General features: G+C 30.0%; 55 protein-coding genes, 16 tRNA genes and 1 rRNA gene (2 of these 72 only partly in view). 25 read left to right on the top strand and 47 right to left on the bottom strand.

Annotated elements, in window-relative coordinates:
- The 13 genes from BLA55_RS02340 to tsaE form a co-directional block, all read right to left on the bottom strand.
- Positions 1-180: the 5' portion of an acetate/propionate family kinase gene (locus BLA55_RS02340; protein ID WP_073372489.1), read on the bottom strand. It extends 1,008 nt beyond the left edge of the window; the window shows 180 of its 1,188 coding nt (coding positions 1-180); its start codon is at positions 178-180; its stop codon lies beyond the left edge, outside the window.
- Positions 180-1,142, bottom strand: coding sequence for a phosphate acetyltransferase (locus tag BLA55_RS02335; protein WP_073372488.1), 963 nt, complete (start codon positions 1,140-1,142; stop codon positions 180-182). Before BLA55_RS02335 ends, BLA55_RS02340 begins: the two co-directional genes overlap by 1 nt.
- A gap of 145 nt (positions 1,143-1,287) precedes the next feature.
- A tRNA-Gln gene (locus BLA55_RS02330) sits at positions 1,288-1,362 on the bottom strand.
- 3 nt (positions 1,363-1,365) lie between these two features.
- Positions 1,366-1,449, bottom strand: a tRNA-Tyr gene (locus BLA55_RS02325).
- A 102-nt stretch (positions 1,450-1,551) separates the two neighbouring features.
- Positions 1,552-2,691, bottom strand: a complete 1,140-nt coding sequence (gene thiI / locus BLA55_RS02320; protein ID WP_073372487.1) for a tRNA uracil 4-sulfurtransferase ThiI — start codon at positions 2,689-2,691, stop codon at positions 1,552-1,554.
- Positions 2,681-4,195 (bottom strand): hypothetical protein, encoded by a 1,515-nt coding sequence (locus tag BLA55_RS02315; protein WP_073372486.1) that lies wholly within the window; start codon positions 4,193-4,195, stop codon positions 2,681-2,683. Before BLA55_RS02315 ends, thiI begins: the two co-directional genes overlap by 11 nt.
- Positions 4,196-4,268: 73 nt before the next feature.
- The gene (locus BLA55_RS02310) at positions 4,269-5,078 is read right to left on the bottom strand and encodes an alpha/beta hydrolase (protein ID WP_073372485.1); all 810 of its coding nucleotides are present in this window, start codon (positions 5,076-5,078) and stop codon (positions 4,269-4,271) included.
- Between the two features lie 187 nt (positions 5,079-5,265).
- Positions 5,266-6,453: an elongation factor Tu gene (gene tuf / locus BLA55_RS02305; protein WP_073372484.1), complete on the bottom strand. Its 1,188-nt coding sequence runs from the start codon at positions 6,451-6,453 to the stop codon at positions 5,266-5,268.
- Between the two features lie 184 nt (positions 6,454-6,637).
- Entirely contained in the window at positions 6,638-8,179 is a 1,542-nt protein-coding gene (locus BLA55_RS02300) for an HAD hydrolase family protein (protein WP_073372483.1), read from the bottom strand.
- Positions 8,180-8,189: 10 nt separating this feature from the next.
- Positions 8,190-9,008 (bottom strand): HAD-IIB family hydrolase, encoded by an 819-nt coding sequence (locus BLA55_RS02295; protein WP_073372482.1) that lies wholly within the window; start codon positions 9,006-9,008, stop codon positions 8,190-8,192.
- Entirely contained in the window at positions 9,001-9,936 is a 936-nt protein-coding gene (tsaD, locus tag BLA55_RS02290; RefSeq protein ID WP_073372481.1) for a tRNA (adenosine(37)-N6)-threonylcarbamoyltransferase complex transferase subunit TsaD, read from the bottom strand. The genes BLA55_RS02295 and tsaD overlap by 8 nt, the downstream gene beginning before the upstream one ends.
- Positions 9,930-10,490, bottom strand: coding sequence for a tRNA (adenosine(37)-N6)-threonylcarbamoyltransferase complex dimerization subunit type 1 TsaB (gene tsaB, locus BLA55_RS02285; RefSeq protein WP_073372480.1), 561 nt, complete (start codon positions 10,488-10,490; stop codon positions 9,930-9,932). Before tsaB ends, tsaD begins: the two co-directional genes overlap by 7 nt.
- Positions 10,490-10,885, bottom strand: a complete 396-nt coding sequence (gene tsaE, locus BLA55_RS02280) for a tRNA (adenosine(37)-N6)-threonylcarbamoyltransferase complex ATPase subunit type 1 TsaE (RefSeq protein WP_073372479.1) — start codon at positions 10,883-10,885, stop codon at positions 10,490-10,492. The genes tsaB and tsaE overlap by 1 nt, the downstream gene beginning before the upstream one ends.
- A gap of 126 nt (positions 10,886-11,011) precedes the next feature.
- On the opposite strand from tsaE, the gene BLA55_RS02275 reads away from it, so the two are divergent.
- The 4 genes from BLA55_RS02275 (at position 11,012) to BLA55_RS02260 (ending at position 18,131) form a co-directional block, all read left to right on the top strand.
- Positions 11,012-12,766, top strand: coding sequence for an ABC transporter ATP-binding protein (locus BLA55_RS02275; RefSeq protein WP_167542430.1), 1,755 nt, complete (start codon positions 11,012-11,014; stop codon positions 12,764-12,766).
- Positions 12,766-14,574: an ABC transporter ATP-binding protein gene (locus BLA55_RS02270; protein ID WP_084107644.1), complete on the top strand. Its 1,809-nt coding sequence runs from the start codon at positions 12,766-12,768 to the stop codon at positions 14,572-14,574. Before BLA55_RS02275 ends, BLA55_RS02270 begins: the two co-directional genes overlap by 1 nt.
- Before the next feature lie 60 nt (positions 14,575-14,634).
- Complete coding sequence (gpmI, locus tag BLA55_RS02265) at positions 14,635-16,140, top strand: 2,3-bisphosphoglycerate-independent phosphoglycerate mutase (RefSeq protein ID WP_073372476.1); 1,506 nt, start codon at positions 14,635-14,637, stop codon at positions 16,138-16,140.
- Positions 16,141-16,223: 83 nt separating this feature from the next.
- On the top strand, positions 16,224-18,131 hold the full coding sequence (locus BLA55_RS02260; protein WP_073372475.1) for a M13 family metallopeptidase: 1,908 nt from the start codon (positions 16,224-16,226) through the stop codon (positions 18,129-18,131).
- A 12-nt stretch (positions 18,132-18,143) separates the two neighbouring features.
- Here BLA55_RS02260 and BLA55_RS04475 read toward each other — a convergent pair whose 3' ends face one another.
- Entirely contained in the window at positions 18,144-18,713 is a 570-nt protein-coding gene (locus BLA55_RS04475) for an HAD hydrolase family protein (protein ID WP_084107642.1), read from the bottom strand.
- Positions 18,673-19,155: an HAD family hydrolase gene (locus tag BLA55_RS04470; RefSeq protein ID WP_073372473.1), complete on the bottom strand. Its 483-nt coding sequence runs from the start codon at positions 19,153-19,155 to the stop codon at positions 18,673-18,675. The genes BLA55_RS04475 and BLA55_RS04470 overlap by 41 nt, the downstream gene beginning before the upstream one ends.
- A gap of 76 nt (positions 19,156-19,231) precedes the next feature.
- Between BLA55_RS04470 and tpiA the strand changes: the two genes are divergently transcribed.
- Positions 19,232-19,966 (top strand): triose-phosphate isomerase, encoded by a 735-nt coding sequence (gene tpiA, locus BLA55_RS02245; protein WP_073372472.1) that lies wholly within the window; start codon positions 19,232-19,234, stop codon positions 19,964-19,966.
- Positions 19,967-19,994: 28 nt separating this feature from the next.
- Here the strand turns inward: tpiA and BLA55_RS02240 are convergent, their stop codons facing one another.
- Genes BLA55_RS02240 through BLA55_RS02220 form a run of 5 tightly spaced genes read right to left on the bottom strand, consistent with a single transcriptional unit; the run spans position 19,995 to position 24,011 of the window.
- Positions 19,995-20,669 carry a chromate transporter gene (locus BLA55_RS02240; RefSeq protein ID WP_073372770.1) on the bottom strand — a complete coding sequence of 225 codons (675 nt, stop codon included), beginning with the start codon at positions 20,667-20,669 and terminating at the stop codon, positions 19,995-19,997.
- Between the two features lies 1 nt (position 20,670).
- Positions 20,671-21,255 carry a chromate transporter gene (locus tag BLA55_RS02235; RefSeq protein WP_073372471.1) on the bottom strand — a complete coding sequence of 195 codons (585 nt, stop codon included), beginning with the start codon at positions 21,253-21,255 and terminating at the stop codon, positions 20,671-20,673.
- 44 nt (positions 21,256-21,299) lie between these two features.
- A complete protein-coding gene (locus BLA55_RS02230; RefSeq protein ID WP_073372470.1) occupies positions 21,300-22,271 on the bottom strand; it encodes a bifunctional oligoribonuclease/PAP phosphatase NrnA in 972 nt (323 codons plus the stop codon).
- Positions 22,262-23,641 (bottom strand): M17 family metallopeptidase, encoded by a 1,380-nt coding sequence (locus tag BLA55_RS02225; protein WP_073372469.1) that lies wholly within the window; start codon positions 23,639-23,641, stop codon positions 22,262-22,264. The genes BLA55_RS02230 and BLA55_RS02225 overlap by 10 nt, the downstream gene beginning before the upstream one ends.
- Positions 23,642-23,651: 10 nt before the next feature.
- Positions 23,652-24,011 carry an IMPACT family protein gene (locus tag BLA55_RS02220; RefSeq protein ID WP_073372468.1) on the bottom strand — a complete coding sequence of 120 codons (360 nt, stop codon included), beginning with the start codon at positions 24,009-24,011 and terminating at the stop codon, positions 23,652-23,654.
- A 117-nt stretch (positions 24,012-24,128) separates the two neighbouring features.
- On the opposite strand from BLA55_RS02220, the gene BLA55_RS02215 reads away from it, so the two are divergent.
- On the top strand, positions 24,129-25,100 hold the full coding sequence (locus BLA55_RS02215) for a bifunctional oligoribonuclease/PAP phosphatase NrnA (protein WP_073372467.1): 972 nt from the start codon (positions 24,129-24,131) through the stop codon (positions 25,098-25,100).
- Positions 25,101-25,147: 47 nt separating this feature from the next.
- Here BLA55_RS02215 and metK read toward each other — a convergent pair whose 3' ends face one another.
- From metK to BLA55_RS02180, 6 genes are all read right to left on the bottom strand, one after another.
- Positions 25,148-26,275, bottom strand: a complete 1,128-nt coding sequence (metK, locus tag BLA55_RS02210; RefSeq protein WP_073372466.1) for a methionine adenosyltransferase — start codon at positions 26,273-26,275, stop codon at positions 25,148-25,150.
- Positions 26,276-26,428: 153 nt separating this feature from the next.
- On the bottom strand, positions 26,429-27,301 hold the full coding sequence (gene era / locus BLA55_RS02205) for a GTPase Era (protein WP_073372465.1): 873 nt from the start codon (positions 27,299-27,301) through the stop codon (positions 26,429-26,431).
- Complete coding sequence (gene cdd / locus BLA55_RS02200) at positions 27,301-27,693, bottom strand: cytidine deaminase (protein WP_073372464.1); 393 nt, start codon at positions 27,691-27,693, stop codon at positions 27,301-27,303. Before cdd ends, era begins: the two co-directional genes overlap by 1 nt.
- A gap of 2 nt (positions 27,694-27,695) precedes the next feature.
- Positions 27,696-28,166, bottom strand: a complete 471-nt coding sequence (gene ybeY / locus BLA55_RS02195; RefSeq protein ID WP_073372463.1) for an rRNA maturation RNase YbeY — start codon at positions 28,164-28,166, stop codon at positions 27,696-27,698.
- Positions 28,167-28,559: 393 nt separating this feature from the next.
- On the bottom strand, positions 28,560-30,086 hold the full coding sequence (locus tag BLA55_RS02185) for an ATP-binding cassette domain-containing protein (RefSeq protein WP_167542429.1): 1,527 nt from the start codon (positions 30,084-30,086) through the stop codon (positions 28,560-28,562).
- Positions 30,087-30,091: 5 nt separating this feature from the next.
- Positions 30,092-30,568 (bottom strand): cysteine peptidase family C39 domain-containing protein, encoded by a 477-nt coding sequence (locus BLA55_RS02180; RefSeq protein WP_073372460.1) that lies wholly within the window; start codon positions 30,566-30,568, stop codon positions 30,092-30,094.
- A gap of 56 nt (positions 30,569-30,624) precedes the next feature.
- Between BLA55_RS02180 and BLA55_RS02175 the strand changes: the two genes are divergently transcribed.
- The 4 genes from BLA55_RS02175 (at position 30,625) to BLA55_RS04360 (ending at position 33,403) form a co-directional block, all read left to right on the top strand.
- Positions 30,625-31,062, top strand: coding sequence for an RpiB/LacA/LacB family sugar-phosphate isomerase (locus BLA55_RS02175; RefSeq protein WP_073372459.1), 438 nt, complete (start codon positions 30,625-30,627; stop codon positions 31,060-31,062).
- A gap of 249 nt (positions 31,063-31,311) precedes the next feature.
- Complete coding sequence (gene rpsD, locus BLA55_RS02170; RefSeq protein ID WP_073372458.1) at positions 31,312-31,911, top strand: 30S ribosomal protein S4; 600 nt, start codon at positions 31,312-31,314, stop codon at positions 31,909-31,911.
- 14 nt (positions 31,912-31,925) lie between these two features.
- Positions 31,926-32,135 (top strand): 50S ribosomal protein L31, encoded by a 210-nt coding sequence (rpmE, locus tag BLA55_RS02165; protein ID WP_073372457.1) that lies wholly within the window; start codon positions 31,926-31,928, stop codon positions 32,133-32,135.
- A gap of 116 nt (positions 32,136-32,251) precedes the next feature.
- Positions 32,252-33,403, top strand: coding sequence for a low temperature requirement protein A (locus tag BLA55_RS04360; protein ID WP_220096404.1), 1,152 nt, complete (start codon positions 32,252-32,254; stop codon positions 33,401-33,403).
- Here the strand turns inward: BLA55_RS04360 and BLA55_RS02160 are convergent.
- From BLA55_RS02160 to BLA55_RS02125, 8 genes are all read right to left on the bottom strand, one after another.
- The gene (locus tag BLA55_RS02160; protein ID WP_073372456.1) at positions 33,362-34,204 is read right to left on the bottom strand and encodes a Cof-type HAD-IIB family hydrolase; all 843 of its coding nucleotides are present in this window, start codon (positions 34,202-34,204) and stop codon (positions 33,362-33,364) included. The genes BLA55_RS04360 and BLA55_RS02160 overlap by 42 nt on opposite strands.
- Positions 34,205-34,289: 85 nt before the next feature.
- A tRNA-Leu gene (locus BLA55_RS02155) sits at positions 34,290-34,374 on the bottom strand.
- Between the two features lie 94 nt (positions 34,375-34,468).
- Positions 34,469-34,544 (bottom strand) — tRNA-Thr (locus BLA55_RS02150).
- A gap of 1 nt (position 34,545) precedes the next feature.
- Positions 34,546-34,621, bottom strand: a tRNA-Val gene (locus tag BLA55_RS02145).
- Between the two features lie 4 nt (positions 34,622-34,625).
- Positions 34,626-34,701: transfer RNA gene (locus BLA55_RS02140), tRNA-Glu, on the bottom strand.
- 8 nt (positions 34,702-34,709) lie between these two features.
- A tRNA-Asn gene (locus BLA55_RS02135) sits at positions 34,710-34,784 on the bottom strand.
- 239 nt (positions 34,785-35,023) lie between these two features.
- Positions 35,024-37,759 carry a cation-translocating P-type ATPase gene (locus BLA55_RS02130; RefSeq protein WP_084107638.1) on the bottom strand — a complete coding sequence of 912 codons (2,736 nt, stop codon included), beginning with the start codon at positions 37,757-37,759 and terminating at the stop codon, positions 35,024-35,026.
- A gap of 30 nt (positions 37,760-37,789) precedes the next feature.
- Entirely contained in the window at positions 37,790-38,767 is a 978-nt protein-coding gene (locus BLA55_RS02125) for a potassium channel family protein (RefSeq protein WP_073372455.1), read from the bottom strand.
- Positions 38,768-38,899: 132 nt separating this feature from the next.
- Here BLA55_RS02125 and secG point away from each other — a divergent pair, with 132 nt between their 5' ends.
- From secG to nusG, 9 genes are read left to right on the top strand one after another with little or no spacing between them, the layout of a single operon-like run.
- Positions 38,900-39,136 (top strand): preprotein translocase subunit SecG, encoded by a 237-nt coding sequence (gene secG / locus BLA55_RS02120; protein WP_073372454.1) that lies wholly within the window; start codon positions 38,900-38,902, stop codon positions 39,134-39,136.
- Positions 39,136-41,100: a ribonuclease R gene (gene rnr, locus BLA55_RS02115; RefSeq protein ID WP_235631827.1), complete on the top strand. Its 1,965-nt coding sequence runs from the start codon at positions 39,136-39,138 to the stop codon at positions 41,098-41,100. The genes secG and rnr overlap by 1 nt, the downstream gene beginning before the upstream one ends.
- On the top strand, positions 41,100-41,336 hold the full coding sequence (locus BLA55_RS04410; RefSeq protein ID WP_235631826.1) for a S1 domain-containing protein: 237 nt from the start codon (positions 41,100-41,102) through the stop codon (positions 41,334-41,336). The genes rnr and BLA55_RS04410 overlap by 1 nt, the downstream gene beginning before the upstream one ends.
- A 1-nt stretch (position 41,337) precedes the next feature.
- Positions 41,338-42,120, top strand: coding sequence for a tRNA1(Val) (adenine(37)-N6)-methyltransferase (locus BLA55_RS02110; protein ID WP_073372453.1), 783 nt, complete (start codon positions 41,338-41,340; stop codon positions 42,118-42,120).
- On the top strand, positions 42,113-43,648 hold the full coding sequence (metG, locus tag BLA55_RS02105; RefSeq protein WP_073372452.1) for a methionine--tRNA ligase: 1,536 nt from the start codon (positions 42,113-42,115) through the stop codon (positions 43,646-43,648). Before BLA55_RS02110 ends, metG begins: the two co-directional genes overlap by 8 nt.
- Before the next feature lie 10 nt (positions 43,649-43,658).
- Entirely contained in the window at positions 43,659-43,943 is a 285-nt protein-coding gene (locus BLA55_RS02100) for an antibiotic biosynthesis monooxygenase (protein ID WP_073372451.1), read from the top strand.
- Positions 43,944-44,002: 59 nt separating this feature from the next.
- On the top strand, positions 44,003-44,152 hold the full coding sequence (gene rpmG, locus BLA55_RS02095; protein WP_073372450.1) for a 50S ribosomal protein L33: 150 nt from the start codon (positions 44,003-44,005) through the stop codon (positions 44,150-44,152).
- The gene (gene secE / locus BLA55_RS02090; protein ID WP_073372449.1) at positions 44,152-44,376 is read left to right on the top strand and encodes a preprotein translocase subunit SecE; all 225 of its coding nucleotides are present in this window, start codon (positions 44,152-44,154) and stop codon (positions 44,374-44,376) included. Before rpmG ends, secE begins: the two co-directional genes overlap by 1 nt.
- An 11-nt stretch (positions 44,377-44,387) precedes the next feature.
- On the top strand, positions 44,388-44,987 hold the full coding sequence (nusG, locus tag BLA55_RS02085; protein ID WP_073372448.1) for a transcription termination/antitermination protein NusG: 600 nt from the start codon (positions 44,388-44,390) through the stop codon (positions 44,985-44,987).
- Positions 44,988-45,070: 83 nt separating this feature from the next.
- On the opposite strand, the gene pyk is transcribed toward nusG, so the two are convergent.
- Positions 45,071-46,504, bottom strand: a complete 1,434-nt coding sequence (gene pyk, locus BLA55_RS02080) for a pyruvate kinase (RefSeq protein WP_073372447.1) — start codon at positions 46,502-46,504, stop codon at positions 45,071-45,073.
- A gap of 385 nt (positions 46,505-46,889) precedes the next feature.
- On the opposite strand from pyk, the gene BLA55_RS02075 reads away from it, so the two are divergent.
- From BLA55_RS02075 to BLA55_RS02050, 6 genes are all read left to right on the top strand, one after another.
- Positions 46,890-47,279, top strand: coding sequence for a hypothetical protein (locus BLA55_RS02075; RefSeq protein ID WP_073372446.1), 390 nt, complete (start codon positions 46,890-46,892; stop codon positions 47,277-47,279).
- A gap of 130 nt (positions 47,280-47,409) precedes the next feature.
- Positions 47,410-48,405 (top strand): hypothetical protein, encoded by a 996-nt coding sequence (locus BLA55_RS02070; RefSeq protein WP_167542428.1) that lies wholly within the window; start codon positions 47,410-47,412, stop codon positions 48,403-48,405.
- Entirely contained in the window at positions 48,398-48,802 is a 405-nt protein-coding gene (locus BLA55_RS02065; protein ID WP_073372444.1) for an MHO_1590 family protein, read from the top strand. The genes BLA55_RS02070 and BLA55_RS02065 overlap by 8 nt, the downstream gene beginning before the upstream one ends.
- Before the next feature lie 9 nt (positions 48,803-48,811).
- Positions 48,812-49,039, top strand: coding sequence for an acyl carrier protein (locus tag BLA55_RS02060; RefSeq protein ID WP_073372443.1), 228 nt, complete (start codon positions 48,812-48,814; stop codon positions 49,037-49,039).
- Positions 49,040-49,069: 30 nt separating this feature from the next.
- Positions 49,070-49,144 (top strand) — tRNA-Trp (locus BLA55_RS02055).
- 29 nt (positions 49,145-49,173) lie between these two features.
- Positions 49,174-50,178 (top strand): NAD(P)H-dependent glycerol-3-phosphate dehydrogenase, encoded by a 1,005-nt coding sequence (locus BLA55_RS02050; protein ID WP_073372442.1) that lies wholly within the window; start codon positions 49,174-49,176, stop codon positions 50,176-50,178.
- Between the two features lie 33 nt (positions 50,179-50,211).
- Here BLA55_RS02050 and BLA55_RS02045 read toward each other — a convergent pair whose 3' ends face one another.
- From BLA55_RS02045 to BLA55_RS01990, 12 genes are all read right to left on the bottom strand, one after another.
- Positions 50,212-50,880, bottom strand: a complete 669-nt coding sequence (locus BLA55_RS02045; protein WP_073372441.1) for a signal peptidase II — start codon at positions 50,878-50,880, stop codon at positions 50,212-50,214.
- The gene (gene ileS / locus BLA55_RS02040; RefSeq protein ID WP_073372440.1) at positions 50,867-53,536 is read right to left on the bottom strand and encodes an isoleucine--tRNA ligase; all 2,670 of its coding nucleotides are present in this window, start codon (positions 53,534-53,536) and stop codon (positions 50,867-50,869) included. Before ileS ends, BLA55_RS02045 begins: the two co-directional genes overlap by 14 nt.
- A 10-nt stretch (positions 53,537-53,546) precedes the next feature.
- The gene (locus tag BLA55_RS02035; protein ID WP_073372439.1) at positions 53,547-54,116 is read right to left on the bottom strand and encodes a hypothetical protein; all 570 of its coding nucleotides are present in this window, start codon (positions 54,114-54,116) and stop codon (positions 53,547-53,549) included.
- A gap of 119 nt (positions 54,117-54,235) precedes the next feature.
- Positions 54,236-54,311 (bottom strand) — tRNA-Phe (locus tag BLA55_RS02030).
- Between the two features lies 1 nt (position 54,312).
- A tRNA-Asp gene (locus BLA55_RS02025) sits at positions 54,313-54,389 on the bottom strand.
- Position 54,390: 1 nt separating this feature from the next.
- Positions 54,391-54,466 (bottom strand) — tRNA-Met (locus BLA55_RS02020).
- A gap of 31 nt (positions 54,467-54,497) precedes the next feature.
- A tRNA-Ser gene (locus BLA55_RS02015) sits at positions 54,498-54,590 on the bottom strand.
- A gap of 1 nt (position 54,591) precedes the next feature.
- Positions 54,592-54,667: transfer RNA gene (locus BLA55_RS02010), tRNA-Ile, on the bottom strand.
- Positions 54,668-54,694: 27 nt separating this feature from the next.
- Positions 54,695-54,771: transfer RNA gene (locus BLA55_RS02005), tRNA-Met, on the bottom strand.
- Between the two features lie 7 nt (positions 54,772-54,778).
- Positions 54,779-54,855 (bottom strand) — tRNA-Ala (locus tag BLA55_RS02000).
- A 4-nt stretch (positions 54,856-54,859) separates the two neighbouring features.
- Positions 54,860-54,936: transfer RNA gene (locus tag BLA55_RS01995), tRNA-Pro, on the bottom strand.
- A 228-nt stretch (positions 54,937-55,164) separates the two neighbouring features.
- Positions 55,165-57,671 (bottom strand): 23S ribosomal RNA (locus tag BLA55_RS01990) (it continues 395 nt past the right edge of the window).

The raw sequence follows: 57,671 nt of genomic DNA, 5'->3' as shown, positions 1-57,671 counted from the left end.
ATGGTCAGGAAGTGCAACTTCACGCTCTTGTTTTGAACCATTAAATTTTAAAGTTACCATACCTATTGGTAAGGTAATTCTTTCAGCTAAACCAGATGCTAAAGGTTCTAGCGTATCCTTATCAAAAAGCGTTAACTTAATTGAGCTGCTTCCAGCGTTAATAACAAGAACTTTTTTCATTAATTTGTCCCTTCTGACTGTAATACAGTAATTAAAATAGTGTTGTAGACATCTTCTACACTTGATCCACGAGATAAATCATTAACAGGTTTGGCAGCACCAACTACTACAGGTCCGATTGCACCATAGTTAGCTAATCTTTGGACCAATTTATATCCAATATTACCTGCTCCTAAATCAGGAAAAATTAAAACATTACTTTTTTCTGAATAAGAATCACGTTTATATTTTGCAGCTCTTACCTTTAAATCAAGTGCAGCATCTAATTGAATTTCTCCTAAAGCTAATGTAGAAGGATGTTTTAGATTATAAAGATCAGTCGCTTCACGAACCATTAAAGTTTTATCTGTTTTTGCAGATCCGTCAGTTGAAAAACTCAAAAATGCAACTTTTGGATCGAAATTTAACTGTTTTGCAAATTCGGTTGCATTAGCAGCGATATCAGCTAGTTGTTCTGCATTTGGTTCTGGATTAACTGAAATATCACTAAAAATTAACGTTTCTTCATTTTCTTTATGCATAATCATTACTGAAGAAATTGTTTTAATTCCTTTTTTAGGTCCGATCGTTTTAAATGCAGCTCTTAAAATATCAGATGTTGGATAAGCTAAACCACCAACAACACCATCAACTTCACCTAATGCTAAAAGCAACATCGCATAAACTGGTCTTGTAGCTACTGCTTGACGTGCTTGTTCAAGTGTTTCTTTACCTTTTCTTAATTCAACGTATTTTTCAATCATTACGTTTATTTTTTCTGAATCTGTGAAAATATTAATAAAGTTTAAACCATCAACAGGTTGAATTTCTTTTTCGACTAACAATAAAGTTTGAATGTTAGTAGTTTCTTTAATTTTTTTAGCTGCCTCAATCATTCTTGGATCATCACCATCGATTAACACAATAGTTTTTGGTGAATTTATTTTGTTCACTTTTTCTAAAATTTGATTAACAAAGTTCATTTCTTAACTCCTTAAAATTTGATTAAATAATTTCTTTATTTAATGTTAATATTTAAATTTTACATTATTATTAATTCAAATTTATAAAGATGTAACAAGTGGAAAAAAATTGCAAAGAATAAAAAAAATCACCATAAAGGTGATATGGCTGCCCCAGTTAGATTCGAACTAACGCGTGTCGGAACCAAAACCCGATGCCTTACCGCTTGGCTATGGGGCAAAATGGTGGGGGGAGAGGGATTCGAACCCCCGAATCCGAAGAAAGTGGGTTACAGCCACCCGCATTTGGCCGCTTTGCTATCCCCCCAGATTGCTCTAATATTATACATGAAAAATTTTTTTCAAATAATTAATTTTTCTTTTTTTAGAGCAAATTAAATAACATAATCAAATTAAAACTAAATGAATTTTAAATTTGAATTTTTTCAAAAACTAGACCATTTTCTAAAAGATCGTTTTCTAAATCAGGAATTAAATTCAATTCTTTTTCTAAATTTTCAACAACATTAAGAGACGGTTTGGTTGTAGGATTTTTTGGAGCGAATAATTCGCAAGTCTCATTTGCTTTTTCAATTGAAATGTCATATGTACCTATTTTTTGAGCTACTTCAATGATTTCATTTTTGTCATATGTTAATAAAGGTCTAAAAATTTGCATTTTTGTAACGCTTCCAATAGTCACTAATGATTCGATTGTTTGAGATGCAACTTGACCTAAGTTGTCACCATTTGAAATCGCTAAAAATCCATTTTTAATCGCATATTCTTGTGCGATACGATAAAAACTTCTTCTCATTAAGGTTATTTTATATGATTGATTTGAAGTCATAGCAAGATAATTCATTAATTGTGAATAATCGGCAAAAATTAACGATGAATTACCTTGATACTTTGTTAATGTTTGAACAAGTCTGCGAATTTTAGATACAGTTTTTTCATCAGTTTGTGGTGGTGTAATAAAAGTTAAAAATTCAACTTTCAGCCCACGTTTCATGAGTTTAAAAGCACTAACTGGACTGTCAATTCCACCACTAATTAAATGTAAAATGCGTCCACTTGAACCAACCGGTAACCCACCAAGTCCTTCATAATATTTTGAAAAAATATAAGTATTTTCTTTACGCACTTCAATATAAATAATTTGATCCGGATCATGAACATCAACAGTTAAGTTAGTGTTTTTTAAAATTAATCCACCTAATTTACGGTTTAATTCATCACTAGTTAACTCGAACTTTTTATCATTACGACGAGCTGCAATCTTAAAAGTTTTAGAATCTTTTTCAAGAGAATTTAAAACCGCTTGCTCAATTTTTTCAATTTTAGAATCAACAACATAAACAGGAGAAAAAGAACTAATACCAAATATATAATTTAATTTTTCAAGATTTTGCTCTGAATAAGGTATATACATTCTATCAAAACCAGTTTCAGGTTGAACTTGAACTATTTTCTTAATGTTTCTTTCTAATTGATTAATAAAATTACTTCTATTTTTACCTTTTAAAACTAACTCTGCATATCTAATTAAAATTTTGTTATATTCCATTTTTCTCTCTTTTCTCTAAAAATTTAATCATTTTCTCAAAAGCTAAATCATATTTTTTATCTAAATAAATATTATGAATTTTTTCAAACGAATTAGAGTGTCGTGTTTCTTGATCAATATATAAATGAATTCTGTTTTTAAATAATTCGTCGTACATATTTTTATAAGTAGTTAACTCAACAAAACGGTTAATTAAAAAAGAAATTGTATTTATTCATTCATCTAAATCGTTAATGTTTGCTTTTTGAATATTAAATTTATTTTTAATTATATTTAATTTTTCAAAATGATCTCTTAAAGACTCATCCTGTCTCAAAATTGGTTGAATTGACAATTCATAATATAAATCTTGAGTTTGTAAAAAACTTTTTTTCAAAACTATTTCTTTTTGAACTTCCGGTTTTAATATTGAATTAACAATATTTTGAGTTTTTGTTAAATTTGCAATAAAATAAGTAACTGTATTCTCGAAATTACCTCTTGTTTTTTTATTTTCAAATTCAGTCAAAATTTTTCTTAATATTTCTACTGTATCTAAAAATTCTTTATCATTAATTTCTTCAAATTTAATAAATTCGTCATAGAAATGAATAATTAATTTAATTTTACTTAATTGCGATTCAATGAATTTCATGATTTTGCTATTAACAACTTTAGAATTAAAATAACTTAAAAGTAGTATATACAAGTCAATTATCTTAGTTTCTAAATTAAAATCAATCTCATTTGAGTATGAATGTTGAATATTCGCAATTGTTTTTTGAATATTCAACAAATACAAATTATGACTTTTGCTTTTTTTGCAAATTTCAGGTAAATTTTCAAATAACGATCATTCTAAATTTTTTGAACGTAAAGTTATTTTCAATAAATTAAAAACTTTTTGCTCTAAATTATGCAATTTTTGCTCAATATTATCAAAATTAGCCTTAATTTTTTCATTTTCAATTTCGGTTAATTCTGCACAAACTACATTAACATAGTCCATAATAGTTTTATAACTATTTTTTAAAAGTATCTTATTAGCATTTAAATAATCGCGACATGAGAATGCAATAGCTAATAATTTACTTCAAATTTCTTCAACAGTATTTCATTTGTTATTTAAATCGCTAGATAAATTATTAAATTTATCAAAATCTTGAACAAATGTTTTATATGTTTTTTGAATTTTTTTGTATGAATTAAAATAAAAAAAGAAATTTCAAAAATTTTTCTTTCTATTTTGCAAGGTTGAATTTATTTCTTCTAAAAAATCTTTTTTCTTAGATAATGAATGATTTAATTCATCTAATTCATTATAAATTGAAATAAACTCTTTATGATGGACTAAAGCTTTTTTGAAACGAAAAAGGATGCTATTTGTTTGTTGTCATTTTAGTGAAATATCAGAATTTATCTTTTTTACTTTATCATTAATAAAATTAAAATTTAACGAAAGTGCACTTAAAAACAATAATATTAGTAAAAGTAGTATTAAAAAGACTAGAAAAATTTTAACCATAATATATATTATAATTGATTAAAACCACATTCGTTGTACTGAATCGACTTATAAGCTCAATTCCAAAAATTCATTATTTTTCACTCAAAAAACGATTAACTTGATCAATAAAATCTTTTTTGTTTTCTTTTCATATTGAATGACCTGATTTTTTAATTACTACGATTTCAACGTCACTCTTACAACTTAAATAATAATTGTCAATATTTTGCAAATCAATAATACCGTCAGCTTCTCCATAAATAAGCAATAAAGGTTTATCAAAACTTTTTAAACCTGTTTCAATTGAATCCATGTTCTCTAAATTTGGTAAACTGTGACCTAATTTGTAAACTGCATCTAAAGATTTTGATGTTTTTAAGTAATTAGACACATTATTCATAATTTCGCTATTTAGCAAAATTATATTAGGATCATAATAACATAAATTGACTAATTTTTGGTAATCTTTAATATTTCTTGGAAAGAAACATTCTTCAAATTCTTGTACACGCGATAAACCCGATCTACTCATTGGACCAACTAAGATTATTTTATCGATTATCTTTTTCAATTGTGGTACGACCATCATAGCAATACCACCTCCCATCGAGTGGCCAATTAAAGTAATATTTTTAATATTTAAAGAATTTACAAAATTGATAAAAATATCTTTGAAATAAAGTAGATTCATTTTATCAAAATTAAATTCACTTTTACCGTGTCCCGGCATGTTTAAACCATAGATATTATAATCACTAAAATTATCAAATAAATCTGTAAAATAGTTAAATTCGGAAGAAAATCCGTGGACAAAAATTAAATTCTTCTCTTTGCTATTATCGATTTTTAAATATTCTAAATTAAGATTATCGTATTGAAAATTTTCTATTTTTTTAATCATTAAAACCTCTCTATAAAATTGTATTAAAAATATCGAACAACTTCGGTAAAATCATTAATTTATCACAATAAAATATTTAGTCTGCAATATTTTCTCTAAAAAGTCCCAATATCTCGCTTAACTGTCCCGACATCACGAATAAAAAACACAAAGAATAATCTTTGTGTTTTTAAAATTAATTTCAAAATTATTTAATAATTTTTGTAACTGATCCAGCACCAACTGTACGTCCACCTTCACGGATTGAGAATTTTGTTCCTTCTTCAACCGCGATAGGAGCGATTAATTTAACAGTTAAGTTAACGTTTTCACCTGGCATAACCATTTCACGTCCTGGTTCAAATTCAACTCCACCTGTTACGTCTGTTGTACGGAAGTAGAATTGAGGTTTATAGTTTTTGAAGAATGGTGTGTGACGTCCACCTTCTTCTTTTTTAAGTACATAAATAGCAGCTTCGAATTCTGTGTGAGGAACGATTGAACCTGGTTTAGCTAAAACTTGTCCACGTTCGATGTCTTCACGGTTAACTCCACGAAGTAATAATCCAGCGTTGTCCCCAGCCATAGCTTCTTTAAGGTTTTTACGGAACATTTCGATTCCTGTAACAACTGTTTTTTTAGTAGGATGTAATCCAACGATTTCAACTTCTTCGTTTAATTGTAATTTTCCACGTTCAACACGTCCTGTAGCAACAGTTCCACGTCCTGTAATTGTGAAAACGTCTTCAACAGCCATTAAGAATGGTTTGTCAAATTCTTTAACAGGTGTTTCGATGTATGAGTCAACAGCATCCATCAATTCCATGATTGCTTCTTCATATTTAGCATCACCTTCAAGAGCTTTAACAGCAGAACCACGAATAACTGGAGCGTTGTCTCCGTCAAATCCGTATTCTGAAAGAAGTGAACGAACTTCCATTTCAACAAGATCGATCATTTCTTCTTCACCTTCTAACATATCTACTTTGTTTAAGAAAACAACGATACGAGGAACACCAACTTGTTTAGATAAAAGAATGTGTTCACGTGTTTGAGGCATAGGTCCATCTGTTGCAGCAACAACTAAGATAGCACCATCCATTTGAGCAGCACCGGTAATCATGTTTTTAACGTAGTCAGCGTGACCAGGACAGTCAACGTGAGCATAGTGACGTTTTTCAGTTTGATATTCGATGTGTGATGTGTTAATTGTAATTCCACGTGCTTTTTCTTCAGGTGCGTTATCAATAGAAGCATAATCACGAGCTTCTGATAAACCTTTCTTTGAAAGAACAGTAGCAATAGCAGCTGTTAAAGTTGTTTTACCGTGGTCAACGTGTCCGATTGTACCAACGTTAACGTGTTCTTTACTACGGTCAAAATCTAATTTAGCCATAATTTAATTTCCTTTCATTTTTGATTATTAATTATTTTATGATTTTAGCGCTAAAACCAACCTAAGTCTAGCCTTTCAACTAGAACCCGTCCATTGTGTAAATTAGCATATATATTTTACCAAAAAGTCATAATTTCAAAAATCTAAAAAATTTTTAAAAATTTAATAATGAAGCACTAAAATCCTAGAAACAATATTTTTTAATAACATTAATTATTCCGCTATTTTTATTGTCAAATTCAGCTTTAATATCTGCAATTTCTAATAATTTAGGTGACGAATTCGCCATTGCAATTAACTTATTAACCTTATTTTTAGGACTAGCATCATTAAGCGAATCGCCAATATGATACGTGTTTTTTAAATCGACATTTAATAAATTTGCAAAAATAATTTCCGCAGCTCCTTTTGAAGTATCTAAATTTGTAATTTCAATAAAATCATCTTTGGAACCAGAACTATGTATATTTAAAACATCTGAGAAATCATTTTTTAATTTTTTCAGCAATTTATTAATAACTTGAATGTCTTTATTTCAGATTAAAACTTGATATACATTTTGTTTTTGAATCTCTTCTAAATTCATTCTGCTTGTATTTTCGAAAAACTTTAAATCTTGTGAAATTTCTTCGTTTTCAAAATATAAAACTTCATCATTATCGATTTTAAGTAATGATAAACAGTTACTATTTTTAACAATTTTTAAAAGTGAAATCAAAATTTCTTTGTTAATAACACTACTAAAAATTTGTTCATTGCCAATAAATATTTCCGCACCATTCGAGAGAATATAATTGTCCCTGTCTAACTCACTCATTATTTCACGAGTTATATGAGAGTCCCCTCTTCCTGTTGCTGGGACAATTAAAATATTTTTCTGCTCTAAATCATTAAAAAACAGTTTAATTTGTTCACTTGCTGCACTTCGGTATCCATTGTAGTAATCTAAGGTAGTACCATCTAAATCAACGAAAATAATTTTAGAGTAGTTTTTGTCCCTTAATTGATCCAATTTTAAAATAAACTGTGACCATAATTCAAGTTTCTTTGCAAAAAATTTATCATTAATTGGAATTTCCTTTTTCGCTAATGCTCAAGTTAATATGAAAAAATAAGCGACTAATTTTTGTTGATAATAGCTATAAAAATCTCTTACACCATATTCTGATAAAAAAGTTTTTTCAGAAAACTTATCTAGATCTGTTGCACACACAAAAAGAGCTAAATCATAAAATTTGTTTCCTAAAGATGCATATTCTCAATCGACAAATCACAATTTTTCACCTTCCATCAAAATATTTGAAAAATATAAATCATTGTGAATTGGTACCTGTTCATTATTATCTGTTTGAAATATTTTTTTAACTTGTCCCCAAGATTTTTCCAAAACATCTGTTCAACGATTCAATTTCTTAATTTCTTGCACAAAGAATTCTAATCGTTTCAACATAAAATTTTCTTGAAAAATTAAGTTCGATTGATGTAATTTTAGTAGGTTTTGTGCAATTTTAGACAAGCTTGCTTTTGTAATTTGAAATTTACTATGCTTAACATATTCTCAAACAACAAATTTATCATTATTTTCAATAAATTTTGGTACAAAATCTAATTCATTTAAAACTTGATAAGAAACATTATGATTAAATCCATTTAGAATTTTTTCTTGTTTAAATAAATTACCGTCCTTGTACGAAATATTTGTATATCCTTTTTTTATAACTTCCATTACACAACCTTTATCAGTTTAAATCGATATTATTTTCTAAAAATTCAGCTAATCCAAAATTGTCAAATTCATTTTTTGTCACTTGATCGGAAATTTCAATAAATTCCGGAACAGAACCTTTAAGTGCAATAACTGTCCCAACGTATCCCTTTACAAAAGAATCATTCATCGAATCTCCAATGTGCATTGATTTTGATAAATCAAGATTAAAAAATTCGCAGTATTTCGCTGCACCTGTCCCTTTATTTACGTTTTTGCCCGTAATTTCTAAAAACGTTCTTCGTACTCCAGTGTCAGTGATTGTTAATTCATCATTGAAAATTAATTTTCACTCTTTAATAAAATCTTGAATCGTTCTGTTCGTGTTCGAAGTTATTGCAACCTTATACACATCGAAATTCGGTTTAAAATCATCAGGTAGAATTTGCACTTTTCGTCTTTCTCATAGATCTTTTTGAGCTATTGCAGATGTAGTATATGTATATGAATTCATTAGTGAATTAAATACGATTGTTGCTTCTTCTTTTTTAGCTAGATCAAATAATTGTTCTACCACTTCCTTTTTGATGCTTTGTGAATAAATCTCTTTTTTGTTCGCGAAAATTTTTGCACCGTTTCACAAAATTGCATTTTTTATTTTCATTTGTTCTAGAATTTCAAATGTTTCTGCATTTTCGCCACGACCAGTCAAAACAACAACTGGGATTTTTTGATTAATTTTTTCAATAATATTAATTAATCTTTGACTAGCTCTTCAACGACCGTCATTAGTTTTATGATCCAAAGAAGTGCCGTCTAAATCAATAAAAATAACAGATGGTTTATACATTTTTCTCCTTTAATCTCAGATATGCGGTCTGAGCAATCATAGCCCCATTATCTGTCGCGTACTTCAAATCGGGGACAATTACATAATCATGTAACTCTTGAAACCTTTTTCTCAACTCTTTATTCGCACTAACACCACCACCTAAAATCAACGTTTTTACTTTGTATTTGGTGAGTGCTAGTTTTGTTTTGTTAATTAAATATGAAATTGCAGATTCTTGAAACGAACAGGCTAATTGAACTAAATCAATTTCATCACCTTTCATTTTGGCTTTGTTAATTTGATTTAAAACACTTGTTTTTAGTCCGCTAAATGAAAAATCCAACTCATTTTCAGTTACTGGATGTGGTAACGAAATGAAATCACCAGAATATGTTTGATAAGTTTTATCAATAATTGGCCCGCCGGGGAAACCTAAGTTAGTTTTAACTGCAACCTTATCGAAAGCTTCTCCAACAGCATCATCTAAAGTTTCTCCAATAATTTCAGTTTCAAAGATATTTTTAGCATAAATCAATTGTGTATGTCCACCTGAAACTAACAAACAAAGTGCGGGATACTTTATTTCATGGTCAATTGAAGCAGAGAAAAAGTGTCCGTCTAAGTGATTAATTGGGACTATTGGCTTTTTTAAAGCGATTGCTAAAGCACTTGCAAAAAGGTATCCCACTTGTAAGGTTCCGATTAGTCCTGGTTTTTCTGTGTAAGCAATATAATCGATTTTCGATAAATCGTATTTATTTTTGAAATATTCATGAATTAAAGCGATATTCTTAACGTGTTCTCGAGAAGAAATTTCTGGTATAGTACCACCAAACTCTTTGAATATATCAATTTGCGAAATGCTTAACATATCAATAACTTTACCATCTTCTAAAAGAGCTATAGATGTATCATCATGACTTGTTTCAATTCCTAAAATTAACATTTCTTAACTCCTATTTGTGGTTGTTTGACGTATAATGGTTTGATGTCCAAAACATCTGTGTTCTTGTCAAATTTTTCTAAATATTGGACCATATTTTGAATTAAATGATTAAAATCTATTTTGTCTATCTCCACTTCAATTGAATCAATTACATCAATTTTATTAACATCAACAACATCAAACATATTCTCATAATAAAAGAGTTTACTTCCTTGAGCATCTAAATAATATTGTTTTTGTAATGGTTTTTGTTGAACTAGAATTTCAAATGAGTTAATCGTGAAAATAGGGACATTTCAAGTCATTGCAAGTGTTCGAAAAAACACTAATGATGAACGTAAACCGGTAAAGTAACCAGGACCTAAATTTGTCATTAAACCTAAAATTTGGTCAAATGGTACTTGATTTTTATCAATCATTTTTTGAAATTCACTAACAATTAAATGAACCTTCTTTGGATACTCCTTTAAATAAACAGAGTCAATTAAGTTAAAATCTTTATCATATAAAGCTAAAACAAAATCTCTTGATGTTGTATCTAAATAAAAATACATTAATTAAACTCCTTTATTTCATAAATATGGTGGTTTTCGTTATTTACATAAATTTTAATTTGAACATATTTTTTGAATTTTTCTGATAAATTTTCGCTTCATTCAATGGCGACAATATTATCTTCAAAATAATCTTCAAACTCATCAAGTGTACCATATAAATTGTACGCATCTATGTGGACTAGTCCAGGATATACTTTCATATAATTGAATGTTGGGCTAGTGATTTTTTGTTTAATACCTAATTCTTTACCAACTTCTTGTATTAATGTAGTTTTGCCAGCACCTAATTCACCACTTAATAATAAAAATTGAATTTTATTTTTGTGCAAAATATCAATTATTGTCCTTGCAACTTGGTTTAAATCATCCTTATTTTTAGATATTAAATTCATTATTAACCTCTTTTAAAGTTCGTAAGAAAGTAATTAAAATGCTTATAGTGTAATTATATAATTACAAATAAAAATAAATCTAAATTTGTGTAAAATTTGAATATTATGTTTCGATTATTAAAATTAATGCCTAAAAAAATTAAAATTTTGGTGTTTTTGAGTGTTTTATTAAGTGTTTTTTTACCTTTTTTAACACTTTTAATTCCAGTTTTTGTCAAACAGTTTATTACTGTTAGCGCTGGTCAAACTCAAGAATATATCGAAATTTTAATGTGAAAAATCTCAGTTCCAAGTTCAAGTAATTTGATATTAATTTTAAGTTTGTGTATATTAATTAATGCAATACTAATTTTTATATTCCAATTTTCAAATTTAAGATTAATAAATTACACTACAACACTAGCTACAATCTTTTTAAGAAATAAATTATTTGAAAAAATATTACATTTAAATAAAGAAGATATTGATAAATTGTCTTACGCAACAATAATTACTCGTTTTAGTTATGATATTCGTAAAATCATGCAAAACGGTTTTTGAACAATTTGTCGTGGACTAATTAATAGTATGTTTTCAATCATATGAGGATTAGTTTTTGCTTTAATAATTGGACCAATTTATGCAATTTCCATTGTTGTTGTAATCCCTTTATTAATTACTGGTTCAATTTTTGCAATCAAAAAATTATTCCCTCTTTATAAACAAGAAAGTATTAATTTAGACTATTTAAACGATGCTGCAAAACAGGATATTAATGGTATTAAATTAATTAAATCATTCAATTTAGAAAATATCCAGTCACAAAAATATGAATCTAAAAATAGTAATTTTAGAAATAACTCGCTTAAAACTTGAAATATTGCAGCTATTTCTTGAAATATTATTAAATACTTAGACAAAATTGGAATTATTGTTGTATTCATAATTGCCGGATTCATTGCAAAAGCATTCACTAGCGAAAATATCAAAGAAGAAGTTGGGATTATTTATCAATTTATTTCTTTTTTAGGAATCATTTCGTCCGGTGTGTTCTCGCTATGTTTTCAAGTTAACAACATTTTTAGAGCTACAGTTAGTTCAAAACGTTTAATTGATATTTTTGAAATTGTCCCTAAAATCCAAATTAGAAATACCAACATTGTCCCTCGAAATTGAAATATCAAATTTGAAAATGTGTCATTTTACTATGAAAATCAAAAACACATTCACGCAATCAAAAACTTATCATTCGAAATAAAAGAAAACGAATTTACAGCAATAATTGGTGAAACCGGTTCGGGAAAAAGTACAATAATTTCTCTAATTTTAAAAGAAATTGAACCTAGATCAGGTCGAATCACAATTGGCGGTATAGACATTAAAGAGATTGATACTAAAGCTTATTACGAAAAAATTTCAGCAGTTTTTCAAAAATCAATGATTTTAAGTGGTTCAATTAAATATAACATGATCCTTTCCAAACCACATGCTAATGTACATGAAATTGAAAATGCGACAAAAATCTCTGCAGCAGAATTTATCAACGAATACCAAGATCGTCATGAACAAATTATTGGACAACGTGGTGTTAACTTAAGTGGTGGACAACGTCAAAGACTGGCTATTGCACAGGCAATTATTAAAAATCCAAAAATATTAATCCTCGATGATGCAACATCAGCATTAGATAATAAAACCGATTTAATGATTAGAAAAAACATAGTTGAAAATCAAAAAGATATAACCTTAATCATGATTGCACAGCGTATTTCAACAGTCAAATTTGCTAATAATATTATTGTTTTAGATGAAGGACAAATGGTTGGACAAGGGAATCATGATTATTTAATGCAGAATAATGAATACTATAAAGAAATTTACAATTCACAATTGGAGAAATAATGCGAGAAAACAAATATATAAAAAAAGATAAAAAACTAAAAACTCTTAAAAAAATATATAGTTTTATTCCTTTTAGTAAAGGAACGTGATTTTGAGTTGTAACATTATTAATTTCTTTATCATTATTCGAAAGTTTTACAGGTTGATTAATTGGATATATTTTTGACAAATTTTTTAATCAGAATACTATCGGCGAGAATTTTGAAACAATTAAATACTTCATTTTTATCGGTTTTTTAATTCTTGCATACGTTTTACTTTCATTTTTTGAATGAATTCACGAAAAAATTATTGGTCCGCGTTTAACTAAATTTCCTTATCAACTTAGACAAGAGCTTTACAAAAAAATCCAAGCAATGCCGATTAGTTTTTTTGAAAACGAAAAAACTGGTGATTTAATGTCGTCAATTACCGAAGATACGGACAACTTATCTGAAGCAATCAACTCAATTATTTTGGATTATATAAATGTTATTTTTACATTTTCAATTACATTAACTTTAATGTTCTTATATGCTCCTATTTTAGCTGCTTTAACTTTAGTAATCTTGCCAATTACATCATTATTTTTCTTTAAAATCATTCTAAAAGGTCGTAAGTTTTTTAGAAAAAATAGAATGTTAATCGGTGAGTTAAATGGTTATGTTGAAGAAATCGTTGATGCTTTACCGCTAATTCGTATTCATCAACAACAAGAAAAAATACTCGAAGATTTTAAGCGACTAAATGAAAAACAAGCACTAAATCAATTTAGAGGTTCAATTTATTGATCGCTTTCAGGTTCTGCTTACTCAATAATGAAAGTACTAAACCAGCTAGTGGTAATTAGTATTGGAGCATTTTTCTTAATTAATAATTATCCATCATACGGAATAACTGGTCAGATAAGTTTGGGACTACTAACTTCGTTCTCAATTTATGTCAGCACAATGACTGATCAATTTTCAAAAATCTTAGACTTTTCGAACCAAATTCAAAATGCAATTTCATCATGAGAAAGAATTGAAAGAATTTTAGATTTAAAACCAGATCAAGATCAAAGCCAATTGGGGACACTTAACTTTAAGAGAGGGGACATTCGATTCAATGATGTGTTTTTTGCATATCCTAAAAATCCCGAAACTAAAGTTCTAAAAAATATTAATTTTTCAATTCCAAGCGGAAAATCTTTAGCTTTAGTTGGACACACTGGATGTGGTAAAACTACAGTTTCAAAACTACTTTCAAAATTTTATATCCCCACAGAGGGGACAATCACAATTGATGATCAAGAAATAAGAGAAATTAATGAATCAAGTTGACGTGAAAATATCGCCATTATTAATCAAGAGATTTTTCTTTTTGAAGACACAATTATGAATAATTTAAAAATCGTCAACAATCAAATCACAGATGAAGAAATCATTAAAATCTGCCAATTAACAAAAGCTGATAAATTTATTCAAAAACTTGAAAAGGGATATCAAACCGTTATTACTCATAATGGTGAAAATCTTTCTCAAGGACAACGCCAATTATTATCTATTACTCGAGCAATAATTTCAAAAAAATCGATAATTATTATGGATGAAGCAACATCAAATATAGATACTATCACCGAAAAATACATCCAAGAAGCTTTAAATTATTTAATGGATAATAAAACAATGTTGATTATCGCACACAGACTTAGCACAATCAAAAACTGCGACAATATCTTGGTTTTATCAAAAGGTGAAATTATCGAAAGCGGTACACATCAAGAATTGATGTCAAATTCTGAAAGTTATTACGCTCAACTTTACAAAATCGGATTTGAAAATTTATAGTTTAGTTAATTTAATAATATAATTTATGTACTTTAACAAAATAATAAAAAGGATACAAAAATGAAAAAAGTAGTATTAATCGTTATAGATGGATTAGGTTTAAGAGAAGAAACACAAGGTAATGGTTTTAAATTAGCAAATACACCAACCTTTGACAAGCTTTTTAAGGAATATCCAAATAGTATAATTCAAGCTTCTGGTGAATTTGTCGGATTACCTGCCGGACAAATGGGAAACTCAGAAGTGGGACACCTAAATATCGGAGCCGGGACAGTCGTTTATACAGGTTTATCTTTAATTGCTAAAGCACTTAAAGATGGATCTTATGCAAAAAACTACGCTTTTTTAGAAGCTTTTGATTCAGTAAAAGAAAATAATTCAACACTTCACTTGATGGGGTTACTTAGCCCAGGTGGGGTACACTCACTTGAAGATCACTTATTCGAATTAATTGAAGCAGCACATGCTAACGGTGTAAAAAATGTATCTGTCCACGTATTTGGTGATGGTCGTGACGTTGCACCACAATCAATTAAACCTTCACTTGAAAAATTGCAAAAATTAACAGACAAATACGGTTATAAAATCGCTTCAATCGCCGGAAGATTCTACGCAATGGACCGTGATAAAATGTTCGATCGTGTTGAAAAATCATATGAAGCTTTATTAGGGAACTCTACAAGCACATTTACAAATGTTTTAGATTTTGTCGATCAATCATATGCTCAAAACATCACAGATGAATTCTTTGTTCCATCAATTAATTCAACTTTAGATAAGAGTGCATTTGTTAAAGATAATGACTCAATTATTTTCTTTAACTTCCGTCCAGACCGTGCTCGTCAATTAACACATTGCTTTATTAACTCATCACTTTATGACTTTAAACCACAACATCCAGTAAAAATCAATAAATTCGTATCAATGATGAAATACGAAGGTCTTGATACAATAATTGCATTTGATGAAATGGTAATTTCTAATCCAATTGGTCGTGTTCTTGAAACTGCAGGAAAAACACAATTAAGAATTGCAGAAACTCAAAAATACGCACACGTAACATTCTTTATGGATGGTGGTAACGATATTGAATTTAAAAATTCAAAAAGAATTTTAGTCGATTCATTAAAAGTTGAATCGTACGCTGATGCTCCACATATGTCAGCTGAAGGTATTACTGATGCGCTTCTAGCAAACGCATTAAATTATGATGTAACAATTATGAACTTCGCTAACCCTGATATGGTTGGTCACACAGGTAACTTAAAATCTACAATTGAAGCAGTTTCTTTCTTAGATACTCAAATTAAAAGAATTGTGGATTGAGCTGAACAAAATGACGTAACTGTCTTTATTACAGCTGATCACGGTAATGCTGAAATTACTGAAGATGCTAATGGAAAACCAGCGACAAAACATACAAGTAGTCCAGTTATGTTAATTACAACCGATAAAAATCTTAAACTTAAAGATGGTAAATTAGCTAACGTAGCTCCTACTGTTTTAGACTACATCAGTGTAGCTCAACCTAAAGAAATGGATGAAGAATCTCTTTTAGTAAAATAACATTAATAGGAGTTTGTATATTCAAATTCCTATTTTTTATTTTTAAACTAGAATTCACTATAATTATTTAAAAAGGAGAATAAATGAACAAAGAATTAATTAAAAACGACTTTTACGATTATGTAACAGGTAAGTGACAAAAAGAAACTAAAATTCCTAGCGATTGAAGTTCAATTAGTTCATATTCTGAATTACATTTACAAATCGAAAAAGAACTAATAAAAATGGTTCAAGAATGATCAACCAACAAAAGAGAATTACCAAATAATAATCAAATACATGAAATGGTTAAATTCTACAAAATGGCCAAGAATACAAAAATGCAAACCAAATTGGGATGATCACCTGTTCAAAACGAATTAGAAATTATCGAAAATTTAAAAGATTGAAACGACTTTGAAAAGAATTTTAAATTACTAAGAAAAATTTCAAGTTGAATGCCTTATGTTTTTTCTGTTGGAGAAGATTTTATTGACAATAAAATTTACACTTTTTGAATTACAAAACCATCCCTAATTTTGCCATCTAGAGAATATTACAGTCTTAAAAAAGCAAAAGATTTAATTAAAACTATTAAAGAAGCTGCAACTAAATTGATGAAATCTTTAGGTAAAAAAGATTCAGAAATTAAAAGAATTCTTAAAAACGCTTTTGAAGCTGATCGCCAATTAGTTGAATATTCATTAACTAGTGAAGAAAAAAATAAAGTTGAATTACTTTATAACCCTTATACAGCAACCGAGCTGGAAAAAGTTTCGACTAAATTTCCACTTTTAAAGCAAGCTCAAGAGTTAGTTAAAACTGAAATTGATCAAATTGTTTCTTCAGATAAAAAATATCTTGACAACCTAGATAAAATTTACAACGAATTAATTTCATTTGAACAAGTAAAAGATTTAATGTATCTTAAAACAATTTTAAGCATTGGATCATATTTAACACCTGAAACTAGAGATATAACTTTTGAAATCAAAAAAGCAATTACCGGTGCAAAAGAATTGCCTAAACCAATGAAATGAGCTTATTTACAGGCTAATTCGTGATTTAGCGAACCACTAAGCTTATATTATGGAAAAAGTAATTTTAGTGAAAATGAACGTAAAGATGTTTTAAAAATGATTGATAAAATAATTAAAGTCTACCAAAACCGTCTTTCAAAAAATACTTGATTATCACCTCAAACTATCGAAAAAGCAATCAGTAAATTAAATAAAATTAAACCAATGGTAGGATATCCTGAATATATTTATTCATACTATGATAATTTTACTGTCACAGATTATAAAGATGGTGGTTCTTTAACATCAAATATCAATAAATTTAGTGAAATCATTGATCAATATTTGTTAACTCAATATAAAAAAGAAGTAGATCAAAACATTTGAGGAATGGCTTCTTATGAAGTAAATGCATACTTTAATCCTCTATCAAATAGAATTGTTTTTCCAGCCGGATACTTAAAAGCACCTTTTTATGACTATAATCAAAATTCAAGTGCAAACTATGGTGGATTAGGAATGACAATTGGACACGAAATTTCACATGCATTTGATAATAATGGTGCACAGTTTGACGAAAATGGTAGTTTCGAAAATTGATGAACACCAGAAGATTATGAAGCATTCCGTGAAAAAACACAAGCTATGATTAAAGCTTTTAACGGATACGAAACAAAATACGGAAAGATTAATGGTTCATTAACTGTTTCTGAAAATATTGCTGATCAAGGTGGTTTAATTTCAGCACTTGAAGCTGCTAAAACTGAAAAAGACTTTGATATTGAAAAATTCTTCGAAGGTTACGCATGATGTGAAAGAGCAAAAACTCGTCCTGAAGCTGCAATTCAAAGATTATTGACCGATCCACACTCACCTTCAAAAGAAAGAGTAAACATTCAAATGAAAATTTTTGCTCCTTTCCAAAAACACTATGAATTAGAACCGGGTGACGCACTATACACAGATCCAAAAGATATTTTTGAAATTTGATAAATAAAAAGCAAGTTAAATACTTGCTTTTAATTTATCTTTAACAAAGTCGCTTAATCATGTAGGTTTGGAATTATCGACTGAATCATTCGCATTTTCTAAAGCTTTTAATGATCCATTTTGCATCGCTACTGCATATCCAGTGATTAAAAAATTTGATACATCATTATCAGCGTCACCAAAAGATATAACACGATTTGGATCGATATTTCACTTATCTAATAATTTTTTCAACGAACGTCCTTTTGAAGCGGTTTTAGACATCACGTCAAAAAATTTAGGATGAGATTGTAAGAAATAAGAATCTTTTTTATCTTTAAAAAATTCATTTAATTCTAATCTAAGATTTTCTGTATTGGTTTCTATATCATCCAAAATAATTAAAAATTTAGTTACTGTATGATTTTCTAAATCCCGAAATGACTCTCCTACTCAATAATTATTCGGTAAGATTTGAGAATAATTTCTTTGATGAATGAAATTTGTTCGCTTAGCATCAAAAGAAGTAATTCCCTTTTCTGAATAAATCAAAAAATCGTATTTTTTAGCAGTTAAGAAATCATAAATTTCTTGAGCTTCCCCCATCGGGGATACCGACTAAATCTGTAATTGAGTCTGAAATTAAATCGTAAGTCATACCACCGTTTGAAAAAACACATTCTGTTTTTAATCCAGTTTCTTCAGCATATTTTTTTCCAGTATAGATTGGTCTACCAGTAGCCAGAATGATTTTTTTGCCAATTTGACTTAATTTCTTAATTGTGTTTATTGAACTTTCAAAAATTTCAGATTCATGATTTAAAAGTGTCCCATCTAGGTCAAAAACAAATAAATCAAAGTCATCAATTTTAGGATCATACAATTTAAAAACAGCACTTTGTTTATTAATTTCAGTAACTTGAGCATTAACAGATTTATTTGGACCAATGACTTTGAAAATTTGATTCACTTGGACATTTTGGGTGCAATCATCAAGTTTAAACTTGTTATTTTTTATTTCAATTTTATTGGATGTTTTTAATACCATAACAATATCCTTTTATATTAGTTTTTTTTAAAATATTTTATATATATTATAATTTTAAAAGAAACGGAGAAACAAGATGAAAAAAACTGTAATTATTGGTAATTGAAAAATGAATAAAACTTATTCTGAAACATTAAAATTCATTTCAGAATTCGCTTCACTTTATAATCAAAACAAAGATAAAGTATACTCAAACCTAGATTTCGCTGTTGCTTTACCTTTTACAAATTTATCTGCTGCACAAAGTAACACAGTTGCTGAATTGCAATTTAGTGCTCAAGACATGTCACAACACCAAAAAGGTGCATATACTGGAGAAATCAGTGCTGATATGTTATTAGACTTAAATGTTAAATACGTTATTTTAGGTCACTCAGAACGTCGTACATATCACCACGAAACTGATGAATTAGTAAATAATAAAGCTAAATTAGCAATTGAAAAAGGATTAGTACCTGTAATTTGTGTTGGTGAAACATTAGAAGAATATCAAGCAGGGAAAACTCAAGAAGTTGTCAGAACACAAATTGAAAACTCATTAAAAGACTTAGATTTAAGCAAAATTATCGTTGCTTATGAACCTGTTTGAGCAATCGGGACAGGCAAAGTTGCAACACCTGAAATTGCTGAAAACGTTTGTGAATTTATTAAATCAATTACATCACAAGACTTAGTATTACAATATGGTGGCAGCGTTAATCCAAAAAACATTGAAGATTTACACTCACAACCACACATTGACGGATTCCTTGTAGGTGGTGCTTCACTAGAAGCAGAAAGCTTTTTAAGCTTATTAACTTTAGGAAAATAGAAAAAAGTAGCTGTAAAAAGCTACTTTTTTACTTTAATCACGGCATAAAAACAATAATTGAACTCACGACTCCGATTAATATTATTCAAAATAACGATATTTTTTTATTATACAAATACATTCCTAATAAAAACATAATTGGAACATAAGCAAAAATAACATATAATCTTCAACCGCTGAAAAACGAACTTTTGGTTGAATTATGATTAATGACTAAATAACCTTTAGAACCGTTAAAGTTAATAAAAGGTAATAAACAATTAATAAATAATTGAATTGAAATAGAAATGATGATGCCTGCTACGATGGGTTTCATTAACAATAATAGAGATTTAATATATTTTTTATCTTCAAATTTTTTTAAATATTTTGCGGAGAAATACATAATAAAGATAGCTGGTAAACAAAACACACTATAAGTTAAAAACATAAGTAGGAATCCCCACCATTGTGCTTGTCCATCTAAATTATTCGAAAACAAAATCCCACTAAAAAGAGAAAACTTTGTTGAGAGTACCCCAGGGGTTACATTCGAAATTGTAAAGATCGAATCGATTTGTGCTTCCGTGATTCTAATCCCGAAACTATCATTCAGAATTTCTCAAAATCACTTAAATATAGGCATAAAAACTTGTCCACCACCAAAAACGGTAAGACTAATTATAATAAGACCTAAAAGCAAAAAAGAAATAGCTAATATCATTTTATTTGTCCCCTTTTTGGATTTTTTTGCTTTTTTTGAATAAACAAAATTCAACTACACCTAAAATGAGAAAGAAAAGTATCATAACAAAAATTGGTAAGTTAAATGGAGAGGGGACAAATACACAAAAGACAAGTGTCACCAAAAAAGTTAATAGTCATAAAGGTGTGTTCATCATATTTTTTGATTTAGTCATATAGCTTCATCCGAAACTTAAAAGTACTCCAGCAATAACTGAAAGAGCCCCAATGCTGATAGCATATAAATAGTTGATTGGCAAATAGCTAGCAAGCAAATATAAAACTAAAGCGATTAAAATGTGCGGAAAGATCGCAAAAAGAGTTAAAATGATTCCTTTAAAAATTCCTAAATTTTTAATCGCTAAAAAACTGATCGCTTGAATCACAGACGGTCCCGGTAACATATTGGTGACAATAACCATGCGGTCGAATTCTTCGATTGTTAATCATTTTTTCTTTTCAACTGCTTCGCTTTTTATCACAGGCATTATTGCGTTTCCGCCACCAAAACCGATAATCATGACTTTTAGAACGAAAATAAAAAGAGGTCAGAATTTATTTTTCATGTGTATATTTTACAAAATAAAACGTGGTATTAAACCACGAGTTATTATTTTTGCTCATTTAAATAATTTTGAACTTCTAACGCACAATCATCAATAACTTGTTCTACTAAATCTAATGAATTAATCATGGCTCCACTTGCTCTTTCGTGTCCACCACCACCTCATTTGAGTGCAACATTGCGAACGATTGGACCATTTGATCTAAATTCAACACGGACTCTTTTGTCTTCTTCTTCAGTAAATTGAACTCAAATTGGATAACCAATAATATTTGCGATTGAATTTACTCTAATAGATGATTGAGGTGTTTTATTAAATCTGTAAGTGTTCTCTAAATCGTTTTGAATATAAGCAACCCCGTCGCGAGTTTTGAGTGTACTCATTAATCAAGCATTATATTTTAAATCTTCTAAAGTGACAGCTGCTAAATTTCGATGAATGAAATCAGCATTTAAACCATTGTCGTATAAAAATGCAACTAATCTAAATGTTCGAGCACTTGTTTTATCAAATAAAAATCTACCTGAGTCAGTGTTGATTCCTAAATATAAATATGAAGCTGCTTTTGGTGTTACTTTTCAATTGTTTTCAAAAGCAAGTTCAGTCACCATTTCATCAGCAGCGATATAACTTGAATCTACTCAACGAGTACAATTATATAAGTCATCATCATTAGGATGGTGGTCAATTCTCAATGTTTCAGGAAAAATTTCTGAGTCTAATAATTCACGACATTCAATTCGATCTTTAAAATTAGCATCGACAATAATCGCTAATGATTTACTTAAAATTTCTGGACTTGGGATAGCGTCGTGTTCTAGATTAAGAAACTTAAACGATCCCTTAGTGTCCCCAATTGCATAAACTTTTTTATCAGGAAAATTAATATTTAAAAGTTCTTTCAGTCCAAACTGCGAACCTAAACAGTCCCCGTCTGGTCTGATGTGGTGAAAAATAACAATTGAATCGTACTTTTCAATTAAGCGACTAGCTTCCTTTAATGAACCTATTTGCATCAACATTCTCCTTTAACAAATTCTAATAAAGTCCCAATTAATGCACCTTGAGGTTCCCCAGCTATATCTGCAGTAAAGGCGACATCACAATGAATATAAGGTACGTTGTTAGTAAACTCTTTTAAAAACATTGCGGCACTGTTTGAATCTGATTTGCTTGCACTTGAGTAATTTGCCAAATCAGCAACTTTTGATGATAAGTTTGTTCTGTGGTAATCTGCATGCATTGGCATTCTTCATACTTTTTCTTGTGCACGTTTTGCAGCTAAATTAAATTTATCTCAATTTTCATCACTAGTTGATCATACCCCTGTGTACTCTGAACCTAATGCGTATCTTAATGAACCAGTTAGTGTAGCTACATCTACTAATGTAGTTGCTCCAAGTTCAGTCGCACCATAATACAATCCATCTGCTAGTACTAATCTTCCCTCCGCATCGGTGTCGGTAACTTCTACTCATTTACCTGACATTGATTGGTAAATATTTTCTGGTAAAGAAGCATCTCCATCTAATCTATTGTCAGTAATCATCATTACGGCTGAAACATTAGTTTTAGCTTCTAATTGAGCTACAGCTTTCACTGCGTAGGCTACAATAACACTACCAGACATGTCAAATTTCATACCATTCATGTAGTATCCTTTTGTGTTTACTCCACCAGTATCGAAAGTAATCCCTTTACCAACTAATACAGTTTTATCACTTGTAGAATTGTCCCCGTTGTACTCAATTACAACAACTCTAGGCTCATGTGTACTACCTTTATTAACTGATAAAATTAGTCCCATCTTGTGAGCTTCAATATCTTTTTTGTCTAAAACCTTAACTTTTAGATTTTTAATACCTTGAAAATCATCAACAATTTTTTGTGCCAATACTTCAGAATTCAAGAAGTTTTCAGGCATTATTTGTAAATTACGACAATCATTAATAGCTTGCGAAATTACTAAAAACTTGTTAAACAATTTTTGTAAATCATCTGCTTGTGAGGCATAAAGTTCTATCTTATTGTGTCCCACTTTAACAGGGTTAATTGATTTTTTGAATAATGTTGCTAATGAAAAATTAATTTTTAGAACTGCTATTTGTAAAATTTGTTCTAAAGTGACGTTTTCACGCACAAAAGAATCTAAATCAATTTGTGTGTCCCTTTTGACTTTTGATGATAGTCCCAAAAAAAGTTTTTGAAGTTCTTCAATACTTGTGTTTTCTTTATCAATGTAAATGTAAAGTTCTTTTTTTTCTACATCTTCAGTAACATGTCCGTTTTTCTTTACAATTCATGAATTTGCTAAATCAACATCATGATACTGAGCTTTTAAAGTAAATAATTCTTCATTTAGTTTATTATTTAATTTTCTAATCATAAGTCTCCTTTTAATTATTCAAATATTTTGTTATTGCTGCGGAGGCACTTTGTCTATATGCACGAACGAGTCCACCAGCCCCTAATTGAATCCCACCATAATATCGAATAACGATTATTACAACATTAAAAACTTTTTTAAGTTTCAAAAGTTCATAAATTGGTCTTCCTGCAGTATTTTTAGGTTCACCATCGTCATCAAAACCTGCCATTTCAACACCATTTTCTAAAATATAATAAGCCGAGCACACATGTGTGGCTTTTTTATAATTTTGTTTGTATTTAGTGATGATTTTTTTAGCTTCCTCTTTTGAGTTTACATTAATGGCAATTGATAAAAATGACGATTTTTTAATAACAATTTCTTCCATTAAGATAATTATAAATACTTTTTGAAATAAATTAAAAATAATACAATTGACTTTACTAATACCTTTTTGCTATAATTAGAATAATTAAAAAATCAATAAATTTAAAGGAATAGTAATATGAAAATTGGAAATTCACAAGTTGCAATTAATGCTATTAAAAAATATGACTCAATTGTTATTTTTCACCACATCAGACCAGACGGGGACTGTTTAGGTTCACAAGCTGGTTTGGCTGAATTAATTAAAACTAATTTTCCTGAAAAGAAAGTGTATACAGTAGGAAATAATCAACACACATTCGATTTTATGGAATATCACTTTGACAAAATTGAAGATATTGATTTTAACAACTCATTAGCAGTTGTGGTTGATGCTTCTTCTGGGGACAGAATCGAATGTGCTGAATTACTTTATGAAAATAAAACAACAGCAAAATTAAGAATTGACCATCATCCAAATGAATCAGACATTCAATATGATTATTTATGAGTTGACGAACATTATGTTGCCGCTGCTGAAATGATCGCACAAATTGCTAAAGACGGTAATTTTAAAGTTACACAAAAAGCATCTGCACACATCTATTTAGGAATTAACACCGACTCAGGTAGATTCTTATATCCTGATACTTCGGCTCGTACACACGAATTAGTTGCGTTTTTAATGAGCAACGGTTTCCATCCAGATTACATACTTAAAGAATTAAACAAAAGAAGTATGAAAGATCTTAAATTCGTTGGTGAAATATTGTCAAATTTTAAAAAAAGTGTAAGAGTTCTATATTTTGAAGTAACCAATGAAATTATGGAAAAATTTGGTTTCAATTCTCTTGAAGCAGCTATATTCGTTAATGAATTGGCAAATATTGAAGATTATCGCTGTTGAGCATTTTTCATTCAATTAGAAGATGGAAAAATCCGGGGACGTTTAAGATCAAATGGACCTTTAGTGAATGTAGTTGCACGTGATTTTAATGGTGGTGGACACGATAATGCTGCTGGAATTACGTTGAATTCATGATCAGAAGTTCCGTTAGTTTTAGAAAAATTAAATCAAGCAATTATTAACTGAGAAAAAGACCACAAATAAAAAATAAGCTTTTGTTTGTACATGTAAGTACTTCAAAAGCTTATTTTTTATTTATTTAAAAATTCTTGAATTTCATTAACTCTGTTTAATTCTTCTCATGGTAAAGATAAATTGTCACGACCAAAGTGTCCAAAATATGCTGTTTTTGCATAAATTGGTTTTCTTAAGTTTAAACTTTGAATAATTCCTTTTGGTGTTAAATCAAAAAGTTTATCCACTGCTTCATAAATTTTTTCAATTGGATATTTTTGAGTACCAAAAGTATCAATATGAATTGAAACAGGTTTTGCACGACCAATAGCATATGCAATTTGAATTTCGACTTTGTCACAAGCTCCTGCCGCAACTAAGTTTTTAGCAATTCAACGTAAAGCGTAAGCGGCTGAACGGTCCACTTTGGTAGCATCTTTACCAGAAAACGCACCACCACCATGGTGAGCGTATCCGCCATAAGTGTCCACAATAATTTTTCTACCTGTTAAACCAGTGTCCCCTCATGGACCACCGATGACGAATTTACCTGTAGGATTGATATATATGTTATTGACACTATCGAAACCATATTCTTTTAAAACTGGATAAATCACAAGATTTTTTAATGACTCGTGAAAATCGTGTTCATTGTAATTTTCATCGTGTTGTATTGATAATAACACGGTTTCAATTTTAGGATTCTTTTCATCTGTATAGTCCACAGTGACTTGCGACTTCATGTCTGGGTATGCTCATTTTAAGTTTCTTGAGTTTCTTAATTCTTCAGCTTTTTCTACTATTTTATGAGCTAAAGTAATTGCTAAAGGCATGTAATTTTTAGTTTCATTAGTTGCAAAACCGAACATGATTCCTTGATCACCAGCTCCAATTTCGTCTCCTAATTCCACACCTTGTGCAATATCTGGACTTTGCTTTTTAATGTCAGTAAAAAAATTGGTGTCGTAATTGAAATAACCTAAAGATTTTAAAATGTTTTTAGCTATTTCTTTAACGTCCACCTTAACTTTCGAAGCGACTTCACCAGCAATAACAACATTATTACCACTAGCCATTGTTTCGATCGCAACTTTTGAGTGAGGATCTAATTTTAAATATTCATCTAAAATAGCGTCAGAAATTTGGTCACATAATTTATCTGGATGACCTCTTCCAACTGATTCACTTGTAAATAATTTTTTCATAAAAACTCCCTACTGATTAGCGAGAGTCCATTAAGTGTGCATGTTGGTTTACACCCTAACTATCCACCTTGCTTATTGCAGGTTGGCAATGGTCAAAGCTGTCAAGCTACCATACTCTTTATGCTAATCTTACAAGATTATAGCAAACAAAATTTAATAACCAAATTTTTTAATTTGTTCTTCGTCATCAACTCATTTTTTTGCTACTTTTACATTTAAGTTTAAATGGACTCGAATACCGAATTGATTTTGCATTTTTAATCTAGCTATTTGTCCGATTTTTTTAATCATTTGTGCATTTTTGCCTATCACCATACCTTTTTGGGAATCACGTTTAACATATATGATTCCAGAAATCTCTATTTCGTTATCGTTTTCGATAAATTCTGTAATTTCTACAGCAATTGAGTGTGGTAACTCTTGATATAGTAAGTTAATTGCACTTTCACGTACGATTTCTTTAGCTAAAAAACGCATACTTACGTCTGTAACATAATCAGGATCATAATAAAGAACATCTTCGTAAGTAAATTGTTTTAACAAGTTAATTAGTGATCCAAGAGATTTATCATTATTAATTGATGTTGAAACTATTTTAGCAAAGTTAAATTGATCTAAATCATTAATTTTTTTAGTTAGTTTTTCAGGTTCTTTAGCAATTTTGTCAATTTTTGAAATAACTGCTATTTTATTTTTGACATCTTTTAAATAATCCAAAATAAATAAATCACCTTTACCTAATTCTTCGTCTGCAGGTGTTAAAAATAAAACAACATCAACTTCTTTAATTGTTTCAAGTGCATTTTTATTCAAATGAGAACCTAATTTATTTAATGGTTTATGAATACCAGGTGTGTCTAAAAAGATGATTTGAGAATCATCATCAGTATAAATTCCAGTAATTTTGTCCCGGGTAGTTTGTGGTGTGTCAGTCACAATTGATACGTTATATGACAAAATAGCGTTCATCAATGAACTTTTTCCAGCGTTTGGTCTTCCCAAGATTGTCGCAAAACATACTTTCATTATTTAAAAATGTCCCCAGTTCTTAAAGGATGTGGTACTAATTCGAGAACTGTTTCAATACGCACTTGACTTCCATCATGTGAATATTGATAAATTTTTGCATCATTAGGCATAAATTCAGTAATAACTTGTCTACATCCAGCACAAGGAGTAATAGGTTCGTTTAAATTTGAAATAATGTGTATTTCTTTAAAGTTTCCGATTTTTCCACCGTATGCTACTGAGCCAAAAAGTGCACTTCTTTCAGCACATAAACTTGATGGATAAGCTGTATTTTCGACGTTAACACCATAATATTCTTTACCTTCGTTATCGATAGCGATTGCAGCAACAGGAAAATTTGAGTATGGTGAATAAGATTTTTTTAATAATTCTTGTAATTTTTCGATCATTTTTAGTCCTCTCTTGTGATATTTAACGGATTGAAAATATCATCAACAATTTGATTCATTTGAATTCTTTCATCTTCTACTTCATGATCGTATCCCATTAAATGCACTAAACCATGAGTAAATAAGTAACAAATTTCTCTTTTGACACTGTGATTAAACTCTTGAGCTTGAGAAAGAACTTTTTCATAGCTAATGACTAATTCACCTAAGTGCCTTAGCGGCATAGATTGATAAAGTTCTTCATCAGCGAAATCAAACGACAAAATATCTGTAGCATAGTCTTTTCCGCGATAATTTTTATTTAATTCACGTATGGTTTCATTATCGGTAATTGTTACATCCACTTCAACAGTTTTGTCGATTTTAAAATATTCAATCAAATTATTCAAAATTTGCTTAAATTCCACTTCGTATAAGAATTCAAATTCTGTCTCATTATCTATAATCAAAATAGATTTTTCAGTTTTATTCATATTAATTAAATTATACTTTGAAATACACCAAAAATTACTATTTACTAGTTAAAAAATAAGAATTCTTTTATTCAATTAAACAGTTTTACCTTTTCCAAGTGAACTCCAATTACAAAATTATCACTACTTAAATTTAAACTTTCGAGAAAAACAATTTTATACAAATTTTTATCGTGTTTAATAAAATACATTTCGATTTCCTTAATTTCTTGATTTGACTTGTAAATACCTCTATATTTAATCCCCTCACTAATCTCGCTACTAGATACAAAAAAACCTAATTCATTTTTTTGGACATTTATATTTATGTATTTTCGAGTTTTAAAGTCGAATAAAAATCAAAAACTAACTATAACTAAGATAATTGATAATAATAAAATAATAAACAAAATTCTATTGTGAATTAATTTTTTCAAAATTGATTATTCTACTTTCTTTATTAACGTAAAAACCTGAATGACTAATTTCAATAAATTTAGCTTTCTTTTGAAAATCTTTGATGCATAAAATCATAAAATCTCTGACTCTAGAATCTAATCCCTCGAATGCTTCATCTAAAATTATTCAGTCATATTGTTTTAACATAATTCGCATTAAATTCAAAAATTTCAATTGTCCGGTTGAAAAATTTCCTAACTCTGAGTCAATAGTTTTATTAATATCAATTCCTAAAAATACTAAAATATGATGCAAATCGTACTTGCGGACAATTTCAACTCATTGACTGTCCCCGGAAATAGCTAAAAAGTCCCTAACTTTCATTAACGGTAAAAATTCATTAGTATTAATTAAACAAATTGAATTCGAAATGTCATATTTATTTAATTCGTATTCTCCATTTAATAAAATTGTCCCGTGTTTGTAGTTAATTGTCCCAGCAATTAAGCGACAAAAAGTACTTTTACCTACTCCGTTATTTCCTTTAATAATAAGACTAGAGTTAATTTTCAAAAAATCAATATCTAATATTTTCTTACCATCAATATAAACATCTGCATTTTGAATAAGAATTGAATTAACACTTTTATCAAAATTCTCTTTTTTATTTAAAGATCACTTTTGCAAAATCTTTTCTCACAACAAAAAATGTTCCAAAGATTTTTTATAAATTCTAAATTGCGAAAGAAAATACGGAATTTTGCTAATAGGCGATTGGAAAAAGTGAATTAAAGTTAGAAATAAGATGATTTGAGTTAATGAAAAATTATTAGTCCACAATAAAAATATACTAAACACTAACACTAAAAATGGAGCAAGTTTTTCTGTAAATTCTGACCAAATATCAATGAAAATAGTTTTAAAACTATAAAAATGAGTTTTGGATTGGATATTTTGATTTAGATCATCAAATTCATTAATAATATATTTGTGAAATGGTTTGATTAAAGTTGTGTTTTTAAGTTTTCAAAAATTATTTGTAATCAACATTTCTTTGACCATATCTTTTTCTAAATTATTTTGTGTTTTTTCTAAAACCCCATATTTATAAATATTTAGGATTAAAAATAAAAATGTAATAACCATAATGCAACATGTTAAAAACAGGTTAATTTTATACATCAAAAAGAAACTAAAAAGAAATAAAATTAAATTTATCACTATTTCAGAAAAAATTTTATATTCAAAAACTAGTTTTTGTTTGATTTTGCTTAAATTAATCGTCTCTTCAATTTCATTTTTAATTGAATAACTATCTTTATTGAGTAAAAATTCAGATAATAATTTACGCTTATAAATATAAAATTTGTGTTCAATTTTATTATCAATATGAAGCGTTCCAATTTTTTCAATAACTATTTTAAAGAAGTAAATCGAAACTTGAATGATGAATAAAATGATGAGATCATTTATTGCGAAATTAACTATAAAATAGTCTAAAATGAATTTTGTAATAAAAGGATTCAATAAACTCAAAAGCATAGAAATTAGCATAATAAATGTAAAGGAAACGCTAATTTGAAAACTATTTTTAAGTAAAATTCTTTGTTTTTAACTTCTGTCTTAAAACGAAAAATAAATATATAATTCAAAAACACACTCTTAAATTTTTCTGTAGTTAATTTAACATTTCCTTGTGCAGGATCTCAAATTTCAACTTTTTGTGGTGTATATTTTTTCAAAACTACCATGTGCTGTAAATTATCATTTTCGATTAAACAAGCAAACGGAAATTCATTTTTATCTATATTTTCCATTTGATTAATATCACATTTGTAAGTTTCAATTTCAACTCCTTCTTTTTCACGAGCATATTTTGCTAAAGAATTAATTGGTATTCCGTTTTTTGAGTATTCAATTTCGCTTTTATAACTTAAAAAATCAATTTCATATTTTTTGATTTTTTTACAGAATCAATTTAACACAAATAACGTGCAATCTCTTTTATCATTTTGTTTCATCATAATATATTTGCTATAATTTTTAAAAATTCAAAAAAATTTTTGAAAAAAGGATGAAAATGAATAAAAAAGTTGCATTTGCAAGCGATCACGCAGGTTTCAAATTGAAACAAGAGCTTGAAAATTATTTAAAAAATTTAGGATATGAAATTGTGGATTTAGGTCCAAATACAGATTCAAATTCAGTTTCATACGCACTGCAAGGAAACAAATTAGCAGATTACATTAATCAAAACAACCCTGAATTCGGAATTGGTATTTGTGGAACGGGATTAGGAATTTCTTATGCCCTAAATCGTCACAAACACATTCGTGCAGCCAGAATTACATCTGTTGAAGACGCACATTTAGCAAAACAACACAACAACGCTAATGTTTTGGTTTTTGGTGGACGTCAAGTGACTTTTGAACAAGCAAAAGATATGGTTGATGAATATTTAAGATCTCAATTCGAGGGTGGAAGACATATCGCAAGAATTGAGGAATTAGACCAATAATTTAATTAGAGTGCGGAATGAATTTTCCGCTTTTTAATTGCTTCAATTTAACAACAAAGAAAAGAATGTTTTTGTACTTGGAAAAAATGACTTTTTTAGTACAATTAATTAGCATAAATACAGCTATAAATCATGAATAATAATGAGTTTTTCGATTTGCTTAGTAAAGTAGGCTTGCTGAATGCCAAAATCTTTGAGAAAAAATCACTTATTTAGAGATTTATTTCCTTTTATGCAGAAGGAGAAAACATGTCAAGATACACAGGACCTGTGTTTAAAAAATCACGTCGTCTAGGTTACTCTATCTTAGAAACTGGTAAAGAGTTTTCAAAAGGTAGAAAAAGAACTTATGCTCCTGGACAACACGGAAACAAAAGAGTTAAACTATCAGATTATGGTTTACACTTATACGAAAAACAAAAAATCAAACACGTATTTGGAATTAATGAAAAACAATTACGTAAAATTTATGTAAAAGCTACTAAACTTAAAGGTATTACAGGTACAAACCTTTTACAACTTTTAGAATCACGTTTAGATAACTTAGTTTACAGAGCTGGTTTTGCAACAACAAGAAGACAAGCTCGTCAATTAGTAAACCACGGACACTTTACAGTGGATGGTAAAAAAGCTGATATTCCTTCAATGTCAATTAAATTAGGATCAGTTATTGAATTAAAAGAAAAATCACAAAAGAACGTACAAATTACTGAAGCTTTAGAATCTAAAGCAGCTGCAGCTTGATTAACAAGAAAAGACTTTACTGTAAAATACGACCGTTTACCAGAACGTAACGAAGTGCATACTGAAATTAAAGACGCTCTTATCGTTGAGTTCTACGCTAAATAATAAAGTAGGTAAATATGAAAAAAGATATTCATCCAGCATACCACAAAGTTGAAGTTACATGTTCAACATGTCAAAAATCATTCACTTTTGGTTCAACTAAAAAACAATTTTCAGTAGACGTTTGTTCAGGTTGTCACCCTGTTTACACAGGAAACAGAGCTCAAGCTAAAGCAACAGGTAGAATCGACAGATTCAACAGAAGATTACAAAAAAAAGCTAACTAATAATTTTGTGATTTACCTAGGATTAAGTCCTAGGTTTTTATTATTTTATTGATTGAAAAAAGGGATAAAATGAACGAAATTAAAAACACAATTAAGAAAATTAGTAAAAGCGTGACATTAATGGAGTTGTTTTATGATTCGGTCTTCGTTTTTGGTATTTAGCAATTCAAAAATATTTTGAACATCATGATCATTCTCCGGTTACCTATGTAGATTTTTTAAAATTATCATTAGTACTTATCATTTGGATTAAAATATGAATTACCAAAACTATCGCAATTAATAAATATGGACAAAACAAAATTTTTGAAAAGCTCTTTATTCTATTTGATATTGGTCTAATCATGTATATGAGCAACTCAATCAATGCTGAATGAGAAATTACATTTAAGTCCTTTAATATAGCTTTATCAGTAATTTATTTTAGTTTTTCATTTCAAAATATTTATTATTGAACTCGGAACAAAAACTTAAATCAACATAAATTAACTTTTGTAATAAATTCTTTTTATTTCTTAAATATAGGTATATTGGTTATGATATTTGCATTTTTACCACATCACATCGGAATTTATTTAATCATTATTACAATTGGTTTAAGTTGAATTCTTCCTTTATTTTGACGACCATGAGTGAAAAATAATAATCAAGGAATTAATTTACCACATTTAATTGAAAGACTAAATTTAATAACCATCATCTTTTTTGGCGAAATGTTAATTGTACTTTCTTACTATTTTAAAGATTTAGATTGAAAAGGTGTTCTAGGAATGTTTTTTGTTGGTTCTTTACTCATCTATTACATTCACTATTTTGAAAAATTAATTGACCAGCATTCAAACGTTAAACGATGATATATTATGGTTTTAGTGCATGTTATAATTTATTTATCATTAACCTTAGATTATGAGTTTAACCTACATCATACAATCAGCAATTGACCAATATGAATAATTTGTTTTGCAGTATTATTCATATATGTAGTTATGATGAATATATTAATAATTACATTTCCTAAACAAAGTGCACAAAAACGTAAAATTTCTATTGGAGTGGTACCAATTATCATTTTTATTCTTGTATGTACATTGGGGACAATTTACGATAAACATTTAAACGAACAAACACGTTTTATCATTGTTATGTTGTCGTTTGTATTAGTCCACATCGACTTGAATGTCTACACTTTTGTTACAAAAATACGTAAAAAAGCTAATCCATTCGGATTAGCTTTTTTTCATTTTTCCCTGTGATATAGCTTTTTTTAATTCAAAATCAGTTCTATATAAAAAGTCATCAATCGCTTCGGCCAAACCGTCTTGTCTTACGTCACTAGTGTAAAATTTAGCTGCTTTTTTAGTTTCAGTCCCCGCGTTGTCCATAGCATAAGAATAACCAACATATTCTAACATTGGAATGTCATTTTGACTGTCCCCAATCGCCATAACATCTTGTTCTGAAACATTAAAGACATTTTCGCACAATCATTTAATTCCGCTCGCTTTAGAAACCCCTGTTTTAGTTATTTCTAAATGCGTTTTTAAATTAATAATATTCAAGTCTAAATTAGCTTCGACGAATTCTTCATAAGCTAATCGAACTTCTTCCGGAGTGCCATAAACTTCAATTTTGTTAATATCTTTGTTAATTCTACCATCTAAAATTCAATCATAATACTCACAAAATTCACTTAAAAAAGTATGCATTTCCTCATTGTGATTTTTTAAATAATATTGGTCTAAACCAAAGTAGTAAAGACGAGCATTTATACGGTCTGCTATTTCAAAAAGTTTACGAGCTTCATCTAAAGGAATGTATTCAACATGAATGTATTCCTTTTTAAAATTATCATAAACAGAAGCTCCACCGCTAGTAATGATATAACGTGATTTTGCAATGTCTGCTAAACGTTGAATTTTTTCATAAGGTGGATTACCGGTTGCAATTACAAAATTAACACCTTTTTCGTAAATTTCTTGAAGTTTGTCCTTATTTACATTTGACAATTTTTTGTCTGGAAATCCATAAATGGTTCCATCTACATCACTGAATATAACTCATTTATTCATAATATATAATTATACTATTTAACTGTGGTATATTGAACTGGCAAAAAAAAAAAAAAAAGAACCCTCTTGAGTTCTTGCTATCATTTGGTGCGCGGGAAGGGACTTGAACCCTTACGCCGTAAAGCACTAGAGCCTAAATCTAGCGTGTCTGCCAATTTCACCACTCGCGCACTTGTTTTTTTAAAAATTAATGAAGAAATTTTAATATAAGAAATATAAGTTATATATGATATAAAAAAAATAAGCCAAGCTTATATCTTTCTCTGGTGCCGTCTATAGGACTCGAACCTACGACCTACTGATTACAAGTCAGTTGCTCTACCAACTGAGCTAAGACGGCGTGGTGGAAGATAAGGGACTCGAACCCATGACATTCGCCTTGTAAGGGCGACGCTCTCCCAGCTGAGCTAATCTTCCATAATGGCAGTCTGTACGGGGATCGAACCCGTGTATGCATGGATGAAAACCATGTGTGTTAACCGCTTCACCAACAGACCAAAATAAATGGCGCCGATTATTGGGATTGAACCAACGACCAACTGGTTAACAGCCAGCTGCTCTACCGCTGAGCTAAATCGGCATTTCTTGCGTTTGTGCTTTAATATTATAAGGATAAAAATTTTTTTTCAAAGAAAATTTTTACTTTTTTTATTTAAAGTTACGCAAGGCAAGAAGTATCGATAGCATTCAATATTTATTGCTTACTTATTATATTGAAAAACTAAAAAAAACAAAATTTTTTTATTTATTTTTTGTGATTTTTAATTAATAAAAAATACAGATGCAATAAAAAGCGATCTGTATTGTTGTATTAGCAAATTATTTTTTAAGAATAAAATTATTAAACACTTTAATAACTTCGTTCATCATATTTAAACCTAAACCTAAAAGAATAGGAATATACACATAAATAGCAATGTATTCCCCAGTGAACATTTTAAACACTGAATTTAGTCCCGGAATATATGCGGCTGCTAGAACACAGAATAATGAAAATACGCTTGCTAAATAAACTAAATAGAATTGCTTAAATGAACATAAAATTAAGTTCTTTTTACTCATTAAGTTTAATGAACTTAAAGAAGCTCCAATCCCCATGGTCACAAAGCAAGCTGTAGAAGTTAATTTAATAAATTCGACACCTTGAATGTTATTTTGTTGTGCTATCATACCGACAATTCCGTATGAAACTAAAGATAAAATAGAAAGTGTGACTGATTGAATAATTAAATTTGTCCCCATTCCGCGTGAAAAAATAGTTTCGTTTTTGCTATAAGGGGCACGGTTCATTACATTGTCCCCAGAGTGGACCATCCCTAATGCTATAGCTGGTAATCCGTGTGTTAATAAATTAATTCATAACAATTGAGATGCTGATAAAATTCAGAATTCAGCTTGTCCAATTGAATCTTTAAAAATAAATCTAAAAGCAAATAATCCTACTAACATTACAATTATTTCAGTAATTGATGAAATTAATAGATTTAAAACAACAGTCTTGATTTTGTCATATATTTCACGACCACTCTTAACTGCTTTAGTTATAGTACTGAAATTATCATCAGTTAGAATTACATTTGCCGCTTGTTTTGAAACATCAGTACCAGTAATCCCCATCGCACAACCAATATCACTTGCTTTTAGAGCAGGAGCGTCGTTTACACCGTCCCCAGTCATAGCAACAACTTTATCATGATGTTGTCATGCTTTCACAATTCTTAATTTATCTTCTGGATTAACACGTGCATAAATTGAAATTGATTGTACCTGATTAATTAACTCTTCTTGCGACATTTGTGCAAGTTGAGCACCAGTAATTACCAAGTCAGAATCATTGTAAATTCCTAATTGTTTTCCAATGGCCACAGCAGTAGTTAAATGGTCCCCAGTAATCATAACAGTTTTAATTCCTGCATTTTTTGCTTCTAAAATTGAAGCTTTAACCTCTTCCCTTGGTGGATCAATTAAAGCCACAAGCCCCTCAAAATCAAAGTTATTTTCATCGTCTAAAGAAATTGAGTTTTGTGATTTAGGAAGTTTTTTAGTTGCTACTGCTAAAACACGATAAGCTTGATTTGATCATTCTTCATTAACATGTACTGCTTGATCGTTTGAATTTGTTAAGCGTGAAAAAATGACATCAGGAGCACCTTTAGTAATTAATAAATTATGTGTATCCATTTCAATTAAAACAGACATCATTTTTCTGTCACTATCAAAAGGCAAAGCACCTATTTTCTTATAGGTTTGGAATAAGTCAGATTTGATAATCCCTTTTTCATAACCATAAATTAATACACCTGTTTCAGTAGGATCACCTACTTCTTCAAATTTGTTGTTTTGTCAATGCACTTCAGCATCAGAACATAAAATAAATTTTTTAACCAATTCGTTGAAATCTGTTTTTGAATTATCGTCTTTTAAAAGGTGATTTTTATAAAAAAGATTTTGAACCACCATTTTATTTTGTGTAAGCGTCCCAGTTTTATCTGAACAAATCACATTAGTTGACCCGAGGGCCTCAATTGCTGGTAAATTTTTTACAATAGCGTTATTTTTTGCCATTCATGACACACCAATTGCTAAAATAACTGTTGTAAAAGGAATTAAACCTTCTGGTATAGCAGCAACTGCTAATGAAATACTTGTAATTAAAGAATTAGTATATACATCCGCCTTTGCTCAATCCCCTGTTAAGGAATTGCTTAATAAAATTTGAATAATTAAACTTAAAAATAAAAGTGCGATACCACTATAACCAAAGATTTTACTTAATTTATTAAGTTTAATTTGTAAAGGAGTGATTTGTTGTTCTTCCTCTTGAATCATTTTATTAATTTGTCCGATAACTGTCCCTTTACCAGTTGCATATACAATTGCAACTCCCCGACCATTAGTTACATAAGTACCTGAAAAAATTTTGTTTTTCTGTTCAGCAATGATCTTTTCGTCTTGTGGTACAAATTTAAAGTCTTTACTTACAGGTACAGATTCCCCGGTCAGTGATGATTCGACAGTCATTAAGTTAAAACTTTGAATTAATTTTGCATCAGCAGAGATAGTGTCACCAGCTTCTACAATTAAAATGTCCCCAGGGACAATGTCCACTGCAGGAATATTTTGTACACGACCATCTCTTAATACTTTTGCATTTTGTTCATTAATTTTTTCCAAAGCACGTACTGCTTGGTCACTTTTGACTTCTTGATATGCGCCTAGCATACTGTTTAAAACAACCACTAATAAAATAATAGCAGGTTCAGTGTAGGCAATTATTTTATCAGTTTTGTCCACTAAGTGTCCACTCACATGTTCTCAGATAGTCACTGAGATACTTGCACACGCTGCAATTAATAATAAAATAATCATAAAATCTTTAAATTGGTTTAAAAAAGCAATAAAAGGATTAATTTTTTTATGTGTTTTTAAAATATTTTCACCAAAAAGTTCACGATTTTTTAAAACTTCTTGGCTTGTTAATCCTGTTTCGGGATTAGTGTTTAATTCACTAATATTAGTATCTAATTTGTTTTCGTTTTTTATATTTTGTTTCATAAAGTTCCTTATTCTCAAAAATCTAAAATTCTAGTTTTCAGGATTCTGAGCATTTTTATCTTTTTTAGTTTTAATAATATTATTCATTTCACTCAACATTGCCCCTGCAATAACCCCGGATGGTATTGCAAAGATGGCGATACCAACTAGCGAAATTAAAATAACAATAAATTTTGATGCATCCGCATGCGGGAAGAAATCGCCATATCCAATTGTAGTTAAGGTAATAGTTGAAAAATAAAGTGAGTCAAAAAAGCTAGTTACTACGTTTGAATAAGCTCCAGAATTAAGAATTTTTTCGTATTCATTTTTTCACTGTTCTGAGTTATGATCATTAATTCAAACAGGTATTTCTTGATTCGGATTATTTGTTTTAAAATCACTCAAAATTTGTTTTGAAATAGTATTTTCTAATCAAACTGTTTCATTATTTCAAATAATCAAAGCGAAAACAATAATTAAAATAACAATGAAAACGAAAATATAGGTCAAAATAACTTTTTGTGATTGGAATACATTAATTAAAATTTTAAATGGTGGATAGATTTTTAAAATCAAAACCAGACGAATAATTCGTACAAATGATAAAACTTTAAAGAAATCCACTCAGGCGTTTTTTTCTAAACCTCAATATTCAAAAACTTTTAAAGATGGTAACATACATAAAATTAAAATGATACCTGTAAAAGTAAATGGATAAGATAAAAAGCTCTTTCAAATAGGTCTTTCTGGTTTATTTACTCAGCAAGTAATTCAGTGTAATGAAAAATCAATTGCAAAAACAAAAAATGTCGCAATACTAATAAAAATTAGTAAATTTGAAATATCAGAATTTGTTTTTGGTACAGCAAAACTCACAAAAGAGAATGTAACTGTAAAGAGTAAAATTGCGATGTAAATATATTTTAAAATGTTTAAATATTTATTATGTTTATTTAAAGATTTAGGTAATTCATTATCAGAAGTAACGATTATATTAATAGCTTTACATATATTTAAAATTGACATTTTTAATACCTCTTAATTAACTGCGTTATTATATCATATATGATATAAACATCGATTTTGTATTTTCAAAACTTACTAAAAATAAAAATATAATATTATAAAATTTAATTATTAATATAAATTAGGAGAAATATGCAAACAGCAATATTATTTGTGATCATTTTTATTTCTTTAGTAATAATCATAATTTCGTTCCTAATGTCTCCGGACTCAAACGCTTTTTCTGGTGCTTTGGTCGGATCAGGGGACTTGGAACTTTTTAAAACATCAAAAGAAAGGGGCAGCAAAAAATTTCTAAAATACGCGATGTTTAGTGTCGGAATTGTACTCTTATCTATTGCTCTAATTTTTAGAATTTTTATTGGATAATGATAAATAAAGCAAATATATTAGAATTTATAAAAAACAAAAAGAATGTACCTTTTTTAGAAATAGTTAAACATTTTAAGATTAATCCTAAACAAAATAAAGAAGTTACTAAATTATTGTTTGAATTACAAAATGAATACTTAATTTTTAAAAATAGAGACGATTCTTATTATGCACCTATTTTCGTTCAAGAAAAAGATGGTATCTTAAAAGTTAACTCATCAGGTAAATTTGGTTTTTTAGATGAAATTACGGACGATGTGGAAATTTTAGAAAAGGATAAAAAATCAATCTACATTGCAAAAAATAACTTTAACAATGCAATGGATGGTGATCAAGTTCAAGCAAAAATTTTTAAAGAAATTAAATCTGATCAGGAAGAAATATTTTACGGTGTCGTAACTCAAATTCAAAAACGAAACAATAGTGAATTAATCGGATTCTTGAAAAAAAATAATAATTTCGTTGACTTTGAACCAATCGATAAAAAGTTCAAAATACACAAATTCAGAATTGTCAATATGTCTGTAGAAGCTAAAATTAACGATTTAGTTGTGGCAAAAATTGTGAGTTTCGAAAAATCTTACATTTTAGTTTCAATTCAATCTGTAATTACAAATGAAACAGATCCAAAAGTATTTTTAAAAGCATTTATCGAAAATACAAAATTACCAAAAAGTTTCCCAGATTCCTTGACTGGGGAACTTCAAAAAGTACCACAAAAAATCGACCAAGAAGATTGAACTGGACGTGTTGACTTAAGAAATGAACTTATTGTCACTATTGACGGAGACTCAACAAAAGATTTTGATGATGCAATAATTGTTAAAAAATTACCAAATGGTAATTTCGAGTTAGGTGTCCACATTGCGGACGTTTCACACTACGTCAGAGAGAATACTGAAATTGATAAAGAGGCTTTACAAAGAGGGACAAGTATCTATTTAGTAGATCGTGTTATCCCTATGCTTCCTGAAGAATTGTCAAATGGTATTTGTTCGCTTAATCCAAATGAAGATCGTTTTGTAATGAGTTGTGTAATGGAAATTGATCCGAAAGGTAACACTGTTAAAACAAATATTTTTCCTGGGATTATTAATAGTAAATATCGTTTAACTTACAAACAAGTCAATAACTTTTTAGAACATAATGATGATTCAGTAATTAAAGATTCGCAATTGCAAAAAATGTTGCTAGACTCATATGAGTTGTCAAAAATCTTGCATAATTTTAAAATTAATCAGGGATACATTGATTTTGAAATTTCTGAACCAAAAATAATTTTAAATGAAGACGGTAGCGTCAAAGATATCAAAATTGAAGAGCGTGGTGTTTCCGAAGTTCTAATCGAAGATTTCATGGTTCGAGCAAATGAAGAAGTTGCTATTTTCTTATCAAAATTAAAATTACCTGTGATGTACAGAGTCCACGATGTCCCAGATGTGGAAAAAATCAATTCGCTCAAAACTGTTTTAAATGCTTTAAAAATCAACGATATTTATATTAATGAAGTTGATTTAACACCTAAAAAATTCGCCGAATGTACTGAAATTATTAAATCAAAACGTGACGACGAATTCATCAAATTGATGTTTTTAAGAACTATGCAAAAAGCAAAATATTCTGGGGGCAATATCGGTCATTTTGGGCTAGCGAGCGACTGCTATTGTCACTTCACCAGTCCAATTCGTCGTTATCCCGATTTAGTGGTCCACAGAATTATTCGCGATTTTGTTTTTAATAAAGAAAATCATAAATTGAATGAAATCAAAGAAAAATTAGAATCTATCGCGATTCAATGTTCATCAAGTGAACAATCATCAGTTGAAGCGGAACGTAACTCAAACGATTTAATGTATGCAGAATTCTTCAAAAATAAAATTGGAGAAAGATTTAGTGCACAAATTATTAGCATAGTCAAATTCGGTTTTTTTGTCGAATTCGCCAATAAACAGATGCATTAGTGCATCGCACATCATTGCTGGATGGTGAATATGAAAACGACGAAACATTAACAAAATTAGTTAATAAAAATACCAAAAGAACATTTACCATAGGTGATACCGTTAATGTTGTAATAGCTGGAGTCGATCTTGTTGAAGGTAAAATTGATGCGGTTTTAGAAGAATTTTATGACGATTATATTAAACAAAATAATAGTTACAAAAATGTAAAAAAACAAGATTTAAGAAAGAAATAAAATGGATAAATTAATTAAAAATTCATTAGGTTTCGATTCTGATTTATACATATACCAAGACAAATCGATGTTTAATTATTCAGTGGACACTATTTTATTAGGTAATTTTGTAAAATTATCAAATAAAATCACTCGAATTTTAGAAATAGGAACTAATAACGGAGCTTTATCAGTCTTTTTAGCTGCAAGAAATAAAAATAATAGAATTGTGGCTGTGGAAATTCAAGAGCGTGCAGTTCAAATCGCGCAAAAAAACGTGGAATTAAACAAAATGACTGATCAAATTCAATTGATCAATCAAGATTTCAACATTTTTTATAAAGAATGAAATAAAAATAATAATCCTAAATTCCAAAGTATTGTTTGCAACCCTCCTTTTTATCCATACGATAAAACTAAATCCAAAACTAAATCTTCGATGGAAAAATTAATCGCAACGCACGAAATCCACTTAAATCTAGATCAATTAATTTGTGGTTCTTCCAAATTACTTGAACAAAAAGGATATTTATCTTTAGTATTACCAGTAGAAAGATTGGTGGATTGCTTTGAATCAATGCGAAAATATAAGATTGAGCCTAAAAGAGTTCAATTTATTCTCCCGAGAGTAGATGATAAACCGAAATTCGCATTAATTGAGGGAAGATTAGGAGCTGGTTGAGGAGTACACTTTCAACCTAATCTATATTTGCATGATCCAAATGACAAATTAAATCATGATTATTTAGATTCAATAAAAGCATTATATAAACCAATAATAGTAGGAGAAAAAGCTGATGAATAAAAAAACATTTTATATTACCACGCCAATTTATTATGCGTCTGGAAATTTACACATCGGTCACCTTTACACAACAACACTTGCCTGAGTTTTAGGTAATTACAAAAAATTACAAGGATATGATGTTAAAGTTTTAACAGGTAGCGATGAGCACGGTCAAAAGATTTACGAAAAAGCACTAGAACAAAATAAAACACCTAAAGAATTCGTTGATGAAACATCACAAAAGTTTGTTCAAATGTGAGAAGATTTTAAAATTGATGTGGATTATTTTAGTCGTACAACTGACGAAAAACACTGTGAGACAGTACAAAAAATATTTAATCACTTTGTTGAAAAAGGTTACATTTACAAAGGAAAATACGAAGGTTGATATTCAGTTAGCGATGAAGAATTCTTAACCCAGTCTCAAGCAATTAAAAAAGACGGTAAAATGTACCATCCTACTAGTGGTCACGAATTAAAATTCATTTCAGAAGAAAGTTACTTTTTCAAATTAGATCTTTTTCAAGATTGGTTAAGTAATTACATCGAAGCAAATTCATCATTTTTAGCACCACAAAAAACAGTAAATGAGATTAAAAACAACTTTTTATCCAATTTAAGTGATTTAAGTGTTACTCGTACCAATGTTAAATGAGGTATCCCGGTCACAATTGATAACAAACACACTATTTATGTTTGATTGGATGCTTTATTTAATTATGTAACTAAATTAGGTTATGGTTTTGATACCAAATCTGCTGAATTTGAAAAATTTTGAGAAAATGGTGACGAAATTGTACATATTTTAGGTAAGGAAATTGCTCGTTTCCACTTTATTTATTGACCAATTTTCTTAAAGGCATTAAACTTAAAGCAACCAAACAAAATTCAAAGTCATGGTTGAATTATTACTCCTACAGGCAAAATGTCAAAATCTAAAAATAATGTGGTTGATCCTTATGATTTATTGCAAAGATATCATCCGGAAATGATCAAATACTTTTTAGCAAGTCAATTACCATTTGGTGAAGATGGCATTTTTGATGAAGAAAGATTTAAAAATATTATTAATGCTGAATTAATTAATAATTTTGGTAATTTAGTTTCTCGAACACTCAAAATGAAGTCCAATTCATTTGATGGTCCAATTAAATATCAAAAATCAGAGCATGTTGAAGATTTAGAAATTGAAAAGGCAATAACTGAATCAATTAGTCAATTTGCAAGTTACATGGATGAATTTAAAATCGACAAAGGTATTCAAATCGCAGTAGAATTAGGAAATCATTTAAACAAATATATCGATTTAACTCAACCTTGAACTTTAAAAGATGACTTAGAACGTTTAGAACAAATTTTAGTTCGTTTGCTCAACGGAATTTACGCTTGTGCAACATATTTTAGTATTGTTTTACCAGAAAAAATTTCAGAAGTTGCAGAATCACTTGGTTTAGATGATTTTTCAATAAAAAATATTGAAAAATTCGATAAATTTGATAATATTGATACGGCGGAAAAATTCATGTTTTTCGAGAGACTAAAATAGGAGTCCATTTATGATTTATGTAAGAGCTACTTTATATACAATAAATCCTGAAAAAATCAAAGGTTTTATTGATTATTTACACATTTTTGTTAAAAAAGCAAGAATGGAAACTCAAAATCTTTCTTTCGAATATGGACTAAATAGTGACAGCGAAATAGTACTTTTAGAAAGATGAAGTACTAAAGATGATTATTTAGAATTTGAAAAAAAAGAAGAAATGAATCGTGAACTAAAAACACTTGCAAAAATGGCATTGAAAGTTGATGTTCTATATTCATTCAATACAATAAAATAAAACGGTAAAAAGTCCGTTTTATTTTATTATTTGTGAGTTATAAAGTATAATTTTAAAATATGCAAAAGAAAAAAATAGCCTTGGCGTGTGAAGTTTGTCGCAGAAAAAATTACTATACAAATAAAAGTTTTGGTAATCAAAGTCGAATAATAATTAAAAAACATTGCACAAATTGCAATAACCATACGATTCATAAGGAAGAAAAATAATGACTTTAAAGAAACAAGAAAATCAAAAACCGAAAGTAAAAAAATATTATTTTAGAAAATTTATTAAAGAAATTAAACGTGTTAGATGACCTGATTCGAAAAAAAATATTAGTTCAATGACTCAAATTATTGTTTTTACACTAATCTTTGTGTTGTTTGTTTTTGTCGTTTCTACAATATTTACATTACTTTGAAATAATATTCAAGTTGGTGCTGGTAATTAAAAGGAGAAAAAATGAAGAAATTTAATTGATATATGGTTTCTACTATTTCAGGAAAAGAATCATTCGTAGTTGAATCTTTAAAAAACAGAATTTTTGCCGAAAAAGTCGAGGAAGATTTTGATTTAAACGGTACAGAAGAGGGACCTTTCAAAATTTTTCAAAAACCAATCTTAACAGCTAAAGAGGCTGAAAAACGTAAGCTTGGGGACTCTTACAAAATTAAATGAGTTAATATGTATCCTGGTTACATCTTTATTAAAATGCATATGAGTGACCAAGCTTGATTTGTTGTCCGTAACACTCAATATGTGACTGGTTTAGTTGGTAGTTCTGGAAAAGGTGCAAAACCAACTCCTGTTACAGAACGTGAAATCAAAAAATCATGAAAAAAAGAAGAAGAAGCATTACAAGATTTCAGAAGTGGAAAATCACTTAATCCATTTAAAGTCGGTGATGTAGTAGAAGTGGTCGAAGGTTCTTCATTCGTAGGTGAACGTGGAATTTTAATTAGCATTGACGAAAAAGAAAACACCGGGACAATTGAAATTGAAAGTTTTGGTAAAAAAGTCCCAGTAACCATCAAAATGTCATACTTAACATTATTAAAATAAAATCCTATGTGAGCATTAGCCTCACATAGGATTTTTTGTTTGCAAAAAAACCAGAGCCTTTTTAGCTCTGGTTTTAACTTTTATTATTTTACGATGTGTTCAGTAATTGAAGTATTTTCAACAACTAAGTATTTGTCCCCTGGTTGAGCACCGTAAGGAGCTAAAGCTTCTAAAGCTTTATTGTGGTCCTTTTTAATTTCGCTAAATAATCTTTTTGAATCTAAAGATGTGAATACGCTTGAAGTAATTCCGAATCCACCAATTAAATCAGCATTATCTAAAATACCAATAATAGCTGTATTTGGACGGAATTTAGCAACTTCTTTTAATAATTGTCCTGTTCTTGAAAGAACAACAGCAAATTTGTAGTCTCCACGACGTACTTTGTTAGCAACGTCATAAGCGATGATTGAACGTTTATCAAAATAATCTGAGTTTTTTCTAACTTGTTCTAATTGAACATCGTAGTATGTTTTTTCATAGAATTCTTTTTCAGCACGTTTGTTGATGTTTGACATAACTTTAACTGCTTCAACTGGAAAATCTCCATTTGCTGATTCTCCTGATAACATTGTTGAGTCAGCTCCTAATTCAGTAGCAAAATAAACGTCAGTTACTTCAGCACGTGTAGGGTGTGGATTGTTTTCCATTGAGTCAAGCATTTGTGTCGCAACAACAACTGGTTTACCTAATTCTCTACATTTTCTGATCATTATTTTTTGGTAGTAAGGAACGTCATAGTAAGGAATTTCTAAACCTAAATCACCACGAGCAACCATGATAGCGTCACTTTCATTGATGATTTCTTCAATATTCATAACACCTAAGTGTGATTCAATTTTTGAAATAATTTGAACGTGTTGTCCACCGTTTTCATCTAATAATTTACGTAACTCACGAACGTTTTTTGCAGAGTTAACAAACGAAGCAGCAATATAATCAACACCGTTTTTAATTCCGAATTTAACGTCGTTAATATCTTTTTCAGCTAAGAATGGTAATGAGAAATCAACACCTGGTAAATTAATACGTTTGTTTGTTTTTAGTTTGTGTGTGTTTTCAGCTATAGCTTTAACATAACCATCACCAACTTCAGTTACGATTGTTGATAATTTTCCATCATCTAAAAGAACTTGATTTCCAACAATTAAGTCTTTTGACATGTCATAAGCAACAGTAATTTCTGTTTCTGTTCCCTCAAAGTTTTCGTACTTTTCTTTTGTTGATCAAATTGTTAATTCAGTACTAGCTTTAATAACTTGAGCACCATCTTTCATTTTTCCAACACGAATTTCTGGACCTTTAGTATCTAAAATTAATGAAACCGGAATGTTTAAGTCGCTTGAAATTTTCTTCGCAAGAACAAACTTGTTTAATTGTTCATCATAAGAACCATGTGAAAAGTTTGCTCTAATAGCAGTTGCACCATTTTCAATTAATGCACGCATTGTATCGTAGTTGTCACTAGATGGACCAATTGTTGTGATTAATTTACTTCTTTTTTCTGTTAAATTCATAAAGTAAAATGTATCTCCTAATTAAGTATAAATTTATATAAATAATTTTAACACATGTAAAAAATTGGTATTAAATTTTGTATATTAATTTACCCCTTTTATTGGGAAAAATTTACATAATTGATTTTTACAAGATGAATCATTTTTGATTTTTTTCTTTTAAGGTGAATTTTTATACTAAACCTGAAAGTGATTTTGACCAAAAAGTTTAAAATCTGATTCAAAAAACGCCATAAAATCACATTTTTTTCTTATTTTTCGTGATTTTTGGATTAGTGTAAATTGAAATGAAAAATAGGGTTTGAAACATTATTTAATTATTTATGAGGGGAGGTCTCATGAAAAAGAAATTACAAAATAATAATTATATAGAAAGGATAATTCAATGAAAAATTATCACATTTCAAAACAACAAAACCACGAATTGATGAAAGTCCGTTTAACTCAAACCTTATTTAATCTATTTAAATACGATATGGTTGTTGAACGAAGTTATATTTTTCCTGATTTGGATGAGGATATTAATAATATCGAAAGAAAAATTCAGCATGAAATAAATATTATTTATAGAAAAATATACAATATCAATCATTTGCTATTCTATATTTTAAGAAAAATGAAACCTTTCAACGCTTGAATCTTACTAAAAAGCTTTATTTATGAAGAAAATTCTGAATGATATATAGATTATTTTATAAGTAAATATAGCTTTTACCGTAAAAGAAGAGAAGCTATAAACGAATTTATTGGTTACTACATTGGTTGTAATCAGTAATATCTACAATTTAAATCAAATGGAAAAAATTCATAATAAAGATGATACGTTCTTTTTTACAGAATTTGATAAGGATAAAAATTGAGACGACAAAAAGTGGTCGGTCAGTTTGATTTTTAGACGAAATTTTGTGACAAAGAGATTCGAATTATTAATTCGTCTAAATGATATTAATAGTTGAAGTCATTTTAATTACATTTTAAAAATTAATGATAAATTAACAATTAATTTTAATAACTTAAACCTAGACAATAAAATATATCATGTTCCTGAATCAGAAATAGATTTAATTTGATCAAAATTGCACAAAATTGATTTTGTTACGAAATTTGTGCACGGTAATTCAATTTTTACCGAAACAAATATTTCGTTTAACCATGTTAGCAAAACGGAAAATATCGAAATTAATCCCAATCTTGGTATTGCAAAACTCGCTATTCCTTACGAATATGTTTTTAATATTACGCAAAAAGGAATCAAACGAGAAAAAAATAGTGTAGTATTTAATTTTCAAGTAGATCGTTCATTCAAGCAAATGAATAATTGAGGTGTGATTAGTGCAGATTTAGAAATCTTTCCAACTAATCAAAAATACTACGACAAAAAAATATTTTATACATTTCCTGCAATCGAAAATGCAAAGCTGATTTTTATTGATACCAAATCAACTAAGAAAGATGAAATTCCAATAAAATTTCAAAACATATATCCTACTGAAGAGTTATACTTCACTCCTGGTAAATATTTATTAAATAAAATGTTGAAAACTACTCCAGAGACAGATTTCTTTAAAGGTAATTTCTTCAACGTCTCTGCTCAAAGTTTAGAACGCATTTCTAACGAACCTCTCCACATAATTTGTGAGTTTTCAGTTTTAGATACGATTTATCGTATTAAATTTTTATCAAACAAACTAGAGCCGATTGATCATATAAAACATCAATTAAGAGTGCAAGAACTCGACGGTTTAAATTGAAATCCAGAAGAATTGCATATGATTCAAAACATGACTTGATTAGAATTAATCAATACTAAGTTTAGAAATATTGATGATTTTATAAATTTTGTCATGAGTAAAAAGGATGATGAAGATGAAGATCTAAATGATTTAAAAGAAGATGAGTAGATATATAAAATACATAATAAGTGTTGGTGCAGTCGCAATGCTCGGAATTGGTATTGTGTTTGTACCAAAAATTATTAAATCTTTCAAAAAGGAAGAAGTCCCGGAGAATGGTCCTCGAGATCTTATTCCGTACCAAAAATTCACTTGACCAGAAATTGAAGAATCGCAGTTACAAAAATTTGTTAAATACAACGAAAATGGCGAAATTGTAATTGATCCTTTGGCCATTTCAGACATTATTAAAAGCATTCTTAATAGAACTACAATCTGTAATAAGGGAACGCTTAGCTTTGGTTATGAAATTAAAAGCAATGAAGAAATTTGGTTAAAACTTATTTATAATCAAAAATATGACGTAACTAGTAAATTATTTAGAATTTACTTAAAAAGAATATAATTATTAATTATGAATATAAAAAATGAAGTTTTAACAAAATTACAAAAAATATCTAAAAAAACAGTTCATGAAAATGATCAATTAAAAGAGCTGAATTTAGATAGTTTAGATATTGCTGAATTAATCGTCGATATTGAACAAAAATACAATGTCAGAGTTTCAGATGACGAATTAAATCAATTAAAATTAGTTTCTGACGTAGTGGATTTATTTGAAAAATTGGTATCGAAAAAATAAAAATAATGTATAATTTATTAAGAAAATGTTAGGAGTATAGTTCAACGGTAGAACAACGGGCTTCAACCCCGTGTGTTGTGGGTTCGAATCCTGCTACTCCTGCCATTTTTTTATTTTCTTTGTAGGGATGATGTATGAAAAATAAAATTAAAAAAATAACATTTATTGGTACCGGCGCTTGAGCTAGTGCTCTTGCTACCGTTGTTTTGCGTAATAATTATCAAGTTTCAATGTATGGGATCAATGAAAAAGAAATAGAAGATATTAATCAAGGTTATAACCGTAAATATTTTGGTAATAAAATGTTTAATAACCGTCAAAATTTAACAGCTACTAATTCACTTGAGGAAGCACTCAAGGATACTGATTTAATCGTACTAGCAGTTCCATCAGAATTTATTAAGGATACATTAAAAGCTATTTCACAGGTTCTAAAATACAAAAAAGTTAATTTAGTTAATGTAGCAAAAGGAATTGAAAATAACTCAAAGAAATTTTTTAGTGAATTCATTGAATGAAAATTCGGTAAGAATTTAAAAAATTTAGCTACTTTAATTGGTCCTAGCTTTGCTCAAGAAGTTTTTGAGGAAAACTTAACAATGATTAATGTGGTTGGTAAAAATGAAGAGTATTTACAATTGCTTTTGCATGTTTTTAACAATCCTTATTTTAGATTGGTCATCAATAAAAACGAAAAAGGTTCTGAATTATTCGCTGCACTCAAAAATGTTTTAGCAATTGGAATCGGAATTATGACTTATAAACATCCAGAAAAAAATCCCCAATCAGCGCTTTTATCAGTCGGAGTAAAAGAAATATATCAAATTTACAAATTTCTCAATCCAGATTCAAAAGATGATATAGGGTTTGAATTAGCAGGAATTGGCGATATCTTCCTAACCTGTAGTTCAACCAAAAGTCGTAATTTTTCGTTTGGTTTACACATTGCAGAATTAGGTTTAAAACCTGCTTTGGAACAAGAAAATAAAACTATAGAGGGATATAATACCGCAAAAATTTTAGATAAAATCATTAAAGAAAACGACTTAAACGTTCCTTTTTTAAAAAGCATCATTGACGTCTTATTTTACAACAAGTCACCATTAATGCTTTTAGATTTTGTCAATGAATATAACTAAAAACCACAAGATGCAAATCTTGTGGTTTTTAAATTAATTTGAGTCAATTTCGACAATATTATCTTTTTTACGTGTTTGAATTAGTTCCATGATAAATTCAAAAATGAAATAAGATGCAAATAACAGTGCCCCAATAACTACAAAGGCATCTGCTAAGTTAAATGTCCCTTTATCCAAAAAGGGGAAATATAACATATCTTTTACGTAACCCTTGAAAATAAAACGGTCTAACATATTCCCCATGTCCCCAGCCGCAATTGACGATAGCAAAACTAATAATATGATTTTATTTGTAAATAATGGAGCACATAAGACACATAAGAAAATAATCATGCTAAGAATTTGTATTAGAATAATCGAAACACCTTTAGGTAAAAAAGTAACTCCTTTATGTCAAACGTAACGAATCCCAATAATCCCATGAAAGTTGATTCATTGCGACTGTCTTGGGACAATAGATTCAGGATCAATTCAATTTCCATTATACTCAACAAGTAATTTACCGTCAATTTCTTTACCATCGTGGACATTTGAGTGTCCCCAGACAAAAGTTTTAACCATTTGATCACATAAAAGCAAAATGGTAAAAATACCTAAAAAAATCGCGTAATTAATTAAGATCTTTTTATAGTTTTGTTTTATGTGAAAACAAAATGAATTTCAAGCTCCTGTAAGATAATCCGCAAATTTATTCAAGTTCATTATTTTCCCTCATATATTCAACGATTTCAGAACAATTTGGACACAATTCACCAATCATGACATCTTTAGCGAAGTGGTTTCAACATCTTTGGCATTTTTCACTATCAAAAACTTCAGCACTTAATTTGTCACCGTATTCAATTTCACCAACCATTAATAATAATTTCAAGTCTAATTCTGATAAGAATTCACTGTGGCTGTCAATAAATAAGTGCACTTCGTTTGAACGTTTGATTTTACCTTCTTTTATTAGTTGCTCAATTAAAACGTTAACTTTTGAACGTAATTCAAAAAATTCGTCGAATTTATTTATTAAATCAAGGTCAATTTCTTCAGCAAAAGGGAACTTATCTAACATTACTGATTCTTTTTTGTTTTCTTTATTAAAGTGTTCGTAAGCTTCTTCACAAGTGGTTGGTAAAACAGGAGCAAGAGCAATAATTAAGAAATCTAGGATTTCATAAAAATTAGTCAAGACTTGTTTTCTACGTTCAGAATCGAAATGATCAATATATAAAATATCTTTTGTAACTGAAAGATAAAAACTAGATAAATCGACAATATAATTGTTAATTTCTTTAATAACATTAACAAATTCGTAATTATCATAGAAATTGATAATATTTTTCTTAAGTAATTCAAGTTTTTGTTTAATAAATAAATGAATACCTTGTCTTTTTAGATTTGGATCATATTTAAAGTTGTTTAAGTTACCTAATAAAAATCTAATCGTGTTTCTAACCTTACGGTAAAGCTCAGAATTTTGATCTAAGATCTCTTCTGAAAGTGTTACGTCATTAGAATATTCACTATTTGCGACTCAAAGTCTTAAGATTTCAGCACCTCTTTTTTTCACAACATCAACTGGAGAAATGGCATTTCCGAGTGATTTGGACATTTTAGTTCCTTTAGAATCTAAAGTAAATCCGTGACTGATTAAATTTTTATAAGGAGCAAAACCGTAATAAGCCACTGAGTTAATAATTGAAGAGTTGAATCATCCACGATATTGATCAACCCCCTCAAGATAAACGTCATAAGGAGGTTTGCAATTTGGAATTTCAACTGCTACACTTGTAGAACCTGAGTCGAATCACACGTCCATAATGTCCATTTCACGTGTAAATCCTTTATTACGGAATTCTTCTGGTAAAAGTTCGTCAGTTTCCTTTTCTCATCAAATATCGCAACCGTGTTGTTCAACTAAATTAATAACATAATCAAAGACTTGTTCATTAATCACTGGATTTTTTTCTTGATCGTAAAAAATGATAATCGGAACACCTCATGAACGTTGTCTTGAAATAGTTCAATCTCAACGATTTTCGATCATTTGGTAAAGACGTTTTTTAGCTCATTCAGGATAAGCGTTAATTTTTTCAATTTCTAATAAAATAAGGCTACGAATGTTATCTATTGAAACAAATCATTGTGGTGTACCACGGTATAAAATCGGTTTGTGTGTTCTTCAATCGTGTGGATACGAGTGTTTAATTTTATCATTTTTAATTAATACTTTTTCAGAAGTTAATTGATTAATGATTAATTGATTAGCATCTTCATAAAATACACCATTATATTCACAATCATAATCAATGTGACCTGTATCTGAAATATGCATAATCATTTCTAATTTATTCTTTTTACCAATTAAAAAGTCATCTTCCCCAAATAAAGGAGCAATATGAACTAAACCTGTCCCAGCATCTAAACTAACGTGGTGACCTAATACGACTTTAGCTTCCTGTTTTAAAATTGGTGTTAAATAAACTGAATTAATTAAATCTTCAGCTTCAATTTTGTCTAAAACTTTATATTTTTCTCAACCGAATTGTTCTGCACATTTTTCGACTAATTCAGTCGCTAAAATATAAACTTGGTGCTCATGCTCGACTCTAGAATAAGAAAATTCCCCTACAGCGACACCAGCATTAGCGATAAGTGTCCATGGTGTTGTGGTTCAAATAACCAAATTGTCACCAACTTGAACTTTTGGATTTGTGGTTTGAATTATTGGAAAAGCAACAAAAATAGATGGTGAAACAACATCTGCATATTCTACTTCAGCTTCAGCTAATGCGGATTGACTTGATGGTGATCAATAAACTGGTTTAAGACCTTTGTATACCAATCCATCTAAAACCATCTTTTTGAATAATTTTAGTTGTTTTGCTTCAAACTGTTTATCCATAGTGATGTAAATATCCTTTAAATCACTAAAAATTTGAAGATACTCAAGTTGTTTTTTTTGATTTTCTACTTGTTTTAGAGCATATTTCGCTGCTTTTTTTCTTAAAATTAAAGGTGTAAGCTCTTCTTTATTTAATTTAGATTCATTAAGCATTTTGTGTTCAATTGGTAGTCCGTGTGTATCTCAACCAGCTACAAACGGAGAATAAAAACCTTGTAAAGTTTTATATCTCACAATTATATCTTTTAGAATCTTATTAAGAGCATGACCGACATGTAAATCACCATTAGCATATGGTGGACCGTCATGTAAAACAAAACTTGGATTTTTTTCGTTTTGCTTTAATGCTTTATTATAAATTTCGTTTTTTAATCATTTTTCACGATAAGCAACTTCTTTTTGAATCAAATTAGCTCTCATTTCAAAATTTGTATGAGGCATGTTTAAAGTTTTTTTATAATCCATATATTTTCCTTTACACTAATAACGATTTACAAAAATCGCACGTTTGTCTCTGATTTTTATCGTAACCATAATGTTTATGGTTTTTTTCGATTTCTTTATAAATAGGTAAAATAAAAATTATTGTTTTTACTTTGCTAGGATCACTCTTTAAAGACATATTAATATTAAATTGACCATTTGAACTCATTTGGTTGTCCCGATCAGAACCGACGTATTCCAAAGATAAATTAAAAGCGTAACCCTCAAATTCCATCTCTTTTTTTAATACATACACATCGTTATTTATCGAGTGGAAACAAGCTAATTGCTCCGAAGTATAGTTGGAAATTTCTTTCGATAACCCTGTATCTTCTTCAGCAGGTAAATTAATAGTTAAAAATGTATTAATAAACGCAAAGTCAGAATATTTATTTTTTCCTTCTGAAATATTAGAATTAATTTCGGATTTAATTTTATTTTCAAAGTTATTCATTACCTTTAAAAAAGTAGGTTTTTCACAACTTGTTGAAAGTAAAACGGACGGAACAATAGACATTGTTGTTAATGTAAAAAACAAGATTTTTTTTCTTATATATCTCATGTAAATACCTATTAAAAATATCAAATAAATAATATCATATAAATAATATTAAATGTAAAAATAAAACTCTTTCCTTTATATACTTCTATGTAGACAAAGGAAAGAGTTTTATTTGGATATGGTGGCCCCGGCAGGAATCGAACCAGCGACACACAGAGCTTCAATCTGTTGCTCTACCAACTGAGCTACAGGGCCATGGCGGTCCAGACGGGAATTGAACCCGCGATCTCCTCCGTGACAGGGAGGCGTATTAAACCACTTTACCACTGGACCATGGTTGCGGAGACAGGACTTGAACCTGTGACCTTCGGGTTATGAGCCCGACGAGCTGCCAACTGCTCCACCCCGCTATATAAAAATTTTTGGTGCTTAAAAAGCAAATGGCGGGTGATGAGGGATTTGAACCCCCGCGGGACTTGCATCCCCTGCTAGTTTTCAAGACTAGTCCCTTCAGCCAGACTTGGGTAATCACCCATGGTGGACCTAACTGGACTCGAACCAGTAACCGACCGGTTATGAGCCGGTTGCTCTAACCATTGAGCTATAGGTCCTATTTAATCACAGTTTCTAAATCCGTATGGTAGCACCGATGAGATTCGAACTCATGACCTTCCGGGTATGAACCGGATGCTCTAACCAACTGAGCTACAGTGCCATAAAAATGGTGGAGAGAATGGGATTCGAACCCACCGCCTCCTGCGTGCAAGGCAGGCGCTCTAGCCAAATGAGCTATCCCCCCAAAATGGTGAAGAAGACAGGATTTGAACCTGCGACCACTACGTCCCAAACGTAGCGCTCTGCCAAGCTGAGCTACTTCTCCATACTTTGTTTAAAAGCAAAGTAATTATACGCTTTTTTCTGAAAAAACAAAGTTTTTTTATTTTTTTTAAATACTTGGCTATGTAATTATAACATAAAATAAAAATTAGTTATAAGTACTTTTTCAGAGATTTTTATTTTTCTTAAAAAAAGACCCTCCGCGGGCCATGTTCTCTGAAAACTGAATAGTATAATCAAAATTTACTAAAATGAATTGACTTATCATCTTACTTTTAAACCTATCAATTTATTAGTAATGGTCAGCTGAATGTATTACTACACGTACACTTCCATCCTATCAACCTCGTAGTCTACAAGGAATTTCAAGGGAATACTTATCTCTGAGGAGGCTTCCCACTTAGATGCTTTCAGCGGTTATCCTTTCCACACTTAGCTACCCTGCTATGCTTCTGGCGAAACAACAGGAACACCAGCGGTGTGTCCACTCCGGTCCTCTCGTACTAAGAGCAGCTCTCATCAATATTCCAACGCCCACAGTCAGATAGGGATCAGATAGGGACCGAACTGTCTCACGACGTTCTGAACCCAGCTCGCGTACCGCTTTAATTGGCGAACAGCCAAACCCTTGGAACCGACTCCAGCTCCAGGATGCGATGAGCCGACATCGAGGTGCCAAACCTTGCCGTCGATGTGATCTCTTGGGCAAGATAAGCCTGTTATCCCCAGGGTAACTTTTATCCGTTGAGCGACTGCCGTTCCATGACGTACAGCCGGATCACTAAGTCCTGCTTTCGCACCTGCTCGACTTGTAGGTCTCGCAGTCAAGCACACTTCTACCTTTGCGCTCTGCATACGGTTTCTGACCGTATTGAGTGTACCTTTGAACGCCTCCGTTACCTTTTAGGAGGCGACCGCCCCAGTCAAACTACCCACCACGCACTGTCCTCCCACCGGATAACGGCGGCAAGTTAGAAACTCAACATACCAAGGGTGGTATTTCAAGGTTGACTCCTTTATGACTAGCGTCATAATCTCATAGTCTCCCACCTATCCTACACATGTTAGGCCAAGTTCCAATACGAAGTTGTAGTAAAGCTCCATGGGGTCTTTTCGTCTTGATGCGGGTACCCAGCGTTTTCACTGGGACCATAATTTCACCGAGTCCAATGTTGAGACAGTTGAGAGATCATTGCGCCTTTCGTGCAGGTCAGTATTTAGCCGACAAGGAATTTCGCTACCTTAGGACCGTTATAGTTACGGCCGCCGTTCACCCGGGCTTCATTTCAACGCTTCGCATAAGCTAACGCATCCATTTAACCTTCGGGCACTGGGCAGGCTTCACCCCCTATACATCACCTTGCGGTTTAGCAGAGAGCTGTGTTTTTGATAAACAGTTGCCCCTCAAAATTTACTGTGGCCCATCAAAATGGGCGCCCCTTCTCGCGAACTTACGGGGTCAATTTGCAGAGTTCCTTAACATTGGTTTTCTCGCTCGCCTTAGAATACTCATCTTGGGAACGTGTGTCCGTTCTCGGTACAGGTACCTATAATTTTATAACGCTTAGAAACTTTTCTTGGAAGCATGGAATCACAAAATTCGTGAAATAAATCACTATGCATCACAAATCCCGGTTATACAATGCGCATTTAACTACATTGACCAGTCGTTGCTTACCCCCAAATCCAATAATGGGTATTGTTATCCTTCTCCGTCATTCCATCACTAATTATAGATAGTACAGGAATATTAACCTGTTATCCATCGGATACGCTTTTCAGCCTCTCCTTAGGTCCTGACTAACCCTGGGTGGACGAACCTTCCCCAGGAAACCTTTCCCAATAGGCGTCGTGGATTCTCACCACGAATCGTTACTCATACCGGCATTCTCACTTCCTAACGCTCCACTAATCCTCACGGTTTAGCTTCACCGCCCTAGGAACGCTCCTCTAACGTACAGACTGTACCCGTAGCTTCGGTATCGTGTTTGACCTCCCGTTACATTATTGGCGCAAGATCTCTTGACTAGTGAGCTATTACGCACTCTTTAAAGGATGGCTGCTTCTAAGCCAACCTCCTAGTTGTTTATGAAATCTCACAACCTTTCTGACTTAACACGATTTTGGGACCTTAGCTGACGATCTGGGTTGTTTCCCTCGCGAGCCGGGACGTTAGCACCCCGGTTCCGACTGCATGATAATACACAATGGTATTCGGAGTTTGATTATAGTCAGTACCGCTAGGCGCGGCCATTCCATATTCAGTGCTCTACCACCAAAGTTTAACATCACACGCTAGCCCTAAAGCTATTTCGAGGAGAACCAGCTATCTCCAAGTTCGATTGGAATTTCTCCACTATTCACAAGTCATCCGGGCACTTTTCAGCGTACTACGGTTCGACCCTCCACTTGGGGTTAGCCAAGCTTCAGTCTGCTCATGAATAGATCACATGGTTTCGGGTATATATCAACATACTAAACGCCCTATTAAGACTCGATTTCTCTGCGGCTCCGTTTTTTTCCACTTAACCTCGCATGTTAACATAACTCGCCGGTCCATACTGCAAGATGTACGCCATCACCCATTAACGGGCTCTGACTAATTGTAAGTAAATGGTTTCAGAATCTATTTCACTCCCCTCCCGGGGTTCTTTTCACCTTTCCCTCACGGTACTAGTTCACTATCGGTGTCTGGTTAGTATTTAGCCTTACCGGATGGTCCCGGCAGATTCAGACAGGGTTTCACGTGCCCCGCCCTACTCAGGATACAATCAGAAG

This window comes from Mycoplasmopsis pullorum (genome assembly GCF_001900245.1).
GTDB classification, from domain to species: Bacteria; Bacillota_I; Bacilli_A; order Mycoplasmatales; family Metamycoplasmataceae; genus Mycoplasmopsis; species Mycoplasmopsis pullorum.
The sequence above is the reverse complement of the archived record's forward strand: the minus strand, read 5'-3'. Positions and strand labels throughout refer to the sequence as shown.